General features: G+C 63.5%; 53 protein-coding genes (2 of these 53 cut by a window edge). 26 read left to right on the top strand and 27 right to left on the bottom strand.

Annotated features, from left to right (window positions below; all coding sequences use genetic code 11):
- Positions 1 to 840, top strand: partial view of a LysR substrate-binding domain-containing protein gene (locus FJ977_RS06065; protein WP_140769439.1) — the 3' portion only. The gene continues 30 nt to the left of window position 1, outside the view; 840 of the gene's 870 nt are visible here — the last part of the coding sequence; its start codon lies off the left edge, out of view; its stop codon occupies positions 838 to 840.
- Here the strand turns inward: FJ977_RS06065 and FJ977_RS06070 are convergent.
- The 14 genes from FJ977_RS06070 to FJ977_RS06135 form a co-directional block, all read right to left on the bottom strand.
- Positions 837 to 3,314: an FAD-dependent oxidoreductase gene (locus tag FJ977_RS06070; RefSeq protein WP_140769441.1), complete on the bottom strand. Its 2,478-nt coding sequence runs from the start codon at positions 3,312 to 3,314 to the stop codon at positions 837 to 839. The two genes, FJ977_RS06065 and FJ977_RS06070, sit on opposite strands and share 4 nt — an antisense overlap.
- Positions 3,315 to 3,391: 77 nt before the next feature.
- On the bottom strand, positions 3,392 to 4,186 hold the full coding sequence (locus tag FJ977_RS06075; RefSeq protein WP_140769443.1) for a DeoR/GlpR family DNA-binding transcription regulator: 795 nt from the start codon (positions 4,184 to 4,186) through the stop codon (positions 3,392 to 3,394).
- Between the two features lie 83 nt (positions 4,187 to 4,269).
- Entirely contained in the window at positions 4,270 to 4,935 is a 666-nt protein-coding gene (locus tag FJ977_RS06080; RefSeq protein WP_246682825.1) for a GntR family transcriptional regulator, read from the bottom strand.
- Positions 4,936 to 5,089: 154 nt separating this feature from the next.
- Positions 5,090 to 6,208 (bottom strand): acyltransferase, encoded by a 1,119-nt coding sequence (locus tag FJ977_RS06085; protein WP_140769445.1) that lies wholly within the window; start codon positions 6,206 to 6,208, stop codon positions 5,090 to 5,092.
- Positions 6,209 to 6,489: 281 nt separating this feature from the next.
- Positions 6,490 to 7,491, bottom strand: a complete 1,002-nt coding sequence (gene doeB / locus FJ977_RS06090) for a N(2)-acetyl-L-2,4-diaminobutanoate deacetylase DoeB (RefSeq protein WP_140769767.1) — start codon at positions 7,489 to 7,491, stop codon at positions 6,490 to 6,492.
- Positions 7,492 to 7,496: 5 nt separating this feature from the next.
- Complete coding sequence (doeA, locus tag FJ977_RS06095; RefSeq protein WP_140769447.1) at positions 7,497 to 8,675, bottom strand: ectoine hydrolase DoeA; 1,179 nt, start codon at positions 8,673 to 8,675, stop codon at positions 7,497 to 7,499.
- Between the two features lie 90 nt (positions 8,676 to 8,765).
- On the bottom strand, positions 8,766 to 9,758 hold the full coding sequence (locus FJ977_RS06100) for a cyclodeaminase (protein WP_140769449.1): 993 nt from the start codon (positions 9,756 to 9,758) through the stop codon (positions 8,766 to 8,768).
- On the bottom strand, positions 9,755 to 10,741 hold the full coding sequence (gene eutB / locus FJ977_RS06105; protein WP_140769451.1) for a hydroxyectoine utilization dehydratase EutB: 987 nt from the start codon (positions 10,739 to 10,741) through the stop codon (positions 9,755 to 9,757). Before eutB ends, FJ977_RS06100 begins: the two co-directional genes overlap by 4 nt.
- Before the next feature lie 5 nt (positions 10,742 to 10,746).
- On the bottom strand, positions 10,747 to 11,526 hold the full coding sequence (gene eutA, locus FJ977_RS06110) for an ectoine utilization protein EutA (RefSeq protein ID WP_140769453.1): 780 nt from the start codon (positions 11,524 to 11,526) through the stop codon (positions 10,747 to 10,749).
- Between the two features lie 3 nt (positions 11,527 to 11,529).
- Complete coding sequence (ehuD, locus tag FJ977_RS06115; protein WP_140769455.1) at positions 11,530 to 12,189, bottom strand: ectoine/hydroxyectoine ABC transporter permease subunit EhuD; 660 nt, start codon at positions 12,187 to 12,189, stop codon at positions 11,530 to 11,532.
- 33 nt (positions 12,190 to 12,222) lie between these two features.
- Positions 12,223 to 12,882 carry an ectoine/hydroxyectoine ABC transporter permease subunit EhuC gene (gene ehuC / locus FJ977_RS06120; protein WP_140769457.1) on the bottom strand — a complete coding sequence of 220 codons (660 nt, stop codon included), beginning with the start codon at positions 12,880 to 12,882 and terminating at the stop codon, positions 12,223 to 12,225.
- A 164-nt stretch (positions 12,883 to 13,046) separates the two neighbouring features.
- Positions 13,047 to 13,898, bottom strand: a complete 852-nt coding sequence (ehuB, locus tag FJ977_RS06125; protein ID WP_140769459.1) for an ectoine/hydroxyectoine ABC transporter substrate-binding protein EhuB — start codon at positions 13,896 to 13,898, stop codon at positions 13,047 to 13,049.
- Positions 13,899 to 13,978: 80 nt separating this feature from the next.
- Entirely contained in the window at positions 13,979 to 14,764 is a 786-nt protein-coding gene (gene ehuA, locus FJ977_RS06130) for an ectoine/hydroxyectoine ABC transporter ATP-binding protein EhuA (RefSeq protein WP_274609139.1), read from the bottom strand.
- Positions 14,765 to 14,889: 125 nt separating this feature from the next.
- Entirely contained in the window at positions 14,890 to 16,275 is a 1,386-nt protein-coding gene (locus FJ977_RS06135; protein ID WP_140769463.1) for a PLP-dependent aminotransferase family protein, read from the bottom strand.
- An 83-nt stretch (positions 16,276 to 16,358) separates the two neighbouring features.
- On the opposite strand from FJ977_RS06135, the gene FJ977_RS06140 reads away from it, so the two are divergent.
- From FJ977_RS06140 to FJ977_RS06165, 6 genes are all read left to right on the top strand, one after another.
- Entirely contained in the window at positions 16,359 to 16,850 is a 492-nt protein-coding gene (locus tag FJ977_RS06140; protein WP_140769465.1) for an Lrp/AsnC family transcriptional regulator, read from the top strand.
- 130 nt (positions 16,851 to 16,980) lie between these two features.
- Complete coding sequence (locus FJ977_RS06145) at positions 16,981 to 18,474, top strand: NAD-dependent succinate-semialdehyde dehydrogenase (protein ID WP_140769467.1); 1,494 nt, start codon at positions 16,981 to 16,983, stop codon at positions 18,472 to 18,474.
- A gap of 35 nt (positions 18,475 to 18,509) precedes the next feature.
- On the top strand, positions 18,510 to 19,889 hold the full coding sequence (locus FJ977_RS06150; protein WP_140769469.1) for an aspartate aminotransferase family protein: 1,380 nt from the start codon (positions 18,510 to 18,512) through the stop codon (positions 19,887 to 19,889).
- A gap of 9 nt (positions 19,890 to 19,898) precedes the next feature.
- Complete coding sequence (locus FJ977_RS06155; protein WP_140769471.1) at positions 19,899 to 21,005, top strand: alcohol dehydrogenase family protein; 1,107 nt, start codon at positions 19,899 to 19,901, stop codon at positions 21,003 to 21,005.
- A gap of 150 nt (positions 21,006 to 21,155) precedes the next feature.
- Positions 21,156 to 22,652, top strand: a complete 1,497-nt coding sequence (hutH, locus tag FJ977_RS06160) for a histidine ammonia-lyase (RefSeq protein ID WP_140769473.1) — start codon at positions 21,156 to 21,158, stop codon at positions 22,650 to 22,652.
- A gap of 418 nt (positions 22,653 to 23,070) precedes the next feature.
- Entirely contained in the window at positions 23,071 to 24,141 is a 1,071-nt protein-coding gene (locus FJ977_RS06165) for an alpha/beta hydrolase (RefSeq protein ID WP_140769475.1), read from the top strand.
- Between the two features lie 51 nt (positions 24,142 to 24,192).
- Here FJ977_RS06165 and FJ977_RS06170 read toward each other — a convergent pair whose 3' ends face one another.
- Positions 24,193 to 25,632: a 2-hydroxyacid dehydrogenase gene (locus tag FJ977_RS06170; RefSeq protein WP_140769477.1), complete on the bottom strand. Its 1,440-nt coding sequence runs from the start codon at positions 25,630 to 25,632 to the stop codon at positions 24,193 to 24,195.
- A 265-nt stretch (positions 25,633 to 25,897) separates the two neighbouring features.
- Between FJ977_RS06170 and FJ977_RS06175 the strand changes: the two genes are divergently transcribed.
- Complete coding sequence (locus FJ977_RS06175; protein ID WP_140769479.1) at positions 25,898 to 27,754, top strand: ABC transporter ATP-binding protein; 1,857 nt, start codon at positions 25,898 to 25,900, stop codon at positions 27,752 to 27,754.
- Positions 27,751 to 29,646: an ABC transporter ATP-binding protein gene (locus tag FJ977_RS06180; protein WP_181179625.1), complete on the top strand. Its 1,896-nt coding sequence runs from the start codon at positions 27,751 to 27,753 to the stop codon at positions 29,644 to 29,646. Before FJ977_RS06175 ends, FJ977_RS06180 begins: the two co-directional genes overlap by 4 nt.
- Before the next feature lie 38 nt (positions 29,647 to 29,684).
- Here the strand turns inward: FJ977_RS06180 and FJ977_RS06185 are convergent, their stop codons facing one another.
- The gene (locus FJ977_RS06185; RefSeq protein WP_140769483.1) at positions 29,685 to 31,130 is read right to left on the bottom strand and encodes a DHA2 family efflux MFS transporter permease subunit; all 1,446 of its coding nucleotides are present in this window, start codon (positions 31,128 to 31,130) and stop codon (positions 29,685 to 29,687) included.
- A 320-nt stretch (positions 31,131 to 31,450) separates the two neighbouring features.
- Between FJ977_RS06185 and FJ977_RS06190 the strand changes: the two genes are divergently transcribed.
- Positions 31,451 to 31,771, top strand: coding sequence for a hypothetical protein (locus FJ977_RS06190; protein ID WP_140769485.1), 321 nt, complete (start codon positions 31,451 to 31,453; stop codon positions 31,769 to 31,771).
- A gap of 174 nt (positions 31,772 to 31,945) precedes the next feature.
- Complete coding sequence (locus FJ977_RS06195; RefSeq protein WP_140769487.1) at positions 31,946 to 32,284, top strand: hypothetical protein; 339 nt, start codon at positions 31,946 to 31,948, stop codon at positions 32,282 to 32,284.
- Between the two features lie 70 nt (positions 32,285 to 32,354).
- On the opposite strand, the gene FJ977_RS06200 is transcribed toward FJ977_RS06195, so the two are convergent.
- From FJ977_RS06200 to FJ977_RS06235, 8 genes are all read right to left on the bottom strand, one after another.
- Positions 32,355 to 33,137 (bottom strand): ABC transporter ATP-binding protein, encoded by a 783-nt coding sequence (locus tag FJ977_RS06200; RefSeq protein ID WP_140769489.1) that lies wholly within the window; start codon positions 33,135 to 33,137, stop codon positions 32,355 to 32,357.
- Between the two features lie 10 nt (positions 33,138 to 33,147).
- A complete protein-coding gene (locus FJ977_RS06205; protein ID WP_181179627.1) occupies positions 33,148 to 33,915 on the bottom strand; it encodes an ABC transporter permease in 768 nt (255 codons plus the stop codon).
- 124 nt (positions 33,916 to 34,039) lie between these two features.
- The gene (locus tag FJ977_RS06210; RefSeq protein WP_140769769.1) at positions 34,040 to 35,047 is read right to left on the bottom strand and encodes an ABC transporter substrate-binding protein; all 1,008 of its coding nucleotides are present in this window, start codon (positions 35,045 to 35,047) and stop codon (positions 34,040 to 34,042) included.
- A 215-nt stretch (positions 35,048 to 35,262) separates the two neighbouring features.
- On the bottom strand, positions 35,263 to 36,561 hold the full coding sequence (locus FJ977_RS06215) for a hypothetical protein (RefSeq protein WP_140769771.1): 1,299 nt from the start codon (positions 36,559 to 36,561) through the stop codon (positions 35,263 to 35,265).
- A gap of 107 nt (positions 36,562 to 36,668) precedes the next feature.
- On the bottom strand, positions 36,669 to 37,400 hold the full coding sequence (hutC, locus tag FJ977_RS06220; RefSeq protein WP_140769493.1) for a histidine utilization repressor: 732 nt from the start codon (positions 37,398 to 37,400) through the stop codon (positions 36,669 to 36,671).
- Between the two features lie 31 nt (positions 37,401 to 37,431).
- Positions 37,432 to 38,457: a zinc-binding dehydrogenase gene (locus FJ977_RS06225; protein WP_140769495.1), complete on the bottom strand. Its 1,026-nt coding sequence runs from the start codon at positions 38,455 to 38,457 to the stop codon at positions 37,432 to 37,434.
- A gap of 15 nt (positions 38,458 to 38,472) precedes the next feature.
- Positions 38,473 to 39,795, bottom strand: coding sequence for a histidinol dehydrogenase (gene hisD / locus FJ977_RS06230; RefSeq protein WP_140769497.1), 1,323 nt, complete (start codon positions 39,793 to 39,795; stop codon positions 38,473 to 38,475).
- A gap of 82 nt (positions 39,796 to 39,877) precedes the next feature.
- Positions 39,878 to 40,651: a glucose 1-dehydrogenase gene (locus tag FJ977_RS06235; protein ID WP_140769499.1), complete on the bottom strand. Its 774-nt coding sequence runs from the start codon at positions 40,649 to 40,651 to the stop codon at positions 39,878 to 39,880.
- Positions 40,652 to 40,841: 190 nt separating this feature from the next.
- Between FJ977_RS06235 and FJ977_RS06240 the strand changes: the two genes are divergently transcribed.
- Both FJ977_RS06240 and FJ977_RS06245 read left to right on the top strand, forming a co-directional pair.
- The gene (locus FJ977_RS06240) at positions 40,842 to 41,981 is read left to right on the top strand and encodes a histidinol-phosphate transaminase (RefSeq protein WP_181179629.1); all 1,140 of its coding nucleotides are present in this window, start codon (positions 40,842 to 40,844) and stop codon (positions 41,979 to 41,981) included.
- Between the two features lie 167 nt (positions 41,982 to 42,148).
- A complete protein-coding gene (locus FJ977_RS06245) occupies positions 42,149 to 43,432 on the top strand; it encodes an FAD-binding oxidoreductase (protein ID WP_140769503.1) in 1,284 nt (427 codons plus the stop codon).
- A gap of 47 nt (positions 43,433 to 43,479) precedes the next feature.
- Here the strand turns inward: FJ977_RS06245 and fghA are convergent, their stop codons facing one another.
- From fghA to FJ977_RS06265, 3 genes are all read right to left on the bottom strand, one after another.
- Positions 43,480 to 44,337: an S-formylglutathione hydrolase gene (gene fghA, locus FJ977_RS06250; RefSeq protein WP_140769505.1), complete on the bottom strand. Its 858-nt coding sequence runs from the start codon at positions 44,335 to 44,337 to the stop codon at positions 43,480 to 43,482.
- 317 nt (positions 44,338 to 44,654) lie between these two features.
- Positions 44,655 to 45,872 carry an FAD-dependent oxidoreductase gene (locus tag FJ977_RS06260; RefSeq protein ID WP_140769507.1) on the bottom strand — a complete coding sequence of 406 codons (1,218 nt, stop codon included), beginning with the start codon at positions 45,870 to 45,872 and terminating at the stop codon, positions 44,655 to 44,657.
- Between the two features lie 14 nt (positions 45,873 to 45,886).
- Positions 45,887 to 46,651: an aldolase/citrate lyase family protein gene (locus tag FJ977_RS06265; RefSeq protein WP_140769773.1), complete on the bottom strand. Its 765-nt coding sequence runs from the start codon at positions 46,649 to 46,651 to the stop codon at positions 45,887 to 45,889.
- Positions 46,652 to 46,770: 119 nt separating this feature from the next.
- On the opposite strand from FJ977_RS06265, the gene FJ977_RS06270 reads away from it, so the two are divergent.
- The 13 genes from FJ977_RS06270 to FJ977_RS06330 all read left to right on the top strand — a co-directional run.
- Positions 46,771 to 47,661 carry a 2-hydroxy-3-oxopropionate reductase gene (locus tag FJ977_RS06270; protein ID WP_140769509.1) on the top strand — a complete coding sequence of 297 codons (891 nt, stop codon included), beginning with the start codon at positions 46,771 to 46,773 and terminating at the stop codon, positions 47,659 to 47,661.
- 4 nt (positions 47,662 to 47,665) lie between these two features.
- On the top strand, positions 47,666 to 48,478 hold the full coding sequence (locus FJ977_RS06275; protein WP_140769511.1) for a shikimate dehydrogenase: 813 nt from the start codon (positions 47,666 to 47,668) through the stop codon (positions 48,476 to 48,478).
- Positions 48,471 to 49,277: an SDR family oxidoreductase gene (locus FJ977_RS06280; RefSeq protein ID WP_140769513.1), complete on the top strand. Its 807-nt coding sequence runs from the start codon at positions 48,471 to 48,473 to the stop codon at positions 49,275 to 49,277. Before FJ977_RS06275 ends, FJ977_RS06280 begins: the two co-directional genes overlap by 8 nt.
- A gap of 67 nt (positions 49,278 to 49,344) precedes the next feature.
- Complete coding sequence (locus FJ977_RS06285; RefSeq protein WP_140769515.1) at positions 49,345 to 49,692, top strand: RidA family protein; 348 nt, start codon at positions 49,345 to 49,347, stop codon at positions 49,690 to 49,692.
- Between the two features lie 106 nt (positions 49,693 to 49,798).
- Positions 49,799 to 50,587, top strand: a complete 789-nt coding sequence (locus FJ977_RS06290; protein ID WP_140769517.1) for a FadR/GntR family transcriptional regulator — start codon at positions 49,799 to 49,801, stop codon at positions 50,585 to 50,587.
- 291 nt (positions 50,588 to 50,878) lie between these two features.
- Positions 50,879 to 51,589, top strand: a complete 711-nt coding sequence (locus FJ977_RS06295; RefSeq protein WP_140769519.1) for an SDR family oxidoreductase — start codon at positions 50,879 to 50,881, stop codon at positions 51,587 to 51,589.
- 11 nt (positions 51,590 to 51,600) lie between these two features.
- Positions 51,601 to 52,350, top strand: a complete 750-nt coding sequence (locus FJ977_RS06300; RefSeq protein ID WP_140769521.1) for an SDR family oxidoreductase — start codon at positions 51,601 to 51,603, stop codon at positions 52,348 to 52,350.
- Positions 52,351 to 52,429: 79 nt separating this feature from the next.
- Positions 52,430 to 53,377 carry a LysR substrate-binding domain-containing protein gene (locus FJ977_RS06305; protein ID WP_140769523.1) on the top strand — a complete coding sequence of 316 codons (948 nt, stop codon included), beginning with the start codon at positions 52,430 to 52,432 and terminating at the stop codon, positions 53,375 to 53,377.
- Positions 53,378 to 53,465: 88 nt separating this feature from the next.
- A complete protein-coding gene (locus tag FJ977_RS06310) occupies positions 53,466 to 54,500 on the top strand; it encodes an amino acid ABC transporter substrate-binding protein (RefSeq protein WP_140769525.1) in 1,035 nt (344 codons plus the stop codon).
- An 82-nt stretch (positions 54,501 to 54,582) separates the two neighbouring features.
- Positions 54,583 to 55,746, top strand: a complete 1,164-nt coding sequence (locus tag FJ977_RS06315; protein WP_140769527.1) for an ABC transporter permease subunit — start codon at positions 54,583 to 54,585, stop codon at positions 55,744 to 55,746.
- Positions 55,747 to 55,749: 3 nt separating this feature from the next.
- Positions 55,750 to 56,823: an amino acid ABC transporter permease gene (locus FJ977_RS06320; protein ID WP_140769529.1), complete on the top strand. Its 1,074-nt coding sequence runs from the start codon at positions 55,750 to 55,752 to the stop codon at positions 56,821 to 56,823.
- A 10-nt stretch (positions 56,824 to 56,833) separates the two neighbouring features.
- Positions 56,834 to 57,598, top strand: a complete 765-nt coding sequence (locus FJ977_RS06325; RefSeq protein ID WP_281406798.1) for an amino acid ABC transporter ATP-binding protein — start codon at positions 56,834 to 56,836, stop codon at positions 57,596 to 57,598.
- A 54-nt stretch (positions 57,599 to 57,652) separates the two neighbouring features.
- Positions 57,653 to 57,671, top strand: partial view of an FAD-binding oxidoreductase gene (locus FJ977_RS06330; protein ID WP_140769533.1) — the 5' portion only. 1,388 nt of this gene lie beyond the right edge of the window; 19 of the gene's 1,407 nt are visible here — the first part of the coding sequence; its start codon is at positions 57,653 to 57,655; its stop codon lies off the right edge, out of view.

Here is a 57,671-nt window from a genome sequence, read left to right on the forward strand (position 1 = left end):
CAAGTAGCGATCTCCGGCGGTTTTTCGCGGGCCGCCGAAGCGCTGTTCCTGACCCAGCCCGCCATATCGGATCAGGTGCGCAAGCTGGAGGAAGAGTATGACGTGCTGCTGTTCAACCGGAACAAGAAGCAGGTCACGCTGACCCATTCGGGCCAAAAACTGCTCGAGATAACCCATCGCATGTTCGATACCGAGCAGCAGGCGCTGGAACTTCTGACGGAGTCGCGCGCGTTGCGTTCCGGCACGCTGCGCATCGTTGCCGATGCCGCGCACCATTTGCTGCATATCCTCGGCAGCTTCCGGGCCCGCTATCCCGGCGTCCAGGTTTCGGTGCGCGCCGGCAACACCGAGACGGTGATCAGCAGCCTCTACAGTTACGATGCCGATATCGGCGTGCTGGGCGAGGTGCCGACCGGGCGCGATTTCGAGGTGCTGAAACTGAATTCGACGCCGATCATAGCCTTCACCTCCATCGACCATCCGCTGTCGGGCAAGAAGTCGCTGACGCTGAAACAACTCGCGCAGGAACCACTTGTCATGCGCGAGCGCGGTTCGAAGACGCGCCAGAAGCTCGAGGACCTGGCCGCGGCGTCGAAGGTTGAACTCAGGCCAGTGATCGAGGCGGAGGGCCGCGAAGCCGTCCGCGAGATCGTGGCCTCGGGTGCCGGCATCGGCTTTGTCTCGGCGGCCGAGTTCGGCCAGGATTCGCGTCTGGTGGCGATCACCATCGACGCACCCGAAACCCTGATGGACGAAGCGCTGATCTGCCTGCGCGAGCGCAGCGGCGGAAAGCTCGTGCGTGCCTTTCTCGATATGGCGCGCTCGATGTCGGCGGATTAAGCGGCGGCCCTGATCTCTAGCGCATCCGCCTTCACCCGCTCCGACTTCGGATCGTAGGGGCTGCGCAGATGCGCTGTGGCGGCATGGCGCACGCCGGCAAGGTCGATTTCGAAACGCCCGCTGGCAAGGAACGCGGCATCGACGCCGGCTTCATTCTCGATCAGCCCGAGCGCCACCGATCGGCCCAGCGTGTGGCCGTAGGCGGCTGAGCGAACCTCACCGACCGGCCTGCCGTCGCGCAGGATCAGTTCGCCGCCCCACAGCATCGGCTCGGCATCGTCCAGCGTGAACAGCACGATCCGTTTTGCCGGTGCCTTCGACAACCTTGCCTCGACCAGCGCATCGCGGCCGATGAAGCCGCCCGGCTTGTCCATGGTGACAGCGAAGCCAAGCCCGGCCTGCCAGGGATTGATATCAGGCGTCAATTCCCTGCCCCAGGCGCGAAAACCCTTTTCGATGCGCAAGGCGTCGAGTGCGTAGTAACCGGCATCGATCAGCCCAAATTCACGGCCCGCTTCATGCAGCGCCTCGTAGACGCCGACGGCGAACTCGGTCGGCACGATCAGTTCCCAGCCGAGTTCTCCGACATAGGTCATGCGATTGGCATAGGCGGTGGCGTAGCCGATATCGATCTCGCGGATGGTGGAGAAGGGGAAACCGGCATTGGAAAGGTCTGCCGACGACAATTTGCCGAGGAGGCCGCGCGAGCGGGGGCCCATCACAGCCAGCACCGCATAGGACGAGGTGACGTCGGTCAGGATCGCATGGGCATCGGATGGGATGTTCTTGACGATCCAGTCGGCGTCGTGGACCGCTTGCGCCGAGCCGGTGACAATGAGGAATTTTTCCGTGGCAAGCCGCATCACGGTGAGATCGCTTTCATAGCCACCGCGCGCGTTGAGCACACCGGTGTAAACCGAGGTGCCCACCGGCACGTCGATATTGCCGGCGCAGATCCGGTTGAGCACCGCGCAGGCGTCAAGGCCCTGGACAAGAAGCTTGGCGAAGGAGGTCTGGTCGAAGATGGCGACGGCTTCGCGCGTCGCTTTCATCTCGCGCCGGACCGCCTCGTGCCAGTTCTGGCAGCCAAAGGCATAGTCATTCTCGGCCTTCTCTCCCGGGGCCGCGAACCAGTTGGCGCGCTCCCATCCCATCTTGGAGCCGAAGCAGGCACCCTTGGCGGCGAGCCGGTCATAGAGTGGCGAGCGGCGGAACGGCCTTGCGGTATCCAGTTCGCGGTTCGGCCAAGGCATGGCGTAGTGCAGGCCGAGCGTCTCCTTGACCCGGTCATGCAGCCAGCGCGGATTGTTGTTGAAGGAGGCGAAGCGCCTGATATCGACCGGCCAGAGATCCATGGTCGGCGCGCCGTTGACGATCCATTCGGCGAGCGCCCTGCCCGCGCCGCCGGCGCTGGCAATGCCCATCGAGTTGAAGCCGGCGCCGACATAGAAATTCTTCAGCTCCGGCGCCTCGCCCAGGATGAAGTTGTTGTCCGGCGTGAAGCTCTCAGGGCCGTTGTAGAATTTCTTGACCTCGGTCTCAGCCAATTGCGGCACGCGGACCAGCGCGTTTTCCATCAGGATCTCGAACTGGTCCCAATCGTCCGGTAGCAGCGCGAATTCGAAATTTTCGGGAATGCCGTTCATGCCCCATGGCTTGGCATGCGGCTCGAAGCCGCCCATGACCAGGCCGCCTACCTCTTCCTTGAAGTAGATGAAGCCGTCGGGGTCACGCATGACAGGCAGATCCGGATGCACGCCCTCGATCCTGCCGGTGACGATGTACATGTGCTCGGCCGAGTGCAGCGGCACCGAGACTCCGCACATCAGCCCGACCTTGCGCGCCCATTGACCGGCGCAGTTGACGACGATCTCGGCCGCGATGTCGCCGCGATCCGTCTCGACGCCACGGACGACGCCGTTCCTGACGCTGATGCCGGTGACCTTGACCCGCTCGAAGATTTTCGCCCCGCGGTTACGAGCGCCCTTGGCCAGCGATTGCGTCAGATCCGTTGGATTGGCCTTGCCGTCGCCCGGCAACCAGACGGCGCCGACCAGATCGTCCGTCGCCATCACCGGCCATAGATTTCCGGCTTCCCTGGGCGAGATGACATCGATCTCCACCCCTTGAGCACGGGCCGAAGCGGCCGTGCGCTTCAGCACTGTCATCCGGTCGGCGGTACGCGCCACCGACAGCGAGCCGCAATTCTTCCAGCCGGTGGCAAGACCGGTCTCGGCCTCCAGTTCGCTGTAGAGCTGCGTGGAATAGCGGATCAGGCTGGTCATGTTGGAGTGGCTGCGTAACTGCCCGACCAGGCCGGCGGCATGCCAGGTGGTGCCGCCGCTGAGTTGGCCCTGCTCGAGCAGGACGACATCGGTCCAACCAAGCCTGGTCAGATGATAGGCGACCGAACAGCCGATAATGCCGCCGCCGACAACGACAACCCGTGCCTGGGAGGGAAATTCATGTGCCATGAGCGTTCCGCCATGTGAGGAATGGCCGGCACACTAACACAGGAAAGTCAAATATCAACTCAAAAAATCACAAAATATCACATCAGCATTGCCACGATGAGCTCAGGCCCCTTTTGCGAAAGTGCTTCGACAAGCGCCGGTTCGGGACTGGCGTCGACGATCACTCCGGCAGCGCGGTCGAAGTTTGGGATCCTGAGCGGCGTCAGCTTGCCGAACTTGCTGCTGTCGAGCACGAAATAGGCCTTGCCGCCGAGCGCGATCATGCGGCCACGCTGCTCGGCCCCGGCGCGAGTGAAGTCGGTCACCTCTCCCTCCGGCGACAGGGCACCGCCGCCCAGAAAGGCGATGTCGACGCGAAAGCGGGCCATGGCATCGAGCGTGTCGATGCCGGAAGCCGCTTCCTCGCCCGGATCGATCTCGCCACCCAGCATGTGCACGCGCATGCCGGGGACATGGCACAGATGCAGTGCGATCTTCAGGCTGGCGGTGCAAATGGTGAGATCGCGCAGGCCGGCCATGGCCTGCGCGACAGCAAAAGTGGTGGTGCCGGAATCGAGGAAGACAACCATTCCGTCCTTGACCAGGCCAGCGGCCGCCTTGCCGATTGCCGCCTTGCCTGGGGTATTTTCCTGGCTGCGCAAGCTCATCGCCGGTTCACTCGGCTCGAAGCGGGCGGCACCGCCATGCACGATGCCAAGCCGGCCCTGGTCCGCAAGCAGCTTCAGGTCACGGCGGATGGTTTCGCGCGAGACATCGAAGAACTCGGCCAGTTCGGCGACGCTGACGGAACCCTGGGCGCTGAGCCGCCTGAAGATCTCATCGTGGCGGCGCGGGGCAAGGGCGCGCGCCGGCAAGTGACTGACGGGAGACATGGCGATCCTCGCGGGGCATTGATGTTGCAATATGTGGCAGCTAACGGATATTGATGCAACTGCACCTGGCGTGCCGGCATCGATCAGCCCTCGGCATTGCCTGTCGGGGCTCGTATTTTTCGCGACAGACCGCCACCCTCTATCGCTTTGACGAGCGTCTCGCTTCCTTCGCGCAGATGCCGCCGCAGAATGCTCACGGCCGTCTTGCCGTCGCGCTGGCGGCAGGCGGCCAACAGATCGCGATGCTCGCTCTGCGAGCGCGCACGATAGTCGAGGTTCGATAAGAGGATGCGGACATAGCGATCGGCGGCGTTGTGATGCGCCTCGATCAGGCCGAGCAGACGCCGGTTGCCGCAGGCATTGTAGAGCGACAGATGAAAGGTGCGGTTCAGGGCACCCCAGCGGCCGATATTGCGCTCCGCATCGATCTGATCGAGCGCCTGTTCGGCCTCGTCGAGCTTGCCGCCGGACAAGACGGGCACGGACAGCCGCAGCGCTTCGCACTCGAGCAATTCGCGCACGGCGTAGATCTCGCTGATTTCGGCGCCATCCATGCGGGCGACATGCGCGCCCTTGGTCGGATGGATGGAGACAATGCCCTCCGCCTCCAATTGGCGAAGGGCGTCTCGAATCGGCATGCGGCTGAAGCCGAACTGCTCGGCCAAGTCGTCCTGACGCAGCGCGGTTCCCGCCTTCAGCGTCCCGCTGGCTATGGCCTCGCGCAGGACATTGGCAACCTGCTCGGCCACGGTCTGCGGCCTCCCAATCAGGCCTTCGGAAAATCCGCGCAATCGATGCTCCCCTGACACGCGATATCCAGCCTAGTGGAAAAGCACTGGGGATATAAGTATCCTCGTGTACGAGCGGGGTCCGATTGCAGTCTGGCGCCGACTGCCGGCGTCCTTAAGCTGCGGCGGCTGGCTGCCCAACCGGGATCGGATCGGCGCTTGCCGGCTCCGTGTATCGCATACGCATGCGCAAGAACGGCGCTTCGACACAGGTGTAGCTGAGATAGCCGATCGGGATCGTCGCCAGGAAGCACAGGCCGGACCAGACGCAAGCAAGGTAGAAGTTGCTGATATTCATGACGTTCGTGTTTATGAACGCGGCAAGCTGCATGACGAAGAACAGGTGCAGAAGGTAGATCGAGTAGCTGTAAGCGCCTGCCTTCTCCACGACCTTGAAAGGCAGGCTGGTTCGCTTCCTTGGAAAACTTGTGTCGTAGTAGGCAATGCCGAAGGAATAGGCCGCCGCCTCCAGCGTTGGCAGTATGATCCATATCGAATGGGGCGACGGATAACCCCGAAGCTGGTAAAATCCGCCGGCGGCATCGAACCACCAGAAGAACCCCGAAAATGCCATGAGAACGACCAATGCCAGCCAGTGCCGATCTTTGGCATGGGCACGGAGATGAAAAGCGAGAATGCCGGCCAGAAACTGATCGGCATGGCCTATGATGGTCCAGGCCGCCGCCAACTGCACCTCGCCGAGATGCACGTAGAGCGCCGACCTCAGCAAAATCGCTGCCGCGATGAATAGCAAGGGCGCGAACAGGAAGCGTCTGGACGCCATCAGCAGGAACGGCAGCAGAATGTAGAAGTGGGCTTCCACGGTTATCGACCAGCCGCCGCTCGGAAGAGTCGGGAAAATCAACCCCTTGCCAACATCGGTGAAATACTCGCCCAGGGGCTGGCCCGCCTCATATCTGCGGCAAGCCTCGATTGCTATCACGGCCAGCAAAAGCGGAAGCAGCCTCAGCGCTCGGTTGACAAAGAAGGGCAGATACCTGACTTGTTTTCCATCGAGAAGCTTGGCGAACAGATAACCGGAGAGCGCCATGAACAGTGAAACGCCGGTGTTTCCTTCATCCAGCAGGCTGAAGATGGGTAAAGCCGGCACGAAGCCATAAGGAACCGGACCATCGGGAGACTGGTGAAGGAAATGCCAGGTGAAGACCAGAAAAGCCGCAAGGCCACGAATATGGTCCAGCGCCGGATAATGCTCTCCAGTCGAAGACTTCATGATTCAGACCAAGCGCCCCGTGCCTTGAACGATCGTCGCCATTGCGCCCGGCCAGCAATGGCACCGGAGCGGGGATTCCAACCCGCCCATGCCTACTTTGTCTGTCTCTCGTTAATTTTGATTTCCATGTGCCGGGAAAATCTATTCCCAGAACAGCCCAGCGAGCGGATAGCCTCCCACCGGAACTGTCGGAAGGGGCCACGACGGGCGGTCCGATCGCGGCCTCAGGCCTGTCGCGCAATATGCAGGCCGTCTTTCTTGTTCGAGCAAAAACCGATTGATCAATCGACCTGCACGGCAACCACCGCCGCGCAGTCGCCGGCCTTGACCAGCCCTGGAAAATGCCGCGCTGCCAGCATGCCCGACATTTTTGCCCGGATTTCCAGCGGAGCGATGCCGGTGCGGCCAACGGAGTGGATGCGCGCCAGAACCGAGCCTTCCTGGACGGGCTCGCCGAGATCGACCATGGTCTCGATCATGCCGTCGTCCTCGGCGAAGGAGAAGCAATCGCCGGACGGCATGTCCAGCCACTGAGTTCTGCCCTTCTCGACCGCACCGGCAACAATGCCGGCATGGCGCAACACATTGAGAATGCCGCGCCGCGCGATCCGCACCGTTTGCGCGCGTGAGGTACCGCCGCCACCAAGCTCGGTGCTGACGAACACCTTGCCCATTTCCTCCGCTGCCGTGTCGTACATGCCGACGGCATCGATCTCGATCATACGCATCGAGAACGGGGCAGAGAATGCCGCCACCGCATCGAAGGCTTTCTGCTCGAGCGCCTTGTCGGGCAAAGTGTGCGCGGCGCAGAACGGGACGAAGTCCAGCGTCTTTCCACCAGAGTGAAAATCGAACACGATGTCGGCGCGGGGCAGCAATTCGCGCTGGAAATAGTCGGCGATCTTCTCTGTCACCGTACCATCCGGCCGGCCGGGAAAGCTGCGGTTCATGTTGCCTTTGTCGATCGGCGATGTCCGCGTGCCGGCTCTGAAAGCCGGATAGTTCATTGCCGGCACGATGATCACCGTACCGCTGACTTGCGCGGGATCGAGCGTACGGGCGAGATCGTAGAGCGCCAGCGGCCCTTCATACTCGTCGCCATGGTTGCCGCCGGAAAGCAACGCCGCCGGTCCCTTGCCATTGCGGATGACGCAGATCGGGATCATCACCGAACCCCAGGCAGAGTCGTCTCGGCTGTAGGGCAGGCGCAGGAAACCGTGCTGGACACCGTCGCGGTCGAAATCGACGGTCGGTGCGATCGGCGACGGGCGGAGGCTGGACAGCGGGCTCAATTCTTCACCACCAGTTTGCGCGGCACATTGGCCAGGCACTCTACACCGGTTTCGGTGATCAAGATGGATTCGGTGATTTCCAGGCCCATCGTCTCCAGCCACAGGCCGGTCATGAAATGGAAGGTCATGCCGGGCTTGAGTTCGGTGCGGTCGCCGGGGCGCAGGCTCATTGTGCGCTCGCCCCAATCCGGTGGATAGGACAGGCCGATCGAGTAGCCGGTACGATTGTCCTTGACGATGCCGTATTTCTTCAGGACGGCGAAGAAGGCGTTGGCAATGTCCTCGCAGGCGTTGCCGGGCTTTGCGGCCGCCAGCCCGGCCTCCATGCCTTCCAGCGTCGCTTTCTCGGCATCGAGAAATTCCTGCGTCGGTTTGCCGAGGAAGACGGTGCGCGACAGCGGGCAATGGTAGCGGTTGTAGCAGCCGGCGATCTCGAAGAAGGTACCCTCGCCCCGCTTCATCGGCTGGTCGTCCCAGGTCAGGTGCGGCGCCGAAGCGTCCACGCCCGAGGGCAGCAGCGGGACGATCGCCGGATAGTCGCCGCCGATACCGTCAACGCCGCGCGTGCCGGCGTCATAGATCTCGGCGACGAGGTCGCATTTGCGCATGCCGACTTCCATTCTGTCGACGATGCGCTGATGCATGGCTTCGACGATGCGGGCGGCCTTGCGCATATAGTCGATCTCGGTCGGGCTCTTCACCGCGCGCTGCCAGTTGACCAGGGCGGTGGCATCGACGAAGCGGGCATTGGGCAGATGCTTCTGCAGCGAGGCGAACGCGGCGGCTGAGAACCAGTAATTGTCCATCTCGACGCCGATGGTGAGCTTGCCCCAACCGCGATCGGCCAACACGCTGGACAGGAAGTCCATCGGGTGGCGTTCGGTCGACTGCACGTAGTGGTCGGCGTAGCCGACGATGTTGTCATGCGCGAGATAGGCGGTGCGTTTGGCGCCATTGGCGTCCTGGCCTCGGCCATACCACACCGGCTCGCCCGACGGCGGCACGATGACCGCCTGGTGCACATAGAACGACCAGCCGTCATAGCCGGTCAGCCAGGCCATGTTGGAGGGGTCGCTGACAACAAGGAGATCGATGCCCTTGACCTCCATGGCTTTCCGCGTTTTCGCGAGGCGATCGGCAAATTCGCCGCGCGAGAATTTCAGGTTTGGTTGCATTGTTCTGGGTCCTCGTTTGTTGGAGCTTGCGCATGATCTTTTTCGGAAAACCGGCTTCCACTTTTCCGGACCATGCTCCTGCGGCCAGCATCAGCTTTCAAAAATGGTTCCGGAGCTGGTCGCCCGCGCGCGATCGCGGGCGAGCGTGGCGATCGCGGTGTCCTGCACGCCAGTGCCGGTGAGATCAGCGATGGTGATGTCGCTGGCCGAGCGCCGGCCATGTTTGACGCCGGCGATGATCTGGCCGAGTTCGATGACTTCAGCATCAGCCGCCATCACTCCCGCCGCGATCGCATGGTGGAGTTCGCCCAGCCGCCGTGTCTGGCGGGCGCTATCAGCGACATAGAGATCGGCCATGCGCAGGATCGCAGGCGCGATCTCGTTCTTGTGCTCGGCGTCCGAGCCCATGGCGGTGATGTGCTGGCCGGCGGACACGAAGCCGGCCTTGATCAGCGGCTCGGTCGACGGCGTGGTGGTAACGACGATGTCGGCGCCGGCAACGGCGCTTGGCGCGTCACGCTCGGCGCGCACGACAATGCCCAGTCTTTCGCTCAAGCGGGCAGCGGTGGCTTCGGCCTTGGCGGCATCGCGCGCCCAGATGCGTGCTTCCTTGATCGGCCTGACAAGGCGCAGTGCCTCCAATTGCAAACCTGCCTGCAAACCGGCGCCGAAGATCGCCGCTACGGTGGAGTCTTCGCGCGACAGATGCTTCGCCGCGACCGCGCCTGCCGCGGCGGTGCGGACATCGGTCAGGTAGCCATTGTCGAGCAGCAGCGCCTCGACCACACCCGTCTTTGCCGAAAGCAGCACCATCATGCCGCCACCGCTCGGCAGGCCGAGTTTTGGATTGTCGAAGAAGCCGGAGCTGATCTTGACGGCGAAGCCGTCGATACCGGGTACGTAGGCGGACTTCACGTCGACCTCGCCGCGATTCTCGGGGATATCGAGCCGCAGGATCGGCGGCATCGCCACCGGCAAGGTGGCGAGCGCGCGAAAAGCGTTTTCGACGCAGGTAATGGCGTCGAGGTCGAGCGTCACGATCTCGCGCAATTCTGCTTCGGTAAGGATCGTCATACGGCTCATGCGGTGCGCTCCCCGACTGCCTCGCCGCAGACGATCCTGCGATGTGCGTTCATGTCGATGTTGCGACCCGAGAGCAAAACGGTCACAGGCCCGCCAGCCTTGACCTTGCCGGCGAGCAGGGCGGCGATGCCGACCGCGCCGGCACCCTCGACGACCTCGCGTTCCTGTTCGTAGGCATGGCGGATGCCGGCGGCGATCTCGTCCTCGCTGAGCAGAATGACATCGTCGAGCAGGTCACGGCACATGGCGAAAGTCAGCCTGTTGTCGAGGCCGATGCCGCCGCCGAGCGAATCCGCGAGCGTCGGCAATTCCTCCACGAGAACGGGGTGGCCGGCATCGAGGCTCGCTTTCATCGCGGCACCCCGCGCCATCGAAACCCCGATGATTTTTGTCCCGGGGCTGACAGCCTTCACCGCTGCGGCAACGCCGGCGGCCAAACCACCGCCGGAGAGCTGCACGAGAACGAGATCGGCATCCGGGACCTGCTCGATCATCTCCAGCCCGAGCGTGCCTTGCCCGGCGATGATGGCGGGATGATCGAAGGGCGGTAGCATCACCAGCCCCTCCTGCGCCACCAGCCGCTCGACCTCCTGCTGCGCGTCGTCCTGGCTGTTGCCGACGATGTGGACCTCGGCGCCGAGCCGGCGGATTTCGTCGAGCTTGTTCCGGGGCACCAGACGCGACATGCAGATCACGGCGCGCATGCCTTCGAGTTTCGCCGCGTGCGCCAGTGCCCGACCGTGATTGCCGGTCGAGGCAGCAACGACACCGCGCGTCATCTCTCCCGCGCTGAGCGAGGCGACGGCATTCGAGGCGCCACGCAGTTTGAAGCTACCGGTGGTCTGGCGGTGCTCGAGCTTGAGGTAAACCGGCACGCCAAAGCGTTCCGAAAGGCTCTGGGACGTGACGGTTGGTGTCCGCTCGACCTTGTTGTGAATTCGCTCGCGCGCGGCATGGATATCGCTCAGGGTCACTGTCGCCATTGTGGTCAGTCGCGCGGCAAAGGCAGCGTCATCAGACGGCCGAATTCAGGATGGGCTGTGTCGTCGCCACACAGCCGCAGACAATTCCAGGCGCTGGCCTGGTTGCTGGTGATCACCGGGCGACCGATCACCTGTTCCATCCCTGTGACTGCAAGCGCACCGCGCAACGCCGTGCAGGACACGAACAAGGCGTCGGCCTGCGGGTGGATCACTTGCCGCGCGAGATCGACAAGCGCTGCCGGCGGAATCCGCGCCATCTCGCGATCGTCCTCAAAGCCGAGACAGGTGAAGCTGGCGATCTCGAAGCCACGCGCCGCGAAATACGTCGCCATCGGCATGGAGGTTTCGACGGAGTAGGGCGTCAGGATGCTGATACGACGCACGCCGAAGGCGTGCAGCCCGCGCACGCCTGCCATCGGCGGCGTGACCACGGGAATGCCTGGTTTGGCGGCCTGGATTGCCGTCTCGATTTCGGCATCGCCGATCACCACCGAGGCCGAGGTGCAGGAATAGCAGATCGCGTCGAGCTTTTCGTCAGGCAGGATCAATGCCGCGCCTGCCGTCAGCGCCGGCTGCATCTTGCGCAGGTTTTCCGGCGTTGTCGGATTGGCATAAGGGATGCGCGCGACATAGACGCCGATGCGCTCGCTCGCGACCATGCGGCGAAAGTCCGGTTCGCTGGTGTGATCCGTGGCCAGGATGATCAGGCCGATACGCTTGTCGAGCGGACGATCATCGAGCAATGGCCGCTTCGGATGGACTGTGATTTCGGGCAAGGGTTTCATCGGTTACCTCTCGATCTTGCCGTAACGACGCTCCAGCCAGCGCAGCAGCACGACCGAACAAAGACTGATGGCGAGGAAGAAGGCGCCAACCAGCGTGATCGGCTCCAGATAACGATAGTAGGTGTTGGCGACGCTTTTCGCCTGGTTCATCAGCTCCAGTACGGTGATCGCCGAAAGCAGCGGCGTCTCCTTGAACATGGCGATGAAATAGTTGGCCAGCGCCGGTATCATCGGTGGGATGGCCTGCGGGATGATGATGTGCGTCCAGGTCTGCCGGGCGTTGAGGTTGCAGGCCTTGGCGGCCTCCCACTGGCCGCGCGGTACATTGTCGATGCCGGCGCGGTAGACCTCCGCCGTGTAGGTGCCGTAATGCAGCCCAAGCCCGATGACACCGGCAACGAGCGGCGGCAGAAGAATGCCGATGTCGGGCAGCACGTAGAAGATGAAATAGAGCTGCACCAGGAGCGGTGTGCCGCGGATGAATTCGGCCGCCCAGCCGACGGTACGCGACAGCACCTTGTTGGGCGAGCGGCGCGCCAGCGCAATGCCCAGCCCGACGATCGCCGCCAGCACCGAGCCGAGCAGCGTCGCCAGGATGGTGATCTTCACCCCCTGGATCAGCGTCGGCAGGATCTGCAGGACAAAATCCCAATCCCAATCCATCAGCGAACCCTTGCCATCAGCGCGCCCCGGCCATCAGACACGCACTCCGTCAAGGCCGCGCGCCATGCGGCGCTCCAGCGAGCGCACGCCCCACGAGATGAGCAGCGCCAGGATGAAATAGATGACCAGGATGGTTGCGAACGGCACCATGGTGTTGCCGGTCTGGGCGCGCACCACCTGCGCCTGGAAGGTGAGATCCGCGAGCGAGATGAGAGAGACGACCGATGTCGCCTTGAGCAATTCGATGGCGTTGTTGCCGAAGGTCGGCAGCATCACCAGAAACGCCTGCGGCAGGATGACGTGGCGCAGGCCTTGCCAGCGGCCGAGATTGAGCGCGATGCAGGCTTCATGCTGTTCGCGGCCGATCGATTGCACCGCGCCGCGCACCACTTCGGCGGCATAGGCGCCGACATTCAGGCCGAGCGCCAGCACGCCGGCCTGCAGCGGGGTCAGTTCGAAACCCACCAAGGGCAACACGAAATAGGCGAAGAACAGCTGCACGAAGATCGACGTGCCGCGGAAGAATTCGATATAGGCGGTGGCAAGCGCGCGCAGCGCGAAGAAGCGCGACAGTCGCCCCATGCCGGCCAGAAAGGCCATGATCAGGGCAAGCACCGACCCCATCAGCGTCAGCTCGATGGTGACAAGCGCTCCCTGCAATATCAGGCCGAAATAGCCGGACCACTGGGTCATGTAATTCGAGGTTTCCAACGTTTGGTTTAGGAGCCTTCTCCCCGTTCACGGGGAGAAGGTGCCGGCAGGCAGATCAGGGCAGCGCTAGCTTCTCCAAACTCGGCGCCGCCCCTCATCCGTCACTTCGTGACACCTTCTCCCCGTGAACGGGGAGAAGGCAAAAATCACTTCGCGGCGCAGAGCTTCTCGCGCGTCGTCGACATCGCCGCTGCAGCCGAGAAGCCGTACGGCTCGATGATCTTGGCGAAATCGCCCGACTTCTTCATCTTGGCGAGTTCGACATCAAAGGCATCGCGCAACGCCTCGTCGCCCTTCTTGAAGGCGGCGCCATCGCAATAGACCGGCGCGCCCTGCACCGGCGCGATGACCTCTAGGTTCGGATCATTGGCCTTTTTCATCAGATCGTTGATCGACAGGACCGGCAGCGAATACGCGTCGATGCGGCCATCCTGAACCATCTTCAGGCCGCTCTGGCCGTCCGGCACGACGATGACACGTTCGCGCGGCACGCCGGCGTTGAGCGCCAGTTTCTCCTCGGTGCCGCCGCCGGGCGCGCCGATGGTGGCGGACGTGTCCTTGGCGACGTCCTCGTAGCTCTTGAAGCCCTTCGGATTGCCCTTCTTCACCAGCATCGCCTCGGCGTCGCACAGCACCGGTTCGGAATAGGCGACCGCGGCGCAACGCTCCGGCTTCATGAACAGGCCGGCGGTGACGACATCGAAGCGACCGGCCTGCAGGCCGGGGATCATGGCGCCATATTCCGAGATCGAGGCAACGACATCGGCGACGCCCAGCCGCTTGAAGATCTCGCGCGCCACGTCGGGCGCGGCGCCCGAAACCTTGCCGTCGGCGGCGACCGCCGTATAGGGCGGTTCATTGGCGATGGCGAGGCGGGCGAAGCCCTGCGACTTGAGCTGCTCGAGCTTGCTGTCGTCAGCCGAGCCCGGAATCGAGGCGGCCAGCACCGCCGTCAGTGCAAGGCCGGCGACGCCGGCCAGAATGCCAAGTTTCTTCATTGTTCCCAACTCCTTGTTTTTTGGTTTTGTCATTTTGGTTTTGATTGCGGGACGGCTTCGCCCTCCCTCAGGCATGGCGGTCAGACGCGATGTCCAGCCGCGATGATCTTCTTCAGGAAGCCTTGCGTGCGCTCCTGCTTGGGATGACGGAAAATCTCGTCGGGCTTGCCTTCCTCGACGATCTTGCCGCGATCGAAGAACAGCACCCGGTCGGCGAAGTCGTGGGCGAAGCCCATCTCATGAGTGACCAGCAGCATCGTCATGTCGGTCTCGGCGCAGAGCCGCCACAAGACGTTCAACACCTCCTCGACCAGCTCCGGATCTAGCGCCGATGTCACCTCGTCGAACAGCATGATCTTGGGCTGCAGAGCGAGTGCCCTGGCGATCGCCACACGCTGCTTCTGGCCGCCGGACAGTTGCGCCGGCATCGCCTTGGCCTTGTCGGCCATGCCGACCATGTCGAGCAGCTCCATTGCCCGCTTCTCGGCGGCAGCGCGCGGCGTGCCCTTGGTCAGCATCGGCGCCAGCGTCACATTGTCGATGACGCTCTTGTGTGGAAACAGGTTGAACAGCTGGAAGACCATGCCGATCTTCTGGCGCATCCGCGCCAGATGCCGCTCGTCGGCCGGCAGCAGCTGGCCGTTGCGCTCCATGTGGTAAAGATGCTCGCCCTCGATCTGGATGTGACCGCCGTCGATGCGCTCCAGCGTCATCAGGATGCGCAGGATCGTCGTCTTGCCCGAGCCGGAGGGGCCGATCAGGGCCAGCTTCTCGCGCGGCATGACCTGCATCGACAGGCCGTCCAGCACCTTGAAGGCGCCGAAGCTCTTCGAAATGGCATCGACCTTGATGATGGGTGCGGACAAATGAATTTCCCCGTGCTGGAGAAGCCTGTGCCCTTAACGATGCGGAACGCGCCAAATCATGTCAATTGGGAAAATAATATCATGACAATTATTCTGATTCCGCACAATTTCGAAGCATAGTCGGCCTAAATCGCCAGCAGCAGATGCTCCGGATCGCCAAGCAAGAGCTTGGTGACAACGCCGAGACCGGCGCGCAGTTCCCCTTCGGTGGTCGAGCCCAGCGAGATACGGACAGCCGGATGCCAGGGCGCATCCGAAATGCGGAAGGATGTGCCAGGGGCGATCGCCACGCCCTGCAGCCGGGCCTGGGCGACAAAGCCCTCTTCGGCGCGGTCGTCGGGCAGCTGCAGCCAGACGTGCAGCCCGTCGCGCCGGGCGCGATAGTCGATCCCGGCAAGCACCTCCGCTGCGATATCCTGCCGCCGCCGCAGGGCCGTGCGCTGCCAGCGGACGAGTTCCATCGCGGTGCCGTCGGTCACCCATTTGGTGGCGATCTCGGCCACCAGTGGCGTTGCCATCCAGTTGGAGACCAGGTGCCGGTTGGCGACGGCGGCGACATAGCGGTCGGGCGCGGCGAGATAGCCGATGCGCAGGCCGGGCACGGTGATCTTGGTGAAAGAGGTGACGTAGAGCGTGCGCTCCGGGGCGAAGGCGGCAACCGGCGGCGGCCGGTCCTCGACCAGCGGCCCCAGCACATCGTTCTCGATGATGGCGATGTCGTGCTTGCGCGCGACCGCGGCGATCTCGGCGCGCCGAGCCGCATCCATCAGCGTTGCCGTCGGATTGATCACGGAGGGCTGCACAAACACGGCGCGGATATCGGAAAGCCTGCAGGCTTCGTCCAGCGCTTCCGGGATCAGGCCATTGTCGTCGATCGGCAGGCCTTCGAGGTTGAAGCCGAGATAGCGCGCCAGCGGCACCAGCGTGTGATGGCCGATCGCCTCGGTGGCGACGGTCGATCCCGGCGGCGCCACGCTCATCAGCGCCACCGTCATGCCGGCGGTGGCGCCGTTGGTCAGGCTGATGTTCTGCGCCGAGGCCTCGAGCCCGCACAGTTTCAGCCATTCGACCGCCACGGCACGGTGGCGCGGAAACACCATGTTGGGCCGGAAGGACAGCGCCGAACTCGACGGCAGGTTTTCGGCGAGCCAGCCCAGCGCCTGCTTCAACCGCTCCAGATGCATAGGCTCGCAGACCGGCTTCAGGATGGACAGGTCGATGACCTCGCCGAGACGCTCCGGCAGGTAGGGCGGCTCCGGTTCGCGGCGCTGCGTCTGGACAAAGCTGCCACGACCGATCTCGCCCGAAATCAGGCCGCGCCGGATCAGTTCCTCATAGGCGCGGCTGACCGTTTGCACCGACAGTTTGAGGTCATCGGCCAGGCGGCGATGCGTGGGCAGACGGGCGCCATTGGCGAGGCGCCCGTCATGGATGGCACGCGCGAACTGGTCTGCCAGCGATTGATAGGCTGGCCGCCGGATGAGCGCGGGATCTGGTTGCCACAATGTCATGACTTATTAGAGATCGAAATCAGTGCAATTGACAATCGAAATAATGCGCCATCATGGTACCGTGGACGAAAAAGTGGGCTCTGATGACTGCTGCGAAACTCGACGCTATCGACCTCAAAATCCTCGACGCCATCCAGCGCGACGGGCGCATCACCAAGCTGGCGCTGGCCGAGCAGGTGGGGCTGTCGCCGACGCCGTGCTGGATGCGGCTGCGCAAGCTGGAAAAGGCCGGCATCGTTTCGGGCTATCACGCCCGGATCGCCATGCGCGTCGTGGCGCCGGTCGCCACCGTGCTGATGGAGGTGACGCTGGCCAGCCACCGCCAGGCTGATTTCGACCGCTTCGAGCGCGTTATCCGAGACATCCCCGAGATTGTCGCCTGCTGGTCGGTGGGCGGCGGCGTCGATTATCTGCTGAAGGTGATGGCGCGCGACATCGACGCCTACCAGCGGCTGGTCGACGGCTTGCTCGAGCGCGAGATCGGGATCGACCGCTACTTCACCTACATCGTGACCAAGACGGTGAAGGAAGAGATCGCGCTTCCCATCGCCGAGTTGCTGCCGGCGTCGCCGTAGTGCCGGAGAGATCGTCTGCCGAGACAGCACAATAGAGAGAATCTCTCTGCTTCAGGGCGCCCAAACAGCCTCTCTGTCCGCGCATGACGGATAGTCTTCCCGCATCAGTCCGAACCGGGAGGCCTCGACCATGTCCGCGCATTTCGCCCGCTCGCATCGCCACGAAGCGCTCGACCGCCTCGCAGACCGCCGGCTGTTGCGCGAACTCGCCTATGTCGACGGCCATTGGACGGCGAGCGAGGCCGCCGAAAGTTTTGAGGTCACCGATCCGGCGACCGGCAATACCGTTGCCTTCGTTGCCGCGCTGGATGCGCGGCAAACGACAAAAGCGATCGATGCCGCCGCGCGCGCTTTTCCTGCTTGGCGTTCGCTGCTGCCGCAGGAGCGGTCAAAAATCCTGCGAAAATGGTTCGAGCTGATCATCGGCGCCAAGGAGGACCTCGCTTTGCTGATGACGCTGGAACAGGGCAAGCCGCTGCAGGAGTCGCTCGGCGAAATCGACTACGCCGCCTCCTTCGTCGAATGGTACGCGGAGGAAGCCAAGCGCCTCAACGCCGAGAGCGTCACCAGCCATCTGCCGAACGCGGAAATGATGGTGCGGCGCGAACCGCTTGGCGTCGCCGGTGTCGTCACGCCGTGGAATTTTCCGTCGGCCATGTTGACCCGCAAGGCGGCCGCCGCCCTTGCCGCCGGCTGCACCATCGTCGCGCACCCGTCCTCGGAAACGCCGCTGTCGGCGCTGGCGCTGGCCGAACTTGGCGAGCGCGCCGGCCTGCCGGCCGGCGTCTTCAACATCGTCACCGGCAAGGCCGCGACCATCGTCGGGCGGATGTGCGAGGATCCGCGAATCCGCGCCATGAGCTTTACCGGCTCGACCGAGATCGGCAGGCTGATCGCGGCACAGAGTGCGCCGACGATGAAGCGGCTGGTGATGGAACTCGGCGGCCACGCACCGCTGATCGTCTTTGCCGACGCCGATCTGGACAAGGCCGTGAGCATCGCCATCGACGCCAAATTCGCCACATCGGGTCAGGATTGCCTTGCCGCCAACCGGATCTATGTCCAGCGTCCGCTCTACGAGCGCTTCTGCGCCGCCTTTGCGAGGCGCATCGAGGCGCTGCGGACCGGTAACGGCCTTGTCGATAAAACCGACATCGGACCGCTGATGCATGAGCGCGCCGTCACAAAGGTCGAGGAGCAGGTCGCCGATGCGCTTGCCCATGGCGCGCGCTGTCTCACTGGCGGCAAGCGGCATCAGGCCGGGTCATTGTTCTACCAGCCGACACTGCTGGCCGATGTCACCGATGAGGCGTTGATCATGCACGAAGAGACCTTCGGGCCGGTCGCGGCGGTCACACCCTTCGACAGCGAGGATGAGGTCATCGGACGGGCCAACGCCACCGAATACGGCCTGGTCGCCTATGTCGTGACAGAGAACGGCGCGCGCCAGCAGCGCATGGGCCGCGCGCTCGACTATGGCATGGTTGCCGTCAATCGCGTCAAGATCACCGGCGCGCCGATCCCGTTTGGCGGCGTCAAGCAATCCGGCATCGGCCGCGAAGGTTCGCGCCATGGGCTGGAGGCTTTCACCGATCTCAAATATCTCTGCCTGGATGTGGCGTAAGCCGCGCCCGGTTTGTCTTTCAAGGAGTCAAGAAAATGCTCGATCAGTCCAACGAACTCAATGCCTGGGATCGCGACCACTTCTTCCATCCCTCGACGCATATGGGCACGCATGCGCGGGGTGAGAGCCCGACCCGCATCATGGCCGGCGGTGAAGGCGTCACCGTGTGGGACAACAATGGCAAGAAGAGCATCGATGCCTTTGCCGGCCTCTATTGCGTCAATGTCGGCTACGGCCGCCAGAAGATCGCCGATGCGATCGCAACCCAAGCGAAGAACCTTGCCTATTATCATGCGTATGTCGGCCACGGCACCGAGGCCTCGATCACGCTTGCCAAGATGATCATCGACCGCGCGCCGAAGGGCATGTCGAGGGTCTATTTCGGCCTCTCCGGCTCGGACGCCAACGAAACCAACATCAAGCTGATCTGGTACTACAACAATGTGCTGGGCCGGCCGGAGAAGAAGAAGATCATCTCGCGCTGGCGCGGCTATCACGGCTCGGGCGTGATGACCGGTTCGCTGACCGGGCTCGACCTGTTCCACAACGCCTTCGACCTGCCGCGCGCGCCGGTGCTGCACACCGAAGCGCCTTACTATTTCCGCCGCGCCGACCGCTCGATGAGCGAGGAGCAGTTCTCGCAGCATTGTGCCGACAAGCTCGAGGAGATGATCCTGGCCGAAGGGCCCGAAACGGTTGCCGCCTTCATCGGCGAGCCGATCCTCGGCACGGGCGGCATCGTGCCGCCGCCGGCCGGCTACTGGGAGAAGATCCAGGCCGTGCTGAAGAAGTATGACGTGCTGCTGGTCGCCGACGAGGTGGTGACGGGTTTCGGCCGGCTGGGCACCATGTTCGGCTCCGATCACTACGGCATCAAGCCGGATCTGATCACCATCGCCAAGGGGCTGACCTCGGCCTATGCGCCACTTTCGGGCGTCATTGTCGCCGACAAGGTGTGGCAGGTGCTGGTCGAAGGTTCCGACAAGCTCGGCTCGCTCGGCCATGGCTGGACCTATTCTGCGCATCCGATCTGCGTTGCCGCGGGCGTGGCCAATCTCGAACTGATCGACGAGATGGATCTGGTGACAAATGCCCGCGAGACCGGCGCCTATTTCCGGGCCGAACTGGCAAAGGCAGTCGGCGGCCACAGACACGTCGGCGACGTGCGCGGCGACGGCATGCTGGCGGCGGTCGAGTTCGTCGCCGACAAGGACGACCGGGTGTTCTTCGATGCTTCGCAAAAGGTCGGTCCGCAAGTGGCGACGGCGCTCGCCGCCAGCGGCGTCATCGGCCGCGCCATGCCGCAGGGCGACATACTCGGCTTCGCGCCGCCGCTCTGCCTGACGCGCGAAGAAGCCGACATCGTGGTGGCCAAGACCGCCGATGCGGTGAAAAGCGTGTTTGCCAGTCTCTAAAATCGACCCATGAATGCCATGACAAAAAATCTCCCCGCCACCATGGCCGCCGTGCTGCTCACCGGGCACGGCGGACCGGAAAAGCTCGTCTACCGCACCGATGTGAAAGTGCCGGCACCCGCGCCTGGCGAAGTGCTGGTCAAGGTCACGGCTTGCGGCATGAACAACACCGATGTCTGGGTGCGCCAGGGTGCTTATGGTACCGAGGAAGATGCCGCCGCCGTGTCGACCTGGCGACGCCAAGGCAACACGCTTGTTTTCCCGCGCATCCAGGGCACCGACACGGTCGGTGCCATCGTTGCCGTCGGCGCCGACGTTTCGCCGGACCGTATCGGCGAGCGGGTTATGGTCGATTTCTCGATCTACAATCGCGATGACGATTCACTGGCCGACATAGACTATATGGGCCATGGCCGCGACGGCGGTTACGCCGAGTATCAAACAGTGCCGGCGCAGAACGCGCATGTCCTCGACACGGAGATGAGCGATGTCGAACTCGCCACCTTCTGCTGCGCCTACCTCACCGGCGAGCAGATGCTGGAACGCGCTGGTCTGAAGGCCGGCGAGCGGGTGCTGGTCACCGGCGCCTCCGGCGGCGTCGGCTCGGGCATTGTGCAACTGGCACGGGCGCGCGGCGCCATTCCCTATGCCGTCGTCGGCAAGGGCAAGGAGCAGGCGGTGCTCGACATCGGCGCCGAGGCGGTCATCACCCGTGGCGTCGCCGACCTGCCGCAAGCGGTAGCCGGGGCGACCGGCGGCCAGCCGATCGACGTGGTGGCCGATCTCGTCGGCGGCGCGATCTTCAATGATCTGTTGCGCATTCTCAGGCCCGAAGGCCGTTACACCACCGCCGGTGCGATCGCCGGTCCGGTCGTGCAGCTTGATCTCAGGACCATGTATCTCAAGCAGCTGCAGTTGCATGGCTCAAGCCAGGGCACGCGCGCCGACTTCCGCCGGATCGTCGGATATATCGAGGCGAGAAAAATCCGGCCGCTGGTCGGCGGCGTCTACAGGCTCTCCGATTTCCACCGCGCGCAGGCGGATTTCGTTGCCAAGGATTTTGTCGGCAAGCTGGTGGTGGTGCCCGATGCTGTCGCGGAGCAGCCGGCGTCGTAGCAACAAAAGTCCTGGGCCTTCGCTTGTTAGCTTGGCTTCCAGACTCTGTCCCAATCGGAATGGCTTGCAGTCAGATCGGCAAGCCGCCACAAACAGTGACGCCCACCGCGCCGCTGGTCCGGGCATCAGGTCACAGGATACAGGCGAGACATGACAGGCCGAATGATACTGCTCGACGCCAAGCCGCTCGGCGTGGCTGACGTCGCCGAGATCGCACGGCGCAACGCCCGGCTCGTGCTGGGTGAAGCGGCACTGAACCGCATCCGGGCGAGCCGCGCCCTCATCGAGCATCTCACCGGGCTTGGCAAGCCGATGTACGGCGTCACGACAGGCCTCGGCGCATGTGTCGACACGCCGCTCGCGCAGGCCGACCTGATCGCCTTCCAGCACAGCGTGCCGCTCAGCCACAGCATGGGCATCGGCCCCGCCCTGCCAACCGAAGCGGTGCGGGCGCTGATGATCGCACGCATTTCGGGCATGGCCGCCGGCGGCACCGGCACCTCCGAACGCGTGGTCATGGGTCTTGTCGCCGCGCTCAACGCCGGCGTCCATCCGGTGATCCCCACCTGGGGATCGATCGGCGCGGCCGACCTTGCCCATCTCGGCCATATGGCAAGGTCGCTGCGCGGCGATGGCGAGGCGGAGTTCCAGGGCAGGATCATGCCCTCCGCCGAGGCATTGGCTCTCGCCGGGCTCGAGCCGCTCGACCTGCGCGAAAAGGACGGCCACGCCATCATCGTCGCCAACAGCCTGTCGACCGGAACGGCGTGCCTGTGCCTCGAAGACGTCGCCCATCTCATCGACTGGGCGCTGGCTGCCGTGGCGCTCAACTATGAGGCGTTTCGCTCCTCCCTCACCGCGATCGACGCGGATGCCCTTGCCGCGCGGCCGGCCTTCGGCCAGCGCGAGATCGGCGGGCGGCTGCGTAAGGAGCTCGTGGGGAGCGGCCTGTGGCAGGACAAGGCGGCGCGGCGCCTCCAGGATCCGCTCAGCTATCGCTGCGTGCCACAGGTCTGGGGCGGCCTGCTCAATGCGTTCGAACAGGCAAGGCTGGCAACGGAGATCGAACTGATCCATTCGGGCGACAATCCCGTCATCCTGGCCGAGGGTGAACGGGTCATTTCGAATGGCAATTTCGACCTGACGGCGATGACGCTGGCTTTTGAACAGCTCGGCCAGGCGCTCGCCCATTGCGCTGTCGGCACCGCCAACCGTTGCATGAAGCTGATGTCGCCTGCGATAGCCGACCTGCCGCGCTTCCTGTCGGCCAGGGGCGGCAGCCGCCAGGGCTATGCGGAGTTGCAGAAACCATTGTCAGCGCTCGAAGCCGAAATCCGGCATCTGGCCAACCCGATGTCGCTCAGCCCGCTGGCGGTTTCGGACGGCATCGAGGACCAGTCGTCGATGGCGCCACGTGTGGTGGCCAAGACGGCCGAGATAATCGAGCGCATGCGCTATCTCGTTGCGATGGAACTGATCTTCGCGGCGACAGGCGTGGAGTTGCGCGGCGTCGTCGACAGCCTGGGCGAAGGGCCGCAGCGCACCTTCGCCGCTGTGCGCGCGCTCGTCAGCCCGCTCGACGACGACCGCGAGATGAGCGCCGACATGACGCGGGTAGCGCGGATGGTGGCAGGACCGCGCCACTAAGCGGCGACCGATCCGCCACGATCAGTGTCGGCGGCATCCGGATCTTCCGGCGCGAACCACAGGCGTCAAGCAACCAACGCGCTATCCGGTCAGGGCTATCGGTGTGGTCGGTCCTGGCAAAAACTCTGTCAGCTGACTGCTCATGTTCGGCGCCGGGCGACGCGCACGCAATGCATCAAGACATAAAGAAGAGATGTCACGAAATTGCTTGCCGCAACGACATGGATATATTAGAAATAACAAATACATTCTTTCGTGAGTTAAAGTAACACGCGCTTGGCCGCCGCAAGCATTGCGAAAGTATCCGAAGAGGGCCAAGGCCTCAGGTATGCGGTTCGCAGACGAGAATGTGCCACCCTGGAGTGAATTGCCGAACGTTTGCCTGAGCTGACACCCCTGATCCTGTCTGGAGGAACTCGTGGCCAACACGTACAAGGTCCATTTCGTCAGCAATCGAAACCCCATCGTGAACAGCCAGGGGCGGATCACCGGTTTCGGTCCGAATCTCAGCCAGGCTCAAGGCGTCGATATTCGCTACGGAGAGGTCCAGGTGACGGTTACCGGAGCTCCCAAGCAGGGCAAGATCGTGCCTGGCACGTTGGTTGTGTATGACGAGAAGATACTCGTCGAGAAAGGCAAGGCTCAAATTCGCGGAAGTGATCAGATGTTTTCCGCGCTTCATCCGGCGTTGGTTTCGGCGAAGACGATCATCTTGTTCGCGCACGGCTTCTTCAACACCTTTTCCGACAGCGTCGAACGCGCGGCGACGATCCTCAGCTTCTACGGAATAGATGCCGAGATCATTGTCTTCAGTTGGCCTTCCGCCGGCACATTGATCGGCTACCAGCATGACCGGGCAACGTCACGACAAAGCGGTCCAGCTTTTGCCCGTGTCATCCGCAGGCTGGCGACGGAGCTTGCCGGCCTTTCCCCGACCGCGCCCCGTCCGACCGTTCACCTGCTCTGTCACAGTATGGGAAACTATGCGCTGCGTTTCGGCGTTCAGGCTTTGCTGGCGCAGCCGCAAGATACAAATCTCGGTCAGATTCAACCAGCCGTACCGGCCACGCACCTTCCGACCATCTTCAATCAGATCATTCTCGCCGCAGCCGACGAGGACTCCGACGCGTTCGACCGGCAGGACAAACTGAAGGCGTTGCCCGACCTCGGACGTGGCGTTACGGTATACTATACCCACGAGGATTGGGTGCTGACCTTCCTGAGTGCCGGGATCGAATTCAACGGCCCCCGGCTCGGAGCCGGGGGCCCTGACAACATGGCGACCATCAGTGACAAGGTGAGTGCGGTGGACGTGAGCGACGTCGTTCCGGCCGGACTCAACATGGATAGCCATCAATATTATCGGCTCTATACGCCGGTGCGCGACGACGAAGTCGCGGTGCTGGCGGGTCAGGCCCCCGACAAGATCCACAATCGGGCCGCGACGGGCGTTCCACACCGATACCGGATCGAGCCTGCGGTGGGTTGAATATTGGAGATCGAGGTGGAGTGGCTCGTTCAGATTTGCCGCGGTGACATCCTATTGGTAAGGGCCCCTGAGATTGAGCTTGTCGGCCAGGAGGCCAAGGCGGTCGATCAGCCGGACAAGTTCTTCGCCCTGTTCACCGACAATCGAGCCGCGCTCGGCGGGCGGCGCGTCCGATAGAGCCTTCCACAAGCGGCTTTGCCGGTCACAGACATCAGCCAGTTCGGAGCATTCGCTCGCGGTCAGTTTCAGGAGATGATCAGCCGTCACCGGTCCGATGCCGGGCGGCGTCGTCGCGCCAAGGGAAAGATAGCCCGGCGGCACTGTGCCTTTCGCATTGGTCACCGATTTGCGGCAGATGACATCGAAAATCTGGTCGACGGCCTGCTTGGCACCAGCGACGCGCGAGGGATGGTCCGTGTCGGCCGCGGCATGCGGCAGGAGTTCAAGCCTGGCGCCATGCCTTTCGACAAGGTCGAGATAGGGCAGCATCGGGCCGGAGAGACGCCCGGTCGATACATCGCTGAAGAGATCGGCATCGATGGCGGCGTGGCGCACCTGCCCTGCATCCAGCGCGTCGCCAAGCGCCGCAACGTCGACGAGCTCACCGCGGTCGTAATTGACCAGCACAGCGCCCCTGTTCATGCGTAACAGGACATCCGAACCGATGAGCCCGGCATTGGCGTAGCGGCCAGTCTGCGCGTCCAGCTTGCCCAGGCCCACATGGACACTCAGCACATCGGCGCCTTCCGCCGCATCGACGAGGTCCGCCGCATAGGTGAAACCCTCGGCTTCGATCCAGTCGCGGTGCCGTGGCCGTGCATGGATCACCACGCGCATGCCGAAGGCGCGAGCCAGCTTGGCCACCTCGCGGCCGATATTGCCATAGCCGATGATCGCGATCGTCTTGCCTTCGAGCTTCTCGGTCGGAAAATCGCGCAATTCCCTGCCGGTATCGAAGGCGCCGCGCGCCACCCGGTCGTGCAGCAAGTCGACCGGGAGATCCGGCAGCACTTTCAGGATTGCCTTCATCACCATCTGCGCGGTGGCGCGGCTGTTGATGCCGGGCGTGTTCATCAGCACCGCGGTGCCGCCCTCGCCGCTGCCGCCGCCCCAGGAGCGAGAGCCCATATTGCCGGTGCCGGCGCCGATGCGCACGCCGGCCAGCGGAAAAACGGTCTCGGCGGGAAGAAAGGTCGCCGCCGCGATGACGGCGTCATAGTGTCCGTCGCCCGCGGCTTCGATCAACTCTTCCCGGGTGCTGAGGTCCGGCTGGTAGAAGAAATGCACCCGGCCCTGTTCGAGATCGGCTTTGTCGCCAAGCGCGGACACGTGGAAGCGGCCACCCTTGGCCTCGATATGGGCGCACGCCTCGCTCGGATCAGGCTTGCCGTCGGGTCCGAGGCGCAGGCCGACCAGATCGCAGATCAGAACCGCGTAGACGGTTTGCGGATCGATCAGCTCCGCGGTCTGTGTGCTGGTATCTGTGGTCACGTCGTTCCCCATGCAAATGCGGCAAGCCCTGCTTCGGCAGCAGGGTATCCTGAATAGCCAGAACCTATCGGCCCGGAAAGGTGTCGGATCGATCGCTGGCGGCAAACCGGCGGCAAGTTGCGACACGATCGCCTTTTCAGGCACAGTGCGATGCCGCCATTGGCCCCTTGAAGGGTCAAGTCCGACACGCGTAACATCGCGCCATCAGAACTGAGTCTGCTTTATTCATCCGGGCTAATGTCCGGATTGGACTGGATATTTTCCTTTGAGTACGGATGCAGCCAGCGGCGTGGCGAAGCGCGGCAAATCGTTTGCCCATGTGGCGGAAGCCTCCTGGGGCAAGGGCCTCGGCACCTTGCTGCGGATCGTGCGCATGACGCTGCGCCATCCCTGGCAAGTCGCCATCACCCTCGGCTCGACCTTCATCGCCGCGACGCTGCAGCTTTTCATTCCGCGCTTGCTCGGACGCGCCATCGACCAGGCTCAGGGCGTGATGGCCGCAGGCGCCGGAACCGCGGCCGAGCAGGCGCTCTGGAATACGGCGCTGACGCTGCTCGTCGTCAGCATCCTGCGTGGCCTCTTCACCATGGCGCAGAACTATTATGGCGAGGCGGTCGGCCACCAGACCGGCTATGAACTGCGGCTCGCTTTCTACGAAAAGATCCAGCGCCTGAGCTTCTCCTTCCACGACCGGGTCCATACCGGCGATCTCATCACGCTCGGGCTGCTCGATCTCGACGGCGTGCGCATGTTCTTTTCCACCGGCATCCTGCGCGTGGTGCTGCTCGGCGTGCTGATCGGCGTTGGCGCCTACCTCCTGATCAGCACCGATCTCGTGCTCGGACTGTTGAGCCTCAGCTTCGTGCCGTTCGTTGCCTGGCGCTCCTCGGTCACTCAGCTCAAGCTGCGCAGCACCTGGCTGACCCTGCAGGAACGGCTGTCGGTGCTGAGCCGGGTGATGGATGAGAATCTCGGCGGCATCCGCGTCGTTCGCGCCTTCGCGGCGCAGCGCCATGAGCTGGCGAAATTCGACCGCGCCAAGCAGGACGCGCTCGAACTGGCCAATGAACGCGTCGACATCCGCGTCTCCAACACCAGCGCCATGAACTTTTCCTTCCTGGTGGCGATGGGGCTGGTTCTGTGGTTCGGCGGCCAGAAGGTGATCGCGGGCCAGATCAGCGTCGGCACGCTGGCCCAGTTCCTCACCTTCATGACCATCCTGCAGATGCCGGTGCGCCAGCTCGGCTTGATGGTCAATTCGTTCGCCCGCGCCTCGACCTGCGGCACGCGGCTGTTCGAACTGCTCGACACCGAGCTCGACATCAAGGACGCGCCCGATGCCAGGGAACTGGTCATCACCGAGGGCGTGCTGCGTTTCGACAATGTCGGCTTCCGGTATGAGGGCGCGGGCGGCCGCCCGACCCTGTCCGGCATCTCTTTCGAGGCCAAGTCCGGCGAGACGGTCGGCATTGTCGGTCCACCCGGCAGCGGCAAGTCGACCATCGCGCATCTGATCCCGCGCTTCTACGACGTGACCTCGGGCGCGATCACCATCGACGGCCAGGACATCAGCAAGGTCACGCTGCAATCGCTGCGCAAAGTGGTCGGCGTCGTGCAGCAGGACGCGTTCCTGTTCACCACCTCGATCGAGAACAACATCGCCTACGGCAATCCATGGGCGCGGGAGACCCGCATTGGACAGGCCGCCGAGTATGCCCAGTTGCACAACTACATTATCGGGCTTCCGGCCGGCTACACCACGGTCGTCGGCGAGCGCGGCGCGTCGCTTTCGGGCGGCCAGCGCCAGCGCCTGACCATCGCGCGCAGCCTGATGCTGCGGCCATCGGTGCTGGTTTTCGACGATTCCACCGCCGCCATCGATGCCGGCACCGAGCAGCGCATCCGCGCGGCGATGAAGCGCTTCGCCAAGGATCGCGTCACTCTCATCATCTCGCACCGGCTGAGCTCGCTGATGCATGCCGACCAGATCCTGTTCGTGGAGGGCGGCCGCATCGTCGAGCGCGGCACGCATGAGGAATTGTTGGCGCTCGGCGGGCGCTATCGCGCGCTCTACGACCTGCAGCTGCGGCCGGACGAGGACCGGCTCGAGGGAGCCGCATGATGCCGACGCAGGACGACGACGAGAAGGATGACAAAAGCGGACGGCCGACAAAGGCGGTCGTCGGCTCGCACCGCGACGAGGAAGAGGTTTTCGGCAAGGCCTATGACCCCCGCATCATCAGGCGCATCTGGAGTTTCGTCAGGCCGTATCGGGGCCGGATCTTCATCTCGGTCGCCGCTGTGCTGGTCTTCACGCTGACCCAGCTGGCGATCCCGCTGGTGATCCGCTACGCCATCGACCACGGCATGGCTCCGGGCAGGCTCGACCGCTCGGTGATGATCTCGGCGATCGCCGCCTTCACCGTGATCATCCTCATCAACTACGCCGCCAGCCATGTGCAGGAGAGCGTCGTCGGCAAGGTGGCCGAGAACGTGCTGTCCGACCTGCGCCGCGCCATGTTCAGCCATCTCCAGCGCGTCTCGCTGAGCTTCATGGACAAGACCGAGGTCGGCCGGCTGATGTCGCGCCTGCAAGGCGACGTCAATTCGATGCAGGAATTCCTCGAAACGTCGGTCATGTCGGTGGGCGACATCGTGCTTTTGTTCGGCATCGTCACCGTCCTGCTCTGGCTCGATTTTCGGCTCGGGCTGCTGACGCTGTCGACCATGCCGATGCTGTTCATCGTGCGCCTGTTCTGGCTGCCGCGCGCCAAGGTCGCCTTCATGGCCGCGCACGAGACCAACTCCATCGCCAATGGCGCTCTGGCCGAAGGGATCCACGGCGTGCGCACCGTGCAGAGCCTCGAGCGCCAGCATGTCAACTTCGACCTGTACGACGAGAAGGTGCTGGCCAATCTCAACGCTCATCTGCGGTCGGCCAAATACGCGCAGGTGATGGTTCCGATCGTCGACACGCTGACCGGCATCGCCATGGCGACGGTCATCGTGGTCGGCGGTTCGATGGTGCTGTCACACAGCCTCGATGTCGGCGTCATGGTGGCGTTCCTGTTCTATATCCAACGGTTCTTCGACCCGATCCGCTCGCTGACCATGCAATACAGCGTCATGCAGCGCGCCATGGCTTCGGGTCAGCGCATCTCCGAAGTGCTCGATGTGCCGGTGGATGTCAGCGACAAGGAAAACGCGGTGGCGCTGTCGCGCGACATGGACGGCTCGGTCGAATTCAAGAACGTCACCTTCGGCTACCGGCAGAACCAGCCGGTGCTGAAGAACATCTCCTTCCGCGTCAATCCGGGCGAGACCGTGGCCCTTGTCGGCCCGACCGGATCGGGCAAATCGAGCTCGATGGCGCTTGTGCACCGCTTCTACGATGTCTGGTCGGGCGAGGTTCTGGTCGGCGGCCATGATGTGCGCGACCTGACACAGGATTCGCTCGGCGACCAAGTGGCCATGGTGCTGCAGGAGCCGTTCCTGTTCTCCGGCACGGTGCTGGAAAACATCCGCTACCACAAGACATCAGCCAGCCGCGAAGAGGTGGTGCGCGCCGCACAGGCGGTCGGTGCGCACGACTTCATCGAGCACTTGCCCGATGGCTACGACACCGAGCTCGAACAGCGCGGCGGCAATCTCTCGCTCGGCCAGCGCCAGCTGATCAGTTTTGCGCGCGCGCTGGTGGCCGATGCCAAGATCCTGGTGCTCGACGAGGCCACCGCCAGCATCGATTCCTACACCGAGATGCTGATCCAGAAGGCGCTGATAAAGCTTCTGGAGGGCCGCACCGGACTGGTGATCGCCCATCGGCTGGCCACCATACGCGGCGCCGACCGCATCATCGTGTTGCAGAATGGCGAGATCGTCGAAAGCGGGAACCATGAGCAGTTGATGCAGAGGAAGGGCCTTTACGCCCGCCTCTACAACATGAACTACGCTTCGTTCGACGACATTTCAGAGGAAGAGATGGGAATGGACGCGGCGGTCGGCAAAGCGACCTGAGCGGTTCGTACCGATCGCCCTGCCCTTCCCCGAGAGATTTATTTGCGGGGTCGCCTGACGTGGCCGCTGACCTGCACACCGTCCTCGGCGCGCAGGTACAGGAAGCCCGGGATCGAGAGCAGCGGGATGATCGCGGTCAGCAGGAACACCTGGTGGAAACGTTCCGGCGTGAGCACGTGGGCCTCCCCCGCGATCAGGCCCAGCAGCATGGCTGCGATCGAGACGCCAAGCGAAACGCTGAGCTGCTGCAGCACGCCGCCGAGGCTGGTGGCGCGGCTGAGCTTGTCCGCGGGCAAGTCGGCATAGGACAGCGTGTTGGAGGTCATGAACTGCGCTGAGCGGACAATGCCGAACAGAAAGACGTAAACGCCGATCATCCAATGCGGCGTATCGGCATTCATCAGAGCGAAACCAGCCACGGTGGCGGACCCGACGACGGCGCTGCCGATCAGCACGACGCCGAAGCCGAAGCGCCGCAGCAGCGGCGACAGCAGCGGCCGCATCAGCAAGGCACCGAAGCTGCCGACGAATGTCAGCGAGCCCGAGGTGACCGGGCTCATGCCGAAGCCGACCTGCAACATCAGGGGCATGAGAAACGGCACGCCGTTGAGACCTACGCGGCACAAGCCGCCGGCAAGCGTGCCGACCCAGAAGGAGCGAAATCGAAACAGCGTCAGGTCGACGGCCGGAGCCACGACGCGGCGCGCATACCGCCCGAAAGCCAGCAGCAGCAGGACGGAAGCGGCCAGGACCAGCACTGTGGCTGAAACGGGAACGATCGGCCGGCCGATGCTTTCCAGTCCGAATTGCAGCAGCGCCACGCCGCATCCCACCATCAGGAACCCGGCGAAGTCGAAGCGCTGCACCGCTTCCTCGTGGAAATCGTCGACGAAACGCAGCGCCGCCAGGATGCCAACGCAGCCGAACGGCACGTTGACGTAGAATATCCAGCGCCACGAGGCGTAGGTGGTCAGCAGGCCGCCGAGCAGCGGCCCGATGACCGGCCCCATGATGGCCGGCAAGGTCATGTAGGTCATGGCGGTGATCAGCCCGCTGCGCGGAAAGCTGCGCAGCAGGATGAGCCGCCCGACCGGCGTCATCATGGCGCCGCCCAACCCCTGCAGCGCGCGCATGGCCAGCAGCATGCCGAAACTGTTGGCCATGCCGCACAGAGCCGAGCCAAGGGTGAAGGTGAACAGCGCCAGCGCGAACACTTTTCGCGCGCCGAACTTGTCGGCGAACCAGCCACTGACGGGAATGAACACCGCGAGCGTCAGAATGTAGGTGGTGATCGCAAGGTTGAGCCGGACCGGCGTCGTGTCGAGGCTTTGCGCGATGGCTGGTATCGCGGTGGTGATGATGGTGGAGTCGAGCTGCTCCATCAGAAAGGCGATGGCGACGATGATCGGGATGATCAGCCTCAGCCGAGGATCGCGCTCGGTGGCAAATTGAGGCTGTTCCAATGCTCCGGCCAATTCCGTCATGCAGGCTGCTTGTAGGTTGTAGCCAAAGTGGCGCATCCCGGTTCAAAGGCAAGATCGCCTCACGTGCCAGGCGGCCGCAGCCTGCCAGCATTGGCCGTCTTATGATCCGACAAATAGGTTGGGGGTAGTCCTTTCCACCCTGCCGGAAGTCAACAAATCTTGACCGGCGCCGCGAGCGGGCTGGGCACCGGCTGGACCGGCGACGTCACCTAAAGACGCTGCGCAATTCGGCGAGCCCCCGTCCCGGTTTCGTGAAGGAACGTGTCCGGCGGGGGACGCCTTTCCTTCCCATATCTCTGGAACGGAAAGGAGACATTCCCATGAAAAGACAACTCGTATTCATCAGCTCCATCCTGCTGACCCTGGCCACCAGCGCGATCCCGTTTGCAACCGTCGCCGATGCCGCCGTCGTCAAGCATCATTATGTCCACCTCACCGCCGCCCATGGCGGCCATTCGAATGGCGGGCATGGAGGTCACGGCGGCTGGGTCGGCGGCGGTTGGACCGGCGACAATTCGGCCACCGGCAATGGCTGGATGGACAACTACTACAACGGTTACGGCAGCTACCATGGCTACGCTGGCGACTTCTGCGGAACGATCGCGTGGACGCTTGACCTGTGCGGTCCCCACGGCCCCTGATCGCTGACCGCACCACACCGGCCCGGGCAAGACAGGCGACCCGGATGTCCCGGGGCGCCTGCGTTGCGCACTGCGCCGGGTCACGTTCCGTCCCGCTTTCGTGAAGGAACGTGTGCAGCGAGGAGGTCGTTTTCCTCCCATGCGCAGTGTCGCAAACAAATAGGAGTGACGCTCATGAAAAGACAATTTGTTTTCGCAAGCTCGGTCGTGCTGGCATTGGCAGCAGGCACGACCTCATTTGCCACCACGGCCGACGCCGCGTTCGTCAGGCACAATGGCGGTGGCCATGCCATGGGCCATTTCCGCGGCGGCCACTTTGGTGGCGGCCATTTCGGTGGCGGACATAGATACGCCTTTCGCCGCGGGCACGGTCGCCATTGGGCCGGCGGCGGCTGGCGAGGCGGCTATTACGGCGGGTACTATGATGACTACTATTGCGGACCCGTCCAGCTGGCGCTCGGGCTGTGTGCCCCATACCGCCCCTATTATTATGGCCCGTTCGGAATCCTCTGATCTATGAGCCATGGCACCCGCGCGCGGGTGCCATGGCTCATTGGGATCAGCGACGTTGGCCGTCCGGATGCTAGGCGATTTCGGGGCGTCTTGATGCCTCACGGATCGCCTTGTGGACGCCGCGCTGCAAATCCATGAAGGCCGGGGTTTCCATCACCTCTTCCCGGCGTGGGCGCTCGATGTCGACGTTGAAGGTCTGCATGATGCGTCCCGGGCCGATGCCCATGACGACAATACGGTCCGACAGGTAGACCGCCTCCTCCACGTCATGCGTGACGAACAGCACGGTCAGCCTGTGTTCTTCCCAGATCTGGGTCAACAGTTCCTGCATCTGGTGCCGGGTCAAGGCGTCAAGCGCTCCGAACGGCTCGTCCATCAAGAGCATCTTGGGGCGATAGGACAGCGCGCGCGCAATGGCGACGCGCTGCTTCATGCCGCCCGACAGTTCGGACGGAAAGCGGTCGGCACTCTGCGACAGCTTGACGAGGTCGAGATGCTCGAGCGCGATCTCACGGCAGGCCGTGCGATCGTAACCGGCGGCCTTGAGGGCGAACTCGATGTTCTGCCGCGCCGTCAGCCAGGGAAGCAGCGTGTAGGACTGGAAGACGACGCCACGGTCGAGACCAGGCTGCAGAATGGGCGCGCCATCGATGCTGAGATCGCCGGCGTCGAAGTCCTGCAGTCCGGCGACGATCGACAGCAGCGTGCTCTTGCCGCAACCCGACGTTCCGACAAGGGAGACGAACTCATTGTCGGCAAGATCGAGGTTGATGTCGCGCAACACCTCCGTGCGCCGCTCTCCCGTGCCGAAGCTCTTGTCGAGACCGGCGATGCGCAATTTGGGAACAGTCATCGGCGGTTCCTCATTGCGAATGGCCATCCTGCCGGAACAGAACCTTTTCCAGAGCCTTCATGACCTGGTCGGTGATGAGACCGAGTACGCCGAGAAGCAGGATGTAGCCGATGATGGTGTTGGTCTGGAAATAGCGCTGCGACACGGTGATGCGATAGCCGAGGCCAGACGTCGCCGCGACGAGTTCGGCCAGCACCAGCCAGGTCCATGCCCAGCCCAGGCTGATGCGCAGCGTATCCCAGATGCCCGGCAAGGCGCTTGGCACCACGATGCGCGTCAGGATCTTGCGGTCCGGCAGGCCGAGCGTGCGGCCAAGGCCGATGAAATCGGCGGGAACCCTTTTCACATTGTCCATGATCATCAGCACCTGCTGGAAGAAGGTGCCGATGAAGATGATCAGGAATTTCTGCGTATCGCCGGTACCCGCCCACAGGATGGAGAGCGGCACGAAAGCGACGACCGGCATGTAGCGGATGAAATCCACCAGCGGCTCGATACCAGCCTCCCAGGAGCGGAAGCTGCCGATCAGCACGCCGATCGGGATCGAGAGGGCAGAGGCAATGAGGAAGCCGATGGAGATGCGATACGCCGAAGCCGTGAGATCTATCCACAGCGTGCCGTCCGTGGCGAGCTTGGCGATCTGGGTCGCGACGCTGCCAGGCGACGGCAGAAAGATGGGTTTTACCCACTCCAGCCCGGTCGCCGCCCACCAGGCAAGGCCGAGCCCGACAAAGACGGCCACCGCGATCATCAGGAAACGCGACCGGGGGATGGGCACGCCGATCCCGGAGGATCGGCGGCGCCTGGCTTGTTTCGCGACCGGTCTCGCTGCGGGACGGGTCAGGCCAGTTTTCGCGGGGGGCTCTCCGGACATTTGCGTTACCACCGCGATCCGGCCTTTGTCATTCCGCCGCCTTGACGAAGGACGGGTCGATCATCTGCTCAGGCGTCACATCCGCCTGCAGCAGCTTGGCATTCTTGGCGGCCGCTTCGACATCGGCGAATGTCTTGGTGGTGAAATCGCCGGTCAGCGCGGTCTTGTTTTCGGCGAGCGAGTAATAGCGCACGCCGTCGAAGGCGGTGTTCAGGTCCTTGACGTCGGAACCGACTGCCTTGGCGATGATGGCGCGGCCGCCGGGTGTGTCTGAATTATAGTCCTTGAGCGCGGCGTCCCAGCTCTTGATCATGGCCAGCACCTGACCGGGCCGCGACTTGATCACCTCATCGCGCACCACCAGCACGTCGCTGATCAGGCCGGGATCCTCGCCGGCGGTGAACAACAGCTTGACGTCCTTGTTCTGCGCCATGGCGACAGTGAGGTACGGCTCGTAAGTAACGGAGACCGGCACGCGGCCGGCGATCAAGGCGCCGCCGGCATCGGCGGCCGGCATTGGAACCGGCTGGATATCGGCGACCGACATGCCGTTTTTCGCGAGTGCGTATTTGAGCAGGATATCGCTCGTCGTGCCTTCCTCGAAAGCAACCTGCTTGCCCTTGAGGTCGGCGATGGAGGTGACGTCCTTGCCTGCGATGATGGCGTCGGCCGTCATGGACACATCGAGCAGCAGCACGATCTTCACCGGCAGGCCGGCAGCGACCATGCCCATCGCCGTATGGGTGGCGATGTTGGCCGCGTCGAGCTGGCCGCTGGCCAAGGCGGCATTGATGTCCTTGTCCTCGGCGAAATTGACGATCTGGACGTCCGACAGGCCGTTTGCCTTGAACAGGCCCTTGGCGTCGGCGACGTGCCACTGGCCATAGCCAAGCCAGGGCTCGATGCCGATCTTGAACGACCCGGCCTCGGGCGTCGTGGGAATGGCCGCATCGGCCGCGTGGGCCACCGGGGCGGCGGCGAGCCCGATGGCGGCGGCCATCATGAGCGCGCGAAATTGTCCTGCTAGGTTACGCATCATCTAGTTCCCCTTGATGATCAGACCGTTTTTTATACCCAGGCATCCGGTCTGGTGAGACTGTGGGTTTCTGCTCTCGCGGCACTGTGCCCCGGCGTCTTGCCCACCACTTCGTGGTGAAGTGCAAGGATATTTCAGCGTCAGCGGCAGCGGATGTCAAGGCTAAAATACATACATGCATATACAAGTTGGCGTGACTCCATTTTGCCCTGTGGTCAGGCGCGTTCGCCCGCCCTTTCAGGATCGATCCGGTCGAGGAAATCGGTGACCCGGTCGGCCCCGGCATCGGGCTCGCTGCCAACCATGACCGCGACCGAAAAGGCAATCAGGGAAGAGACCGGCGTGTGGCTGCGCGCGCCGGCCCGCAGGTTCATGACCAGGGTCGGCGACAGGAAAAGCCCTGCGCGCAGAACCGCGCGCCAATCGGCCGGCAGCATGCCGCGCCGCTTGAGCTCGAGCAGCAAGGGCCGCCACAAAGCGGTTGCCTTGACCTCCAGCAGGTCGCGGCGGACCGGGCTCAGATCCCAGTCCGTGTCGACGTGGAAGAGGTTTCCTTCCAGCCGCGCCCGCGCGCGAAAAACCTCGGTCGCGATGGCCGGATCGTAGAGCCAGAACGGGTGAGCGAAGATGTTGTGGAACGTCGCTTTCACCTCCGCCAGCAGCGTGGGGATGTGCGAACCGGCAAAGGCAGGATCGAAGAAAGACAGTTCCGCCCTCCCCGCTTTCCCGGTGTACCAGACATTGGCGTTGTGGGCATCGCCATGCGCGACCACGCCGCCGGCGTCGGCAAGCCGGTCTGGCCGCAGTCGCGCGGCCGCGGCGTCGAAAAGCTCACCGATGCTGCTGGCGTAAGGCCGGCCGTTGATGACGAATTTCAGCCGGGAGAAATGATCCCAGTCCAGTTCCTGGTCTGGAAAGACAAACGGCTTGCCGACATAAAAATCAGCCAGCCGGCCGCCCGGCGACGAGCGTGTACCGGCGTCGATCAGCCGCTCATGAAACAGCCGGTGGATAGGCTCCACCGCGACCTGCGCGACCGTCACCGGATGCAGCGTCTCGAGATAGACAGCAAGCAGCCTGGCGGACAGGTCGCGCTCGGCAAGAACCGCCTCGCGCCGCTTGCCAGCATCATCCTCGGTATCCAGCGCGAACAGCACATCCGAAAATCTCGGATCCGTGCGGCGGCGATAGACAAGGATCTGCTCGCCGGGCTGGGCGGACATATGGACGGGCTGATCGACCGGCAGGCCGGCACGCGACAGGATTTCGGCCCGGTAGTATTCGCCGGTCATGCCCTCTTCACGTTCTTCCTGATGGAACTTGAAGAAGTAGGCCTGCCCCTCGCTGTCGAAAAAGCCGTTCAACGAATTGAGGCTGTATTTGTCGAAATTGATGCGGACATTGCTGGGGCTCATCCCGAACAGATCGGCCAGCAAAGCCATCAGCGCGCGCTGCGCCTCGGCGACATCGTGCTGAGCGAGAGCGCGGATCCGCGCCATGCGACTCTGCGTCATCGGTCGTCCCTTCCAGCCATTCCGCCCGCAAGGCAGGAAACGGCTCTTATCAATACATGTAAATACATCTGTGCCGAAGGCTTCGTGATCTGCATCCGCTTTCGACGTCAGTTGGTCCTGGAGGGGGAATACCGGCTGCCGAGCGAATAGCGGCTGCCGGCATAAGTCAGCTTGCTGATCGTGGCCACGACGGCGCCCGTCCATGTCCTGCGATGCAGGAACAGACAGCAGCTGCCGACATCGATGTTCAGATGCCGCGCCGTCTCGGCGTCGGCGGGGATGGCGGAGATGATATGCTCGACCTCAGTCACCGGGGTCTTCTGCATGAGGTAGTCGTAGGTCGCGGTCTTCGAAAAATCCTGCTTGTCGTAGTCGGGGATCAGGCTCGGATTGACGAAGCGCTCTTCCAGTTGCACCGGCAAATCGTTCTCGAAATTGACGACGACCGAGTGATAGATCGAAACCCGCTTTGGAAACTCGAAGGACAGAGCGAGCTCCTTGGTCGGCATGATGGTTTCGAGCACGAGGACTTCGGAGCGATGCCGGTTGCCGCGCTCGACGATTTCGGCCGCGATGTTGTTGATCTCGATCAGCGTCGATTGCGGCCGGGGCGGCGCGATGAAGGTGCCCACACCTTGCAGCCGGATCAGGAACCCCGCCGCGGTCAGTTCCCGCAACGCGCGGTGAACCGTCATGCGCGAGACACCAAGCGAAACCACCAGCTCGTTCTCTGACGGCAGCTTGCGATCCTTGCCCCACCGGCCCGTTCCGATGTTGGCCAGGATGTAGTCCTTCACCTTCTCGTAAAGGGGGCTCGCCGTATCGGGCAAATCGATCATTTCAAAATCCTTTCCGGCAATTTATCGGAAATCACGCCGGCTCAACAGGTTGCCGCATGCGGATGATTGTTTTCAAGCCGTCGCTCTGCCCCGCCAACAGGCGCTCATAGGCGGCCGGAATGTCGTCGAGACCGATCTCGCGATCGATCAGGGCGAGCAGCGGGTCGCTCAATTCGCCCAGCATCCGCACGGCGTCGGGTAGCTCGTCGGCAAAGGCATGACATCCCAGCAACGCGATCTCGCGCTCGACCAGGAGGTTGGGGTCGATGTCGAGACGACCATGGAAAATGCCGACCATCGCCACCGCGCTGCCGGAATCGAGAACGCCGAGCAACTGGGTGAAAGCGGCGATGCTGCCGGTCGCCTCGACAGCCGCCAGTAGCGGAGCATTGCCGGTCGCTGCCGCAATGGCATCGCGGTCGAGGTCGACAATCCTAGCGCCGGTCACCTTCGCCACGCGGGCGCAGCGCGCCTGGTTGCGGTCGGCGACAAGCACGGCGCCAGGGAAAGTCCGGGACAGCAGCAGCGCGGCGAGACCACCGATCGGCCCGCAGCCGACGACAAGCACGGAGCCTGCCGTCTTCGGCAGGCGCCGCACCGCGTGCAGCGCCACCGCGAGTGGTTCGGCCATTGCCGCGACCCGCTCGTCAAGTGTGGCATCGACAACATGCAGCAGGCGTGCGGGCAGCACCGCCTGTTCGGCGAAGCCACCGTCGCAGACTTCGCCGACGAAACCCAGCGAAGCACAGAGATGGCGCCTGCCGGCACGGCACTGCGCGCAGTCTCCGCACCAGAAACGGGAATCGGCGACCACCCTGTCGCCGACGGCGACGGTGTCGACGCCCTCGCCCAAGGCGATCACCGTGCCGGTCAGTTCATGGCCGGCCGTCGAAGGTGAGCGGCTTATCCACTGGCCGGTGCGGAAATTGTGCAGGTCCGACCCGCAAATGCCGGCAGCGTTGACCCTGAGCTTCACCCAGCCGGCATCCGGAATGCCTGGCGCGGTGATGTCCTCCACCCGCAGATCGCCGGGTCCATAAAGCCGTGCCGCCTTCATCGCCATAGTCTCCTCTCAGCCGGCGAGGTAGCGGTCGCGGATCTCCGAGACCGCATTTTCGTGCGAGCTGAAGCCTTCGTAGCGGGCGAGCCTGCGGGCATGCTTCGCCAGTTCCGGATAGGCGGCTGAGGTGACGTAGCCGACCGACGAGCGCTTGACGAAATCCGTCACTGAGAGCGGCCCATAGGTTCGCGCCCAGCGGCTGGTCGGCAGCACCGCGTTCGGCCCAAGGACGAAGTTGGCAAGGGTCACCGGCGTGTGCGGACCCATGAGGATTTCGGCGGCCTCGGTGACGTGTCCGAGATGCGCGAACGGCTCCTTCGACAGGATTTCCAGATGCTCGGGCGCATAGTCGTTGATGAAGCGATAGCTGTCTTCCAGCGACGCGGTCAGCACGATGCCGCCGCGCTTTCCCGTCAGCACCGCGCGTGAGAACTCCACGCGCTGTTCGGTCATCCGCGACCAGTGTTCCGGAAGTGCGGCGAGCGCCGCCTCGGCGACCTTGCGGCTGTGCGTCACCAGATAGGCCGAGGAATCCGGCCCATGCTCGGCTTCGATCAAGAGGTCAAGCGCGGCCAGGCCGCCATCGACACTGTCATCGGCAAAGATGATGGCCTCCGAGGGACCGGCCGGAAGACCGGTGTCGATGATCGATGACAACACGCTCTTGGCCGCCACCACCCACGGGCTGCCGGGACCGACGATCTTGAGCGCGGGCTTCACCGTCTCGGTGCCATAGGCGACGGCGGCGACGGCCTGGGCGCCGCCACATTTGTAGACAGTGTTCACGCCGGCGAGGCGAGCCGCTACTAGCGTCGCCGCATCCACCGAACCGTCCGATGTCGGCGGGGTCACGATGGCGATCTGCGGCACGCCGGCAATGACCGCCGGGACCGACGTCATCATCGTCACCGACGGAAAGGCGCCCTTGCCGCGTGGCACGTAGAGCGCGACGGAGGCGATCGGCGTGTAGCGATCGCCGGCATAGGCGCCCGGCCGGACTTCCTTGAGCCACATCGTCTCCGGCTTCTGCTCCTCATGAAAATGCCTGATGTTCTCGATGCCGAAGCCGATGCTTTCCACGACATCCTTTTCGACCTTGTCGAAGGCCGCGTCGAACTCTGCTTCCGAGACCTGCAGACCGCCTTCGGCGACGTTGGCCTTGTCAAGTTCCCTGGCGAAGCGGATCAGCGCGGCGTCGCCCTCGTCCTTGACGGCCTGGATGATCGGGCGGACCTTTTCGACGAAAGCCGACAGATCGCCCTCGGCGCGTTTCAGCAGGCCGGCCCGCTGGCCGGTATCGAGGGATGACAGATCGTGGAAGCTGATGTCGGACATGGGTATTCCTCTTTGTTGTAACGCAACGTGCCGGCTGGTTAGGTTGCGGAAGACGTTGATTTCGAACCTGTGGCGAGCTGCCTCAGATCGATGCCAGGAACCCGCCATCCACAGGAATGGACTGGCCGGTTATGTAGGCCGCCGCATCCGAGGCAAGGAACACGGCAACGCCGTGCAGATCGCCGAGATCACCGAAGCGATGCTGCGGGATCTTGGCGAGCATCGACTTCTGCCATGCCTCGTTGCTGTAGAACACATCGGTCATCGCCGTCCGGAAATAGCCCGGGGCGATGGCGTTGACCCTGATGCCGAGATCGGCCCACTCCGCGGCAAGCGCCCGCGTCATGCCGAGCAGGCCTGACTTCGACGAGCCATAGGGCACCGCAGTGGGGATGCCGACTTCCGAAGTCAACGAGCAGAGATTGATGATGGCGCCGCCACGCCCGGCGTCGCGCATCTGTCGCGCCGCGGCCTGGGCGCAGAAGAACGCCCCCTTGAGATTGGTGTCGACGATCCGGTCCCAGAGTGCCTCGTCGACATCGAGCGAGGGCCGAACCTCTTCCATCCCGGCATTGTTGACGAGGATGTCGAGACCGCCAAGCAGGCCGGCGGCCTCGGCGGTGGCTGTCCGGCAGCGTCCGACATCGGTGACGTCGAGGACGATCGCATGCGCCACCCCGCCGGCCGCACGGATCGCCGTTGTCGTCTCGTCGAGGGAGGCCAGGCTGCGCGCGGTGACCGCGACGTCGGCGCCGGCAGCGCTCAACGCCTCGGCGATGCTGCGGCCGATGCCTCGGCTGGCGCCCGTGACCAACGCCTTCCTGCCGGCGAGATCGAACAGAGAAGCATTGCGCATGTGATCCTCCTTGCCGGTGTCGGTTTGCGCTTCCACAGCGAGACTATCAGATCAAGTTACATATACAAGCATATACAAACCGTTTCGGCTACGCTACTCCTAGCAAAAATTCACCGCACCAGCGCGGCCGCCGGCGACCTGTCGCGCGCCTGGACGATGCAGCGAAACCCAGTGTTTGAGAACCCGGTCGATGACAGGAGTCGGCCGGCCGCAGAGGAGCCAGCTCGTGTCGAAAGCCGCAAACATGGTCCGAGCCGAAGTCACGCGCCTGTCACCTTACAATTCTGGGCTGACCATTGCCGAGGTCATGCAGCGATATGCTCCGGCCAGGATCGCCAAGCTGGGCTCGAATGAAAACCCGCTTGGCCCGAGCCCGACGCTCGCCACAATGATGCAGGCCGGCCCCGAGATGTTCCGGCTCTATCCGGACCCGGCCGGGCGCGAGCTGCGTCAGGCCATCGCCGCCAAACATGAATTCGGCGAGGATCAGGTCATCCTCGGCAATGGCTCGGAGGACCTTCTCTCCGTCATCAGCCGTGCTGTGCTGCGCCCCGGCGACGCCGTCGTCACGCTCTATCCGTCGTTCCCGCTGCACGAAGACTATGCGACGCTGATGGGCGCGACCATCCACCGTGTGGCCGTCAACGACGATCTCACGATCAATGTCGACGCCCTGATCGAGGCAGTGCGCGAACGGCCGCGCTTGCTGATGTTCTCGAACCCTATGAACCCCGTCGGCAGTTGGCTGTCCGCTGGCGATCTGTCGAAGGTGCTGGATGCAGTCAGCAGCGAGACGCTGATCGTCATCGACGAAGCCTATGCCGAATATGCGGAAGGCGAGGACTATGCCTCGTCCCTGCCTTACCTCTGCAAACGCGATCGGCCCTGGATCGTGCTGCGGACATTTTCCAAGGCGTTCGGCCTGGCCGGATTACGGATAGGCTTCGGCATCGTCGGCGATCCGGAATTGCGTGCGCTGCTCGACAGGGTGCGCACACCGTTCAACGCCAATGGCGTTGCGCAGGCCGCCGCGCTGGCGGCACTCGCGGATGAGGAACACCTCACCAAGGTCGTGGCGCTGGCCAGGACGGAGAGAACACGCGTCGAGAATTTCCTCAGGAACAAGGGCCTCGAAGTCGCCCGTTCCCGAGGCAACTTCCTGTTCTTCAACTGCGGGCAAGATGCCAGCGCATTCGTCGAAGGCCTGCTGCGCGACGGCGTCATCGTCAAACCGTGGAAGCAGGAAGGTTTTGACAGCTACGTGCGTGTCAGCATCGGCTCGCCAGCGGAGAACGACCACTTCATGGCGGCGCTGTCGCAGCTGTTGTGATTTTCCGAAACCCATGCTGAATTGCCTGGCGCGCACCGGGCACGATATTGGACGGTCTGCCGTTTCAGTATGGAGTTTCTCGCAGGTGGCGCATTCCCTTTCGCCCGACCGCTTCTGTCCAGCCTCTCGGCCTGTGTTCTTCCTCGGTCGCCTTGACGATGTCCAATATGCTTGAAAGCAGCCCACCCCGGAGCCTCTACCGCGAAACGGCCGGCGGCACCGGCAATTACCCTGCCCTTGCCGGCGCGCAGCGGGCAAGGGTCGCGATTGTCGGCGGTGGCTTCACGGGCCTTTCGACCGCCTTGCATCTGGCGGAAGCCGGTGACGATGTGGCTGTGCTCGAGGCCCGACAGCCGGGCTGGGGCGCGTCGGGCAGGAATGGGGGCCAGGTCAATCCCGGCCTCAAATACGATCCCGACACGATCGAGGCGATGTTCGGCCCTGAGCTTGGGCCACGGATGATCGATTTCTGCTATGGCGCGCCGGATTTCACCTTTGGTCTCATCAGGCGCCTGTCGATCGCCTGCGAGGCGCGGCAGAACGGCACCATACGCGCGGCCATCCGGCCGAAGCCGGAAGCCGCCGTACAGACCACGGCCGCGCAATGCGTGCGGCGGGGAATGCCGGTCGAAATGTTGGACGCAAGGGCGATGGCGAGGCGAACCGGGACCGACCGCTACATATCCGGCATGTTCGACGCCCGCGGTGGCGACCTCCATCCCCTCAAATACGCACTTGGCCTGGCAGCCGCCGCGCGAGACGCCGGCGCGCGGATATTCGACGAGAGCGAAGTCATCTCGCTGCGCAAGGAGGGCGGACGATGGCTCCTCAAAACCGCCAACGGCTCCGTCAGCGCCGAGAAGGTTCTTGTCGCGACCAATGGCTATACCGGGACCCTGTGGCCGGGCCTTGAGCAATCGCTGGTTCCGGTGTTCAGCGCGATCGCGGCGAGCGAACCGCTTTCGCCGGCGGTCGCGACCCAAATTCTCCCCAACAGGCCTGTCGTCTACGAGGCCGGCAACATCACCGTGTACTACCGCATCGATGCCCAGAACCGTCTTCTCATGGGCGGCCGGGGACCGATGAGGCCCATCGGAGATGCTTCCGCCATCCGCTACCTCACCGATTACGCGCTGCGACTTTGGCCAGCGCTTGCCGGGGTTCGCTGGACACATGGCTGGAACGGCCGGGTTGCGATCACCAAGGACCATCTTCTGCACATTCACGAGCCGGAAGACGGCGTCTTGATCTGCCTTGGCTACAATGGCCGCGGCGTCGCCATGGCATCGGCAATGGGTGCTGCCCTGGCGCAGCGCCTGCGAGGCAGCGAGACGTCGTCGTTTCCCATGCCGATATCGCCGCTCAAGCCAATCCGGTTTCACCGTTTCTGGCCGCTCGGGGTGAAGGCCGCGATCCTTTCCGGGCGACTGAAGGATCGGTTCGGGATCTGACGCGGTGAGCCCGCACGGACTTATGGCTCACGGGATCGCGAGAAAAACTATGCTTTCAGGTCAGACAATCTTTGGGCATGCCATCTCAGATGGTCGTCCATGAATGTCGAAATGAAGAAATACGAGTGGTCGTAGCCATCCTGCATGCGCAGGGTCAGCGCAATGCCGGCCTTGGCGCAGGCAGCCTCCAGAAGCCAGGGCTTCAGCCCGTCATCGAGAAATCCGTCCGACGTTCCCTGATCGACGAAAAACTCGGGGAAGCGGTGGCCATCCTCGATGAGTAAGGTGGTGTCGTAAGGCCGCCATGATGTCTCGTCTGCGCCGAGATATTTTTCGAAAGCCGGCCGCGACCAGCCGGCGGTGCTCGGCTGCACGATCGGCGCGAAGGCCGAGCAGCTTTTGAAGCGTTCGGGATTTTTGAGCGCGATCGTCAGCGCGCCATGCCCGCCCATCGAGTGGCCAAAGATCGCCTGGCGCGTCATGTCAGCCGGAAATTCCCGCGCGATCAACGCCGGCAATTCCTCAGTGACATAGGAATACATGCGGTAGTTCCTGGCGTAGGGCTCTTGCGTCGCATCGAGGTAGAAGCCGGCGCCGCCGCCGAACTGCCAATTGTCCTTCTCGTCGGGAATGTCGGCGCCGCGAGGGCTGGTGTCGGGACAGACGACGATCAGGCCTAGCTCGGCGGCCATCCGCCTGTACTCACCCTTGTCCATGACGTTGGCGTGGGTGCAGGTAAGGCCGGAGAGGTACCACACGACAGGACAAGGTTTTTCGCGAGCCTGCGGCGGCACGAAGACGGCGAAAATCATGTCGCATGAGCAGACATCCGAAGCGTGGGAATAGACGCCCTGCACGCCGCCATGCGACTTGGCCGAGGAGATGGTCTTCATCCGGTCCGACATCTTGTTTCTTCTCCGCCAAACGTCCTTCACGGCCGCCTGTCTACGGCATGGGCCGGGACCGCGGCAACCCTGATGGATTGGACCATGGTTCCCAGGCCAGGCGGCGGCCGAAAATCATCCCCACAAGGGCCAAGCCATTGACCGTCACCCAGTGCAGGTTCGGGCCGTCCGAGCCGTCCGACGTGGTGCGCGTAACGACGCTGACGATGGATGGCTCGAGATCGGCCGAATACTCGAAAGCGATCCTTGCCCAGTTTTCATCGGATGCATTGGATTCGCCGCCACCAGGCCAGGCAAAGCCCAGACGACCCCTCGCCTCAAATAACCGCTTCTTCCAGGAACGGCTCGTTGCGCGCAATGCGCTCGTAGCAGAACGGCGACAGGTCGAGCGTCTGGAAGGATCCATGAACGATGAGTTCCGAGACCGCACGCCCCACGGCCGGCGACTGTTGCAGCCCATGCCCGGAGAAGCCATTGGCGAACATGAAGTTTTTCACCTCAGGGTGGAAGCCGACGATGCCGTTGTGGTCGAGCATGTTGTATTCGTAATGGCCGGTCCAACTGGTCTGGACCTTCAGCGCATCGAAGGCCGGAATGCGGTGCCAGAGCGACGGCCAGATATAGTCGTCGAACTCCTCGAAATGCATTTCGAAGTCTTCATAGTCGGCCGGGCCGTCGCCTTGCGGCGTGTTGCCGGTGAGGAAAAGCTCGCCTTCCGGCCGCACGAAGGTGCCGGAGAGGTCGATGACGTTGGGCATGCGGCCGGGGATCGGATTGGCGCTGGCGAAGACGAAGCTGTAGCGCTTGTAGGGCGCGACCGGGATGGACAGGCCGGCCATGGCGGCGACCTGCTGCGCACGCGGGCCGGCGGCGTTGACCAGGGTTCCGCAGGAAATTGTCTCTCCGGTCGCCAGGCGCACCGAGGCGACCCGCCCATCGGCGAGGTCCAGTCCGGTCACGGCGTTGTCGATATATTCGACGCCACTGGCGCGCGCGGCGCGGCGGAACCCGTTGAGCAGGCCCATGGAATCGAACCAGCCCTCCTCGCGCGAGCCCCAGGAGCCGCCGCCGAGATCATCGACGTTCAGCCAAGGGAAACGTTCCTTCAGCGGGCCGGGTTCGAGGAAGACAGTGTGGGCACCGAGGCTACGCTGCAGATCCACCCTTTCGCGCGCCGCTTCCACGCCTTCAGGAGAGCAACAGTAGAGATAGCCATATTCCTTGAAGCCGAGATCGGGCGCCGGCTCGTCCTTGTAGAAGGGCGCCATCCGCTCCGGAAAACCACGGATGATGTCGATCCCGAACTGGCTGATCTTCACATTGATCGGATTGGAATATTGCTGGCGGATGGCGCTGGTGGAGAGCGCCGTCGACGAAAAGGTGTAGCTCGAGTCGCGCTCGACCACGAGGATCGATGCGCCATTGCCCAGTGCCTGGCTGAGCCAATAGGCCGTCGACGAACCGACAACCGCACCGCCGACGATGACGATGTCGTAGGCGGTGCGCGACGGCGCCTTGTAGGGAGGAATTGCCACGATCAGTCTCCGGTCTACTGGTTGAATGAAGCGATCAGCGCATCCGAGCCGCGAGCCAAAAGACCGAGGTCCGAGCCCACGGCAACCATGGTGAAGCCGTCGGCGAGATAGCGGTCGGCATCGGCCTTTGCCGGCGCCAATATGCCACTGGCTTTGCCCGCGGCTTTTGCGGCCTTGCGCACCGAAGCGATCGCCTCCTGTACATGCGCGGCACCCGGATTGCCCATCGAGCCCATATTGGTGGAGAGGTCGCCGGGGCCGACGAAGAGGACGTCCACGCCATCGACGGCCGTGATCTCGGCGGCATTGGCAACACCCAGTTCATCCTCGATCTGCACCGCGAGAAGCTGCTGCTCACGCGCCTTGGCGTGGTAGCCTGCGATGCGGCCGAAGGCGTTGGCGCGGTGACCGACCGAGAAGCCGCGAAACCCGCCGGGCGCATAGGTCATGGCGGCAACGATGGCGCGGGCTTGCTCGGCGGTCCGCACATTGGGGATCATCAGGCTGCGCGCGCCGATGTCCAGGGCCTGCTTGATCAGATTGGGATCGTCCGACGGCAACCTGACAACGGCCTCGCTGTCGAAGCCGTCCATGACCTGGAGCTGCGCCATGATGCTGCGCAGATCGTTGGGGCTATGCTCGCCGTCGATCAGCACCCAACCGGCTCCGGAGCCGGCGACGATCTCCGTGGTGAGGGCCGATGCCAGTGAGCACCAAATACCGATATGAGCCCGGCCGGCCGTCACGGCGGCCTTCAATGTGTTGCGGCGCTCCTGCATTTCGCGATCGGTCTCCAGCCAAATAAGATGCATTGAAATTTGTATGATGTCCTATATCATATGGCTGACTTTGACCGCAAGGCCGGTTTGATTGACGGCGTCTGCTTGGGAGTTTGGACATGAAGATCGGCTTCATCGGGCTTGGCGTCATGGGTGCACCGATGGCGCGCCATCTCGCCGCTGCCGGGCATGAGATCGTGACGGTTCTGAACCGCTCTCCCCTGCCGAGCGACCTGAAGGCATCGCTCGTTGCGTCCCCAGCCGAGGTGGCGCGGCTGTCCGAGATGACAGTCACCATGCTGCCCGATACCCCTGACGTGGAGCGCGTCCTGTTGGGAAAGGACGGCGTTGTCGAGGGACTATCGGCCGGCAAGCTGGTGATCGACATGAGTTCGATCAGCCCGATCGCCACGGCCGGGTTCGCGGCGAAGGTTCGCGAGACCGGAGCCGGCTATCTCGACGCGCCGGTCTCGGGCGGCGAGGTCGGCGCCAAGGCGGCGAGCCTCACCATCATGGTTGGCGGGCCGGCCGCTGAATTCGAACGGGCGCTGCCCATCTTCGAGACGCTCGGCAAGAACATCACCTTGATCGGCGAACAGAATGGCGCCGGACAGACCTGCAAGATCGCCAACCAGATCATCGTCGCGCTCAACATCGAGGCCGTGGCCGAAGCGCTTGTCTTCGCCAGCAAGGCCGGCTGTGACCCGGCCAAGGTGCGCAGCGCGCTGATGGGCGGCTTTGCCGCTTCGCGTGTGCTGGACGTGCATGGCGAGCGCATGATCGCCCGCACGTTCGCACCGGGCTTTCGCATCCGGCTGCACCAGAAGGATCTCAATCTCGCGCTCGAAAGCGCCCGCGCGCTTGGCGTGGCCCTGCCGAACACCGCCTTGGCGCAGCAGCTGATGAATGCCTGCTCGGCCCGGACAGGCGGCGCGGAGGCCGACCATTCGTCGCTCGTCAAGGCGATCGAGATGCTGAGCGACCATGAACTGTCAAACGGAAAGGAATAAATCGATGCGCGGAACCGGCAAGGCCGATGTCTTCGTCATGCTGGCCCATCCCGTGGGCCACGCCAAGAGCCCCGGCATGTTCAACGAGATCTTCGAGCAGAAGGGCCTCGACAGCCTGATGGTGCCGCTGAGCTGCCGCCCGGAGGACTTCGAGACCTTCTGGGCCGGCATTACGGCGGCCGAGAACATCCGCGGTGTCATCATCTCGGTGCCGTACAAGGTCGCGGTCTACCACAAATGTTCCGCCGCGCATGACCGCGCCGCGCGGGTTGAGAGCGCCAATTCCGTGCGCCGCCAGGCCGATGGAAGCTGGTACGCCGACAATTTCGACGGCGTCGGCTTCATCGACGGCCTCAAGGCTGGCGGGCACCAGATTGCCGGCCGCCGCATCCTCCAGGTCGGTGCCGGCGGCGCCGGCGCCTCGCTGACCTACTGCCTGGCCGAGGAAGGCGCGGCGGAGATCCGGCTGACCGACATCGACAGGGGACGCGCGGAGAAGCTGGCCGCGCTGGTTGGCAAGTCCTTTCCAAAATGCCGTATCGAGGTTGGCCAGCCCGATCCGTCCGGCATGGACATGGCGATCAACGCCACGCCTTCCGGGCTGAAGGCCAGCGATCCGCTGCCCATGGATGTGACGAAGCTGACGCCTGACATGACGGTTGTCGACATCATCATGGAACCGGCCGAAACCGCGCTGCTCAAGGCAGCAAAGGAGATCGGCTGCCGCGTCCAGCCCGGACGCCCGATGATGGACTTCCAGGTTGAAGCCATGGCCGAATTCTTCGACATCGAGCGCAAGGACCGCGGCCATGGCTGAGACATTGACGGCCGTCGTCATCGGCGGCACTTCCGGCATCGGCCGCGCGATCGCCTTGCGCTTCGCGCAGGACGGTTACCAGGTGGCCGTCGCCGGCCGGGACGCGATCCGGGGCAAGGAGGCGGCCAGCGCCTGCGAGGCGGCGGGCGCGCCCCGCGCCTTGTTCGTCCAGACCGATGTCGCCGAAGCCGCCTCGGTGGAGGCGTTGGCCAAAGCCGTCAGCGCTGCGTTCGGCACGCCTGAAGTCGTCGTCAACTGCGCCGGCATCCTGCAGAGCGGCAAGCATGTGCTCGATCAGGATCTGGACGAGGACGAGAAGATGTGGCGGGTGAATTATCGCGGCACGCTGCTGGGATGCCAGGTGTTCGGCCGGCTGATGTCGGCCGCTGGACGCGGCGCCATCCTCAATGTCGGCTCGCTCGCCTCCTTCGCGCCGCTTTCGCTGCCGGCCTACACGCCTGGAAAGCATGCGGTTCTGGCACTCACCCAGATCCTGGCGGCAGAACTCGGCCCGCACGGCGTCCGCGTGAACGCGGTCGCCCCCGGCTACACGCTTTCCGATGGGCTGAAAGCCAGGATCGCCAAGGGCGAGCGAAACCCCGAAGCGATCCAGGCGACCACGGCGTTGCGCCGCTTCGTCGAGCCGCGCGACGTTGCCGAGGCGGCATTGTTCCTTTGCTCGGATCGCGCGGCATCGATAACCGGCGTCACCTTGCCCGTCGACGCCGGCTGGCTCGTGCAGGCGCCCTACGCGCAATACCTGCAAGGCAATCCCATCCGGCGAGCGCCGGCAATCTGACCCCAGCCGGCGAATGCCGGCAAACTGACCCAGCCGGCGGATGCCGGCAAGCTGACAAGGACAAACCGTGAGCGACATCAAGCGTTTCGACTTCGACACCCGCATCCACCATGGTGTCATCCACAATGGCACGCTCTATCTCACCGGCCAGGTCGCGAGACCGGGCCAGTCCGCCGCCGACCAGATGCGCGAGGTGCTGGGCAAGATCGATGCACTGCTAGCCAAGGCGGGCACGGACAAGACTCGCATCCTGCACGTCCAGATGTGGCTGGATGACGTCAGGGACTTCGACGAGGTCAACACCGTCTGGGATGCCTGGATACCGAAAGAACATGCGCCGGCGCGCTCTTCCGGCGAGGGACGGATGGCCAAGCCCGGAATGCTGGTCGAGCTGATCGTCACCGCCGCAGTTTGAATGGTCATGCCGGTTCGGGCATCATCGCGAATCTGGTTAGAGCAGTTCGCAATTCCGGACGGAAAGCCGTTCACACTTTTCCTGGAATTGCTCCAAGGGGAAACTGATGACGAAGCGCAAGCCGCTTTCCACCGTCGTGGCGGAAAGCCTGTCCGAAAAGATCCGTTCCGGACAGCTGCTTCCCGGCGCCCAGTTGCCGACCGAGGCGGAGCTTTGCGCCGAATACGACGTCAGCCGCACGGTGGTGCGGGAAGCAGTAGCGCGGCTGCGCTCCGACGGCATGGTGGTGCCGCAGCAGGGGCGCGGCATGTTCGTCAGCGAGACGCCGGCGCCACGCAATTTCTCGATCCCGGACGAAGCGCTCAGGACCTTGCCGGAAACCATCGCTTTGCTCGAACTGAGGCTGAGTGTCGAAGTGGAGTCCGCCGGGCTCTGCGCGGAACGACGGACCGACGCGGAGGCGAACGGCATCCGCGCCCTGATGGAGCAGGTCGACGCCCAGCAGGCGGATCCGGCCGTGGTCCAGATCCACTACGACTATGATTTCCACCTGGCGATCGCCAAGGCGGCCCGCAATGAATTCATCCACGGCTTCCTGGCCTATCTCAGACCCATGATCGTGCCGCGCTTTCAGCTCGGCTACGTGGTCACGCCGGAGCGCAAGGACAGCTACTACACGCGCATCCACAACGAGCACAAAGCCATCGTCGACGCCATCGAAAGGCAGGACGGTCGCGCCGCGCGCCAAGCCATGCGCAAGCACCTGCACAACAGCCTCGGGCGCGTGCGCGCGCTGGCCCGGGCTTCCGGCGTCGAGGCAATTGAGGCGGAGCAGAAGGCGGCAGCGGCCTCTCTGTTCACCGATATGAAAAGGCCCTCTCCGGCCGGCGGATAGTGCCCAGTGATGTTGATCGCACAGGCATTCGCCGGGATTCAGATTGGCCACGCATTGCGAAAGCCATGTTTTTGCTCGGCTGGCTGACCGAAACCGTTTTCAACAGGCAGTGAATGTTGCTTTCCCGCCGTTTCCCCGGATTTTCAGCCTCCTCGCCGGGCTGACCGTCTGTCCAATTTTCGGGCAAGAAAAAAGGATTCGAAAGTTTATCTTTCCTTTTTGCTGGTTTTCTTGGTTTCGCGGCGTCGGCCAGCGCCGCACACTGAAATCCAGGCAAACGGGGAAGCCCACGTGACAACAGCCTTCATCACCGGAGCGACGAGCGGCATAGGACGGGCGATGGCGATCGCGTTGAGCGATGCCGGCTATGACGTCTATGCGGTCGGGCGCAGCCAGGCCGCGCTCAAGGAGCTGCAGGCCGAGTGGCCAGGCATCGTGCCGATCGCCGTCGACGTCACCGATCGCGAGGCGCTGGAGGCGGTTCTGGCGGATCTCACGATTGATGTGCTGATCAACAATGCCGGAATCATGCCGCCACTCGGCAATTTCGCCGACATGAAGATATCGGACATCGACACCACGCTGGAGGTGAACCTCAGCGCCGCGATCCTGCTCACCCGCCTCGTCGTCCCGCAGATGCGCGAGCGGCAGTCTGGCCACATCCTGTTCACCGGCTCCACGGCGGGCCACGCGGCCTATTCCAACATTGCCGTCTATTCAGCCACCAAGGCGGCGATATCAGGCTTTGCCGCCGCGTTGCGCGCCGACCTCTCCCCATCAGGCATACGCGTCACCGAGATCGTCGCCGGCCGTGTCGAGACACAGCTCTACCAGGACATCCTCGACGCCAAGGCGCGCGCCGCCATGTACGCCAGCAAAGTCGTGCAGCCGGAAGACGTGGCCAGGATGGTCGTCGGTGTGCTTGCGCTCCCCGCATGGGCCGACGTTACCCGTTTCGACATCATGCCGACCTGGCCAACCTCGCCAAGCGGCACCAAGTAAGGAAAACTGGAATGAAGGATCTTTCCGTTCTGATCGTTGGCGGCGGCGCCGGCCTCGGCGCACTCCTGGCCGAGATGGCCGTGGGGGCCGGGGCGGCAAAGATCGGCATCATCGACATCAATCACGAGGCTGCCCAATCCGCGCTCGCGCCGGCGAAGGCCAAGGGCTTGCCGACCGCGACCGCTGCCTGCGATATCCAGATCGGCCCTCAGTGCCATGCGGCCTTCGACGCCATCGTCTCAAAGCTCGGGCGCGTCGACACGCTGATCAATTGCGCCGCCATCTACCCGCGCCGCCCGCTCTTGGAAATCAGTGACGCCGATTGGGATGCCTCCAACGGCATCAACATCAAGGGCACCTATCACATGATGGTGGCGGCGGTTCGCCACATGCAGTCGCAGGAGCCGAAGGCGCATGTCCGCGGCCGTATCGTCAACCTGACCTCCGTCGACGCCTTCAAGGCGCATCCGCAGAATGCCCACTACGCGGCAACCAAGGCCGCCGTCGTCAGCCTGACGCGATCCTTCGCCCATCACGTGGCGAAGGACGGGATCCTGGTGAATTCGGTGGCACCGGCCGGCATGGCAACGGAGCGGGCGAAAGCGCTCGGCTTCCTGGAGGAACTGGCCAAGGCAAGCCCGCTCGGCCGTGGCGCCGAGCCGACCGAAATCGCCGAATGGGTACTCATGACGGGTGGCCCGAAGAACACCTACATGACCGGTGAAAACGTAATTGTTTCAGGTGGTTATATCTACGCCTGAGGCGGCTTTCCACGACCGGCGACTGGAATATGGCAGTGCATGATCAACGGAGCCTCGAGCGGAAGGAGCGGAATTTTCGATGACCGGCAAGCTGCGCCTTCCCTCGCTGAATGCTCTTCGCGTCTTCCACGCCGTTGCGCAGCACAGGAGTTTTCGGCAGGCCGCGGATGAATTGCTGGTCACGCCGCAAGCGGTCGGCCAACAGATCAAGCTGCTGGAAGACACACTTCAAGTGACGCTGTTCGAGCGCAAGGGCCGGTCGATCGAACTGACCGAGTCCGCCATCCTTCTCTCGCATTACGTCAAGGCCGGCTTCGACGAGTTCTCGGAAGGTGTGCGCCGCGTCACCAAATCGAACTACCGCGACCGCATCAACCTCAATGCGAGCCCGTATTTCGCCACGCACTATCTGCTGCCCCGGCTTTCGCTGTTCCGGGAAATCCTGCCGGGCGCGGATCTGCGGCTGACGACGATGGTCGACCTGCCCGATTTCGGCCGCGACGACATCGATATGACCGTGCAGTGGGGTTACGGCAACTGGCCGGACTATGAAACCACGCTGCTGGTGCCGGACCCGAAGATCATCTGCTGCACGCCGGCGATCGGCGAAAAGATCAAGTCGGCGCATGACCTGACGAAGTTCACGCTGCTCGACACCGTCAAGTCGAAGCGCCTGTGGCCGGACATATTGCGCCACCTTGGCGTCGAGCTGACGGATGGCGACCGCAGCATCAGCTTCGACGATGCGGCGACCATGCGCCGGGCAACCCTGCAAGGCATTGGCGTGGGCCTGGTTTCCGTCATCGACGCCGAGGAAGATTTCCGGGCGGGCACGCTGGTCGCGCCGATCGGCCGCAACGCCATCGCCGATATGAGGCCGGAGGAAGTCCCCGGCTTCTTCCTTGTCGTCCCGCGCGGGCACCTGCGCGTGAAGGCCGTGGCTGCCCTGCATCGATGGCTGGCCCAGCAGGATTGGCGAAGCGACCTCACGATCCCCTTGCCGAAACCGACCCCGCTTTCCGACTAGGAAGCGGCTTCGAGACCGAGCCTCGTAAAGTTTCTTTCGGGGCTCCAACAACAAGAAACGGAACAACCTCAACAGTGGAGACAACATCATGAAGACGATGAAATGGGGGGCTGCGGCCCTGGCCCTTGGCCTTGTGCATTTTTCGGCGCCGGCGCAAGCCGCCGGCGGCAAGACGCTCGAGACGGTCAAGGCACGCGGCGTGCTGAACTGCACCGGCCATGACGGTTCCTATCTCGGCTTCGCCGAGGTGGACGACAAGGGCAACTGGAAGGGCATGGACATCGATCTCTGCAAGGCAGTGGCCGCGGCGGTGTTCGGCGATCCGGCAAAGCTGAAGGTCGTTCCGATCAGCTGGGCGCAGCGCTGGCCGGCTTTGCAGTCGGGTGATGTCGACATCATCATCAAGGCGTCGGGCGGCACGCTCAGCCGCGACACGGAACTCGGTCTGCAGTTTTCCATGTCCTACTACCTCGGCACGACCAAGGTGATGGCGCACAAGGAACTCAATCTGAAGTCGCTCAAGGATGCCGCGGGCGGCACGATCTGCATTCCCGCCGGCACCTCGCAGGAGCAGCAGGTCGCGGCCTATACGGCCAAGCTGGGCATCAAGCTCGAGCCCGTGCTCATCGAAAAGACCGAGGAGCTCGAACAGGCCTACTTCTCGGGACGCTGCGATCTCTATGCGCAGTGGGGTCCGACGCTTGCCATTGCACGCATCGCCAAGGGCAAGGTCGAAGACCATGTCATCCTGCCCGACGTGCTGGCGGTCGAGCCTGAAGTGATGATCATGCGGCAAGGCGACGACAATTGGGTCGATATCGCCAACTGGACGCTGAGCACCCTGATCTTCGCCGAACAGGAAGGCATCACCTCCAAGAATGTCGATGAGATCAAGGCCAAGCCGACCTCGCCGCAGGTGGCCAAGTTCCTCGGCGTGACGCCGGGCATGGGCAAGGGCCTCGGACTCTCCGACGACTGGGCCTACAAGGTGATCAAGAATGTCGGCAATTACGGCGAAATCTTCGAACGCGATCTCGGCAAGGATTCGCCCTACAAGATGGATCGCGAACTGACCAATTTGTGGAACAATGGCGGTGTCCTGTTCCCGCTGGTCATCGACTGATCCGGTCTGAACGCATCCTGCTTCAGGCTCCGCCCGGCCTCTGCCGGGCGGAGCCTACGGCAATTTCGAGAAAGATTGGTCAATGAGCAGCCTGCTGAGGAATCAGAAGGTCCGCAACACGCTGTTGCAGGTTCTCTATGTCGGCTCGATCGCAGCGCTGGTGCTTGCCGGCGTGGTGATCGCGCGACGGAATCTGGCCGAGCAAGGGATCACCTCCGGCTTCGACTTCCTGTTCAAGTCGACAGGCTGGGACGTGAACTTCACGCTGCTGCCCGCCACGGCCAATGACCCCTATTGGTGGTTCTTCCTCATCGGCATCACCAACACGCTGTTCCTGGGGACCGTCGGCCTGGTGCTGGCAACGATAGTCGGCACCATCGTCGGCCTGGCGCGAACCTCCTCCAACGAATTGGCGCAACTGCTCGGCCGCACCTATGTCGACATCTTCCGCAACATCCCGCTGATCCTCCAGGTCTTCTTCTGGTACGCGCTGATCACGCATTTGCCGACGCCGCGTGCCGCGCACGAAGCCTGGGGCTTTCTGCTCACCAGCCGGGGGCTCTATATCCCGTTCCCGAATGTCGGCGGCGCGGCAATGGCACTGGCGCTGTTTGCCTTGATCGCGGCAATAGCGCTGCCGGTCTGGCTGGGCAGGACGTCACGGCTCAGCCAACCCGTTGGCGGGCGGCACGCCATCCAGTTCGCCGGCGCGGCGGCAGCACTTGCCTGTGCCGCGATCATTCTGGCGATCGGCCGCCTGCCCGACACGCCGTTCATCGACTTTCCGGCACTGCAGGGCCTCAACCTCAGGGGCGGCTTGCGCATTCCGCCGGAGTTTTCCGCGCTCGCCATCGCCATCGCGATCTATGGCGGCTCCTACATCGCCGAGATCGTGCGCGGTGGTTTCAAATCTGTCGGCAAGGGTCAGATGGAGGCGGCGCTCTCGCTGGGCCTGAGCCCGTGGCGGGTGTTCACGCTGGTGCGGCTGCCGCTGGCCCTGCGCGCCATGCTGCCGATCCTTGCCAACCAGTACGTCTGGCTGATGAAGGCCACCACCATGGGCATCGCGGTGGGCTTCACGGATTTCTTCATGATCGTGGCGCTGACGATCAATCACTCCGGCCAGACCCTCGAGGTGATCGGCATCCTGATGGCGGGCTTCCTTGCCATCAATCTCTCGCTGGCCGCCCTGTTCAACCGCCTCAACAAGGCCATTGCCCTCAAGGGCAATCAGTTGAGGGGCTGAGCCATGGACGTTGTCGCTCCGCCCGCCCCCGGAAAGATCGAGGATCTGAGGCGCCGCTTCTTCGCAACGCCGCTTCAGGCCGTGATGTCGCTGATCTCACTGGCGATCATGGCTTTCATCGTCTGGAAGCTGCTGACCTGGGCGGTCTTCTCCGCTGTCTTCACCACGAGCGGCGGGCCCGAGGCCTGCCAGGCCGCGGCCGGGGCCTGCTGGTCGGTCATCGCGGCCAGATGGCGCATCATCCTCTTCGGCCTCTACCCCTATGAGGAGCAATGGCGCTCGGCGCTGGCCTGCGTGGCTGTGGTGGTGATGACGGTGCTGAGCTGCATTCCAGCCTTCTGGACCGGCCGCCGCATCGCGCTGGTGTGGGGGATCGGAACCACCGTCTTCTACGTGCTGATGAAAGGCGGTGTGCTCGGCCTGCCCTTCGTCGGCGAGGAAGCGTGGGGCGGGCTGGCGCTGACCCTGTTCATCTTTGTCACCACCTGCCTGATCGGCTTCCCGCTGGCGATCTGCCTGGCCTTGCTGCGCCGGTCGGAACTGCCCTGGATTTCCCGCACCACCGGCCTGATCATCGACGGGGTGCGCTCGCTGCCGCTGATCTCAATCCTGTTCACATTCGCCATCGTGCTGCCTTTCGCGCTGCCGCAATGGCTGCAGGGCGACAAACTGTACCGGGTGATCCTGGGATCGGCCCTGTTCTTCTCCGCCTACCAGGCGGAGATCGTGCGCGGCGGCATGCAGGGTGTTGCCAAGGGACAGGAGGAGGCAGCCATGGCGCTCGGCATGCGCTATTGGCAACGCATCGGCCGCATCCTGCTGCCGCAGGCCATGCGGAACGCCTTGCCCGCGACGATCAACCAGTTCGTCATCTCGTTCAAGGAGACCTCGCTGGTTGTCATCGTCGGCTTCTTCGAGATCCTGGCTTCCGGCAATGCCGCCTACGGCACCGGCGAATGGCGTTTCGCCTATGTCGAGGTCTATGCCTTCATCGCCTTCATCTATTTCGTCTTCGTTTTCAGCCTGTCCCGCTACGGCGCCTTCCTCGAGCGCCGCATGTCGGTCAGCGAACGCTAGGGAGGCGGTCGTGATTGCAGCCAAGTCGACCCCATCGGCCGGACCCGCGGTGCGCATCGAGAAGCTCGACAAATATTATGGATCGTTCCGCGCGCTGCGAAACGTCAACCTGTCCGTGGAGCGCGGCGAGAAGATCGTCGTCTGCGGTCCGTCCGGCTCGGGCAAATCGACCATGATCCGCTGCATCAATCGCCTCGAACAACATAACGCAGGTCGTATCACCGTACTCGGAACCGAGCTCAACGACGATGTCGGCAACATCGACGAGATCAGGCGGGAGGTCGGCATGGTGTTCCAGCATTTCAACCTGTTCCCGCACATGACGGTGCTGGAGAACTGCATGCTGTCGCCGATGATCGTGCACAGAAAGCCGCGTGCAGAAGCCGAGGCAACTGCCCGGCGCTATCTGGAGAAGGTCCGCATTCCCGAACAGGCGATGAAGTTTCCCGGCCAGCTCTCCGGCGGCCAGCAGCAGCGGGTCGCAATCGCACGCGCGCTGTGCATGCAGCCACAGATCATGCTGTTCGACGAGCCGACCTCGGCGCTCGATCCCGAAATGATTTCGGAAGTGCTTGATGTCATGGTCACGCTTGCCTCCGAAGGCATGACTATGATCTGCGTCACACATGAGATGGGCTTTGCCCGCCGGGTCGCCGACCGGGTGGTCTTCATGGATGGCGGCGAGATCGTCGAGGAGGCGCCGCCGGAAGAGTTTTTCACTGCGTCCCGCAACGAGCGTACCCGACAATTCCTGTCGCAGGTGCTGGGCCATTGAACGGCATTTTTTAAGATGCAACGTTCAAGCAGCACACCACCTTCAGGGATTTCCATGACTGACCCGACAGCCG

This window comes from Mesorhizobium sp. B2-1-3A (assembly GCF_006442655.1).
GTDB lineage: Bacteria > Pseudomonadota > Alphaproteobacteria > Rhizobiales > Rhizobiaceae > Mesorhizobium.

Excerpts from the sequence above, each read along its gene's own strand:
- FJ977_RS06070 (WP_140769441.1), bottom strand. The coding sequence starts at position 3,314 with ATGGCACATGAATTTCCCTCCCAGGCACGGGTTGTCGTTGTCGGCGGC.
- FJ977_RS06075 (WP_140769443.1), bottom strand. The coding sequence starts at position 4,186 with ATGTCTCCCGTCAGTCACTTGCCGGCGCGCGCCCTTGCCCCGCGCCGC.
- FJ977_RS06085 (WP_140769445.1), bottom strand. The coding sequence starts at position 6,208 with ATGAAGTCTTCGACTGGAGAGCATTATCCGGCGCTGGACCATATTCGT.
- doeA (WP_140769447.1), bottom strand. The coding sequence starts at position 8,675 with ATGCAACCAAACCTGAAATTCTCGCGCGGCGAATTTGCCGATCGCCTC.
- FJ977_RS06100 (WP_140769449.1), bottom strand. The coding sequence starts at position 9,758 with ATGAGCCGTATGACGATCCTTACCGAAGCAGAATTGCGCGAGATCGTG.
- eutB (WP_140769451.1), bottom strand. The coding sequence starts at position 10,741 with ATGGCGACAGTGACCCTGAGCGATATCCATGCCGCGCGCGAGCGAATT.
- eutA (WP_140769453.1), bottom strand. The coding sequence starts at position 11,526 with ATGAAACCCTTGCCCGAAATCACAGTCCATCCGAAGCGGCCATTGCTC.
- ehuD (WP_140769455.1), bottom strand. The coding sequence starts at position 12,189 with ATGGATTGGGATTGGGATTTTGTCCTGCAGATCCTGCCGACGCTGATC.
- ehuC (WP_140769457.1), bottom strand. The coding sequence starts at position 12,882 with ATGACCCAGTGGTCCGGCTATTTCGGCCTGATATTGCAGGGAGCGCTT.
- ehuB (WP_140769459.1), bottom strand. The coding sequence starts at position 13,898 with ATGAAGAAACTTGGCATTCTGGCCGGCGTCGCCGGCCTTGCACTGACG.
- FJ977_RS06135 (WP_140769463.1), bottom strand. The coding sequence starts at position 16,275 with ATGACATTGTGGCAACCAGATCCCGCGCTCATCCGGCGGCCAGCCTAT.
- FJ977_RS06140 (WP_140769465.1), top strand. The coding sequence starts at position 16,359 with ATGACTGCTGCGAAACTCGACGCTATCGACCTCAAAATCCTCGACGCC.
- FJ977_RS06145 (WP_140769467.1), top strand. The coding sequence starts at position 16,981 with ATGTCCGCGCATTTCGCCCGCTCGCATCGCCACGAAGCGCTCGACCGC.
- FJ977_RS06150 (WP_140769469.1), top strand. The coding sequence starts at position 18,510 with ATGCTCGATCAGTCCAACGAACTCAATGCCTGGGATCGCGACCACTTC.
- FJ977_RS06155 (WP_140769471.1), top strand. The coding sequence starts at position 19,899 with ATGAATGCCATGACAAAAAATCTCCCCGCCACCATGGCCGCCGTGCTG.
- hutH (WP_140769473.1), top strand. The coding sequence starts at position 21,156 with ATGACAGGCCGAATGATACTGCTCGACGCCAAGCCGCTCGGCGTGGCT.
- FJ977_RS06180 (WP_181179625.1), top strand. The coding sequence starts at position 27,751 with ATGATGCCGACGCAGGACGACGACGAGAAGGATGACAAAAGCGGACGG.
- FJ977_RS06185 (WP_140769483.1), bottom strand. The coding sequence starts at position 31,130 with ATGACGGAATTGGCCGGAGCATTGGAACAGCCTCAATTTGCCACCGAG.
- FJ977_RS06190 (WP_140769485.1), top strand. The coding sequence starts at position 31,451 with ATGAAAAGACAACTCGTATTCATCAGCTCCATCCTGCTGACCCTGGCC.
- FJ977_RS06195 (WP_140769487.1), top strand. The coding sequence starts at position 31,946 with ATGAAAAGACAATTTGTTTTCGCAAGCTCGGTCGTGCTGGCATTGGCA.
- FJ977_RS06200 (WP_140769489.1), bottom strand. The coding sequence starts at position 33,137 with ATGACTGTTCCCAAATTGCGCATCGCCGGTCTCGACAAGAGCTTCGGC.
- FJ977_RS06210 (WP_140769769.1), bottom strand. The coding sequence starts at position 35,047 with ATGCGTAACCTAGCAGGACAATTTCGCGCGCTCATGATGGCCGCCGCC.
- FJ977_RS06215 (WP_140769771.1), bottom strand. The coding sequence starts at position 36,561 with ATGACGCAGAGTCGCATGGCGCGGATCCGCGCTCTCGCTCAGCACGAT.
- hutC (WP_140769493.1), bottom strand. The coding sequence starts at position 37,400 with ATGATCGATTTGCCCGATACGGCGAGCCCCCTTTACGAGAAGGTGAAG.
- FJ977_RS06225 (WP_140769495.1), bottom strand. The coding sequence starts at position 38,457 with ATGAAGGCGGCACGGCTTTATGGACCCGGCGATCTGCGGGTGGAGGAC.
- hisD (WP_140769497.1), bottom strand. The coding sequence starts at position 39,795 with ATGTCCGACATCAGCTTCCACGATCTGTCATCCCTCGATACCGGCCAG.
- FJ977_RS06235 (WP_140769499.1), bottom strand. The coding sequence starts at position 40,651 with ATGCGCAATGCTTCTCTGTTCGATCTCGCCGGCAGGAAGGCGTTGGTC.
- FJ977_RS06240 (WP_181179629.1), top strand. The coding sequence starts at position 40,842 with ATGACAGGAGTCGGCCGGCCGCAGAGGAGCCAGCTCGTGTCGAAAGCC.
- FJ977_RS06245 (WP_140769503.1), top strand. The coding sequence starts at position 42,149 with ATGCTTGAAAGCAGCCCACCCCGGAGCCTCTACCGCGAAACGGCCGGC.
- fghA (WP_140769505.1), bottom strand. The coding sequence starts at position 44,337 with ATGTCGGACCGGATGAAGACCATCTCCTCGGCCAAGTCGCATGGCGGC.
- FJ977_RS06265 (WP_140769773.1), bottom strand. The coding sequence starts at position 46,651 with ATGCAGGAGCGCCGCAACACATTGAAGGCCGCCGTGACGGCCGGCCGG.
- FJ977_RS06270 (WP_140769509.1), top strand. The coding sequence starts at position 46,771 with ATGAAGATCGGCTTCATCGGGCTTGGCGTCATGGGTGCACCGATGGCG.
- FJ977_RS06275 (WP_140769511.1), top strand. The coding sequence starts at position 47,666 with ATGCGCGGAACCGGCAAGGCCGATGTCTTCGTCATGCTGGCCCATCCC.
- FJ977_RS06280 (WP_140769513.1), top strand. The coding sequence starts at position 48,471 with ATGGCTGAGACATTGACGGCCGTCGTCATCGGCGGCACTTCCGGCATC.
- FJ977_RS06290 (WP_140769517.1), top strand. The coding sequence starts at position 49,799 with ATGACGAAGCGCAAGCCGCTTTCCACCGTCGTGGCGGAAAGCCTGTCC.
- FJ977_RS06300 (WP_140769521.1), top strand. The coding sequence starts at position 51,601 with ATGAAGGATCTTTCCGTTCTGATCGTTGGCGGCGGCGCCGGCCTCGGC.
- FJ977_RS06305 (WP_140769523.1), top strand. The coding sequence starts at position 52,430 with ATGACCGGCAAGCTGCGCCTTCCCTCGCTGAATGCTCTTCGCGTCTTC.
- FJ977_RS06310 (WP_140769525.1), top strand. The coding sequence starts at position 53,466 with ATGAAGACGATGAAATGGGGGGCTGCGGCCCTGGCCCTTGGCCTTGTG.
- FJ977_RS06315 (WP_140769527.1), top strand. The coding sequence starts at position 54,583 with ATGAGCAGCCTGCTGAGGAATCAGAAGGTCCGCAACACGCTGTTGCAG.
- FJ977_RS06320 (WP_140769529.1), top strand. The coding sequence starts at position 55,750 with ATGGACGTTGTCGCTCCGCCCGCCCCCGGAAAGATCGAGGATCTGAGG.